Source organism: Pseudarthrobacter sp. PvP090 (assembly GCF_040547365.1).
Classification (GTDB): domain Bacteria; phylum Actinomycetota; class Actinomycetes; order Actinomycetales; family Micrococcaceae; genus Arthrobacter.
Map to the genome: position 1 here is coordinate 1 of NZ_JBEPPO010000005.1, position 56,561 is coordinate 56,561.

51 protein-coding genes, 1 tRNA gene, 1 pseudogene and 2 riboswitches (1 of these 55 running past the window's edge) are annotated in these 56,561 nt (G+C 67.7%); of the genes and pseudogenes, 33 read left to right on the forward strand and 20 right to left on the reverse strand.

Translation table 11 applies throughout. The features are described from left to right. Positions 1-551: dihydrofolate reductase family protein (locus ABIC21_RS06800; protein ID WP_354349898.1), on the reverse strand; the 551-nt coding region annotated here is incomplete at its 3' end. Positions 552-750: 199 nt separating this feature from the next. Here ABIC21_RS06800 and ABIC21_RS06805 point away from each other — a divergent pair. Then, a complete protein-coding gene (locus tag ABIC21_RS06805) occupies positions 751-1,251 on the forward strand; it encodes an SRPBCC domain-containing protein (protein WP_354349662.1) in 501 nt (166 codons plus the stop codon). Between the two features lie 31 nt (positions 1,252-1,282). Here ABIC21_RS06805 and ABIC21_RS06810 read toward each other — a convergent pair whose 3' ends face one another. Together ABIC21_RS06810 and ABIC21_RS06815 are read right to left on the reverse strand one after the other, a co-directional pair. Beyond that, on the reverse strand, positions 1,283-2,314 hold the full coding sequence (locus tag ABIC21_RS06810) for a LacI family DNA-binding transcriptional regulator (RefSeq protein ID WP_354349663.1): 1,032 nt from the start codon (positions 2,312-2,314) through the stop codon (positions 1,283-1,285). A 3-nt stretch (positions 2,315-2,317) separates the two neighbouring features. Next, positions 2,318-4,099, reverse strand: coding sequence for a glycoside hydrolase family 13 protein (locus ABIC21_RS06815; protein ID WP_354349664.1), 1,782 nt, complete (start codon positions 4,097-4,099; stop codon positions 2,318-2,320). 338 nt (positions 4,100-4,437) lie between these two features. On the opposite strand from ABIC21_RS06815, the gene ABIC21_RS06820 reads away from it, so the two are divergent. The 5 genes from ABIC21_RS06820 (at position 4,438) to ABIC21_RS06840 (ending at position 12,022) form a co-directional block, all read left to right on the forward strand. Beyond that, positions 4,438-5,736, forward strand: a complete 1,299-nt coding sequence (locus ABIC21_RS06820) for a sugar ABC transporter substrate-binding protein (protein WP_354349899.1) — start codon at positions 4,438-4,440, stop codon at positions 5,734-5,736. Positions 5,737-5,869: 133 nt separating this feature from the next. Further along, positions 5,870-7,528 (forward strand): ABC transporter permease subunit, encoded by a 1,659-nt coding sequence (locus tag ABIC21_RS06825; protein WP_354349665.1) that lies wholly within the window; start codon positions 5,870-5,872, stop codon positions 7,526-7,528. Continuing rightward, positions 7,525-8,493 carry a sugar ABC transporter permease gene (locus ABIC21_RS06830; RefSeq protein ID WP_354349666.1) on the forward strand — a complete coding sequence of 323 codons (969 nt, stop codon included), beginning with the start codon at positions 7,525-7,527 and terminating at the stop codon, positions 8,491-8,493. Before ABIC21_RS06825 ends, ABIC21_RS06830 begins: the two co-directional genes overlap by 4 nt. 2 nt (positions 8,494-8,495) lie before the next feature. After that, positions 8,496-10,574: a glycoside hydrolase family 13 protein gene (locus ABIC21_RS06835; RefSeq protein ID WP_354349667.1), complete on the forward strand. Its 2,079-nt coding sequence runs from the start codon at positions 8,496-8,498 to the stop codon at positions 10,572-10,574. A gap of 80 nt (positions 10,575-10,654) precedes the next feature. Continuing rightward, positions 10,655-12,022, forward strand: coding sequence for an FAD-binding oxidoreductase (locus tag ABIC21_RS06840; RefSeq protein ID WP_354349668.1), 1,368 nt, complete (start codon positions 10,655-10,657; stop codon positions 12,020-12,022). 92 nt (positions 12,023-12,114) lie between these two features. Here the strand turns inward: ABIC21_RS06840 and ABIC21_RS06845 are convergent, their stop codons facing one another. From ABIC21_RS06845 to ABIC21_RS06860, 4 genes are all read right to left on the reverse strand, one after another. Beyond that, the gene (locus tag ABIC21_RS06845) at positions 12,115-13,551 is read right to left on the reverse strand and encodes a DUF4032 domain-containing protein (RefSeq protein WP_354349669.1); all 1,437 of its coding nucleotides are present in this window, start codon (positions 13,549-13,551) and stop codon (positions 12,115-12,117) included. Between the two features lie 116 nt (positions 13,552-13,667). Further along, positions 13,668-14,750 carry an ABC transporter ATP-binding protein gene (locus ABIC21_RS06850; RefSeq protein WP_354349670.1) on the reverse strand — a complete coding sequence of 361 codons (1,083 nt, stop codon included), beginning with the start codon at positions 14,748-14,750 and terminating at the stop codon, positions 13,668-13,670. 243 nt (positions 14,751-14,993) lie between these two features. After that, entirely contained in the window at positions 14,994-15,821 is an 828-nt protein-coding gene (gene otsB / locus ABIC21_RS06855) for a trehalose-phosphatase (protein WP_354349671.1), read from the reverse strand. Next, a complete protein-coding gene (locus ABIC21_RS06860) occupies positions 15,811-17,220 on the reverse strand; it encodes an alpha,alpha-trehalose-phosphate synthase (UDP-forming) (RefSeq protein WP_354349900.1) in 1,410 nt (469 codons plus the stop codon). The genes otsB and ABIC21_RS06860 overlap by 11 nt, the downstream gene beginning before the upstream one ends. Positions 17,221-17,524: 304 nt before the next feature. On the opposite strand from ABIC21_RS06860, the gene ABIC21_RS06865 reads away from it, so the two are divergent. From ABIC21_RS06865 to ABIC21_RS06880, 4 genes are all read left to right on the forward strand, one after another. Continuing rightward, the gene (locus tag ABIC21_RS06865; RefSeq protein ID WP_354349672.1) at positions 17,525-18,415 is read left to right on the forward strand and encodes a DsbA family protein; all 891 of its coding nucleotides are present in this window, start codon (positions 17,525-17,527) and stop codon (positions 18,413-18,415) included. Between the two features lie 150 nt (positions 18,416-18,565). Next, positions 18,566-18,642, forward strand: a tRNA-Thr gene (locus ABIC21_RS06870). 116 nt (positions 18,643-18,758) lie between these two features. After that, positions 18,759-18,911 (forward strand): PxKF domain-containing protein, encoded by a 153-nt coding sequence (locus ABIC21_RS06875; RefSeq protein ID WP_354349673.1) that lies wholly within the window; start codon positions 18,759-18,761, stop codon positions 18,909-18,911. A 14-nt stretch (positions 18,912-18,925) separates the two neighbouring features. Further along, on the forward strand, positions 18,926-19,303 hold the full coding sequence (locus tag ABIC21_RS06880) for a hypothetical protein (protein ID WP_354349674.1): 378 nt from the start codon (positions 18,926-18,928) through the stop codon (positions 19,301-19,303). Positions 19,304-19,432: 129 nt separating this feature from the next. Here the strand turns inward: ABIC21_RS06880 and ABIC21_RS06885 are convergent, their stop codons facing one another. Continuing rightward, positions 19,433-20,761, reverse strand: coding sequence for a hypothetical protein (locus ABIC21_RS06885; protein ID WP_502935970.1), 1,329 nt, complete (start codon positions 20,759-20,761; stop codon positions 19,433-19,435). A gap of 291 nt (positions 20,762-21,052) precedes the next feature. Between ABIC21_RS06885 and ABIC21_RS06890 the strand changes: the two genes are divergently transcribed. From ABIC21_RS06890 to ABIC21_RS06905, 4 genes are all read left to right on the forward strand, one after another. Continuing rightward, positions 21,053-21,541, forward strand: a complete 489-nt coding sequence (locus ABIC21_RS06890) for a GyrI-like domain-containing protein (RefSeq protein WP_354349676.1) — start codon at positions 21,053-21,055, stop codon at positions 21,539-21,541. Positions 21,542-21,741: 200 nt separating this feature from the next. Then, positions 21,742-22,044, forward strand: coding sequence for a DUF4193 domain-containing protein (locus ABIC21_RS06895; RefSeq protein WP_056741192.1), 303 nt, complete (start codon positions 21,742-21,744; stop codon positions 22,042-22,044). A gap of 248 nt (positions 22,045-22,292) precedes the next feature. After that, complete coding sequence (locus ABIC21_RS06900) at positions 22,293-22,838, forward strand: AMIN-like domain-containing (lipo)protein (RefSeq protein ID WP_354349677.1); 546 nt, start codon at positions 22,293-22,295, stop codon at positions 22,836-22,838. Positions 22,839-23,020: 182 nt separating this feature from the next. Continuing rightward, positions 23,021-23,500: a Dps family protein gene (locus tag ABIC21_RS06905; protein WP_354349678.1), complete on the forward strand. Its 480-nt coding sequence runs from the start codon at positions 23,021-23,023 to the stop codon at positions 23,498-23,500. Between the two features lie 105 nt (positions 23,501-23,605). Here ABIC21_RS06905 and ABIC21_RS06910 read toward each other — a convergent pair whose 3' ends face one another. Continuing rightward, positions 23,606-25,144, reverse strand: a complete 1,539-nt coding sequence (locus tag ABIC21_RS06910) for an MFS transporter (protein WP_502935971.1) — start codon at positions 25,142-25,144, stop codon at positions 23,606-23,608. Between the two features lie 211 nt (positions 25,145-25,355). On the opposite strand from ABIC21_RS06910, the gene ABIC21_RS06915 reads away from it, so the two are divergent. The 5 genes from ABIC21_RS06915 to glyA all read left to right on the forward strand — a co-directional run bounded on the left by ABIC21_RS06915 (position 25,356) and on the right by glyA (position 32,224). Further along, positions 25,356-25,895: a TetR/AcrR family transcriptional regulator gene (locus ABIC21_RS06915; protein ID WP_354349680.1), complete on the forward strand. Its 540-nt coding sequence runs from the start codon at positions 25,356-25,358 to the stop codon at positions 25,893-25,895. Positions 25,896-26,141: 246 nt separating this feature from the next. After that, positions 26,142-26,240: riboswitch (glycine riboswitch) on the forward strand. A 1-nt stretch (position 26,241) separates the two neighbouring features. Next, positions 26,242-26,358, forward strand: a riboswitch (glycine riboswitch). Between the two features lie 39 nt (positions 26,359-26,397). Continuing rightward, positions 26,398-29,292, forward strand: coding sequence for an aminomethyl-transferring glycine dehydrogenase (gene gcvP / locus ABIC21_RS06920; protein WP_502935961.1), 2,895 nt, complete (start codon positions 26,398-26,400; stop codon positions 29,290-29,292). 12 nt (positions 29,293-29,304) lie between these two features. After that, positions 29,305-30,453: a glycine cleavage system aminomethyltransferase GcvT gene (gene gcvT / locus ABIC21_RS06925; RefSeq protein ID WP_354349682.1), complete on the forward strand. Its 1,149-nt coding sequence runs from the start codon at positions 29,305-29,307 to the stop codon at positions 30,451-30,453. A gap of 47 nt (positions 30,454-30,500) precedes the next feature. After that, positions 30,501-30,884: a glycine cleavage system protein GcvH gene (gene gcvH / locus ABIC21_RS06930; RefSeq protein ID WP_354349683.1), complete on the forward strand. Its 384-nt coding sequence runs from the start codon at positions 30,501-30,503 to the stop codon at positions 30,882-30,884. Further along, complete coding sequence (glyA, locus tag ABIC21_RS06935) at positions 30,881-32,224, forward strand: serine hydroxymethyltransferase (RefSeq protein ID WP_502935962.1); 1,344 nt, start codon at positions 30,881-30,883, stop codon at positions 32,222-32,224. Before gcvH ends, glyA begins: the two co-directional genes overlap by 4 nt. Positions 32,225-32,232: 8 nt before the next feature. Here the strand turns inward: glyA and ABIC21_RS06940 are convergent, their stop codons facing one another. Beyond that, complete coding sequence (locus ABIC21_RS06940; protein ID WP_354349684.1) at positions 32,233-32,355, reverse strand: hypothetical protein; 123 nt, start codon at positions 32,353-32,355, stop codon at positions 32,233-32,235. A gap of 36 nt (positions 32,356-32,391) precedes the next feature. Between ABIC21_RS06940 and ABIC21_RS06945 the strand changes: the two genes are divergently transcribed. Then, positions 32,392-33,804: an L-serine ammonia-lyase gene (locus tag ABIC21_RS06945; protein ID WP_354349685.1), complete on the forward strand. Its 1,413-nt coding sequence runs from the start codon at positions 32,392-32,394 to the stop codon at positions 33,802-33,804. Position 33,805: 1 nt separating this feature from the next. Here ABIC21_RS06945 and ABIC21_RS06950 read toward each other — a convergent pair whose 3' ends face one another. Then, positions 33,806-34,360, reverse strand: a complete 555-nt coding sequence (locus ABIC21_RS06950) for a TspO/MBR family protein (protein WP_354349686.1) — start codon at positions 34,358-34,360, stop codon at positions 33,806-33,808. 115 nt (positions 34,361-34,475) lie between these two features. On the opposite strand from ABIC21_RS06950, the gene ABIC21_RS06955 reads away from it, so the two are divergent. Both ABIC21_RS06955 and ABIC21_RS06960 read left to right on the forward strand, forming a co-directional pair. After that, positions 34,476-35,549, forward strand: coding sequence for a lipid II:glycine glycyltransferase FemX (locus ABIC21_RS06955; protein WP_354349687.1), 1,074 nt, complete (start codon positions 34,476-34,478; stop codon positions 35,547-35,549). Between the two features lie 31 nt (positions 35,550-35,580). Next, positions 35,581-37,077: a threonine/serine exporter family protein gene (locus tag ABIC21_RS06960; protein WP_354349688.1), complete on the forward strand. Its 1,497-nt coding sequence runs from the start codon at positions 35,581-35,583 to the stop codon at positions 37,075-37,077. On the opposite strand, the gene ABIC21_RS06965 is transcribed toward ABIC21_RS06960, so the two are convergent. Both ABIC21_RS06965 and ABIC21_RS06970 read right to left on the reverse strand, forming a co-directional pair. Then, complete coding sequence (locus tag ABIC21_RS06965; RefSeq protein ID WP_354349689.1) at positions 37,074-37,913, reverse strand: siderophore-interacting protein; 840 nt, start codon at positions 37,911-37,913, stop codon at positions 37,074-37,076. The genes ABIC21_RS06960 and ABIC21_RS06965 overlap by 4 nt on opposite strands. A 51-nt stretch (positions 37,914-37,964) precedes the next feature. After that, positions 37,965-38,759, reverse strand: coding sequence for a uracil-DNA glycosylase (locus ABIC21_RS06970; protein ID WP_354349690.1), 795 nt, complete (start codon positions 38,757-38,759; stop codon positions 37,965-37,967). Positions 38,760-38,858: 99 nt separating this feature from the next. Here ABIC21_RS06970 and ABIC21_RS06975 point away from each other — a divergent pair, with 99 nt between their 5' ends. The 6 genes from ABIC21_RS06975 to ABIC21_RS07000 all read left to right on the forward strand — a co-directional run bounded on the left by ABIC21_RS06975 (position 38,859) and on the right by ABIC21_RS07000 (position 44,740). After that, positions 38,859-39,176, forward strand: coding sequence for a DUF3263 domain-containing protein (locus ABIC21_RS06975; RefSeq protein WP_502935963.1), 318 nt, complete (start codon positions 38,859-38,861; stop codon positions 39,174-39,176). A gap of 81 nt (positions 39,177-39,257) precedes the next feature. Beyond that, positions 39,258-39,908 (forward strand): LytR C-terminal domain-containing protein, encoded by a 651-nt coding sequence (locus ABIC21_RS06980; RefSeq protein ID WP_354349691.1) that lies wholly within the window; start codon positions 39,258-39,260, stop codon positions 39,906-39,908. A gap of 213 nt (positions 39,909-40,121) precedes the next feature. Further along, a complete protein-coding gene (locus tag ABIC21_RS06985) occupies positions 40,122-40,328 on the forward strand; it encodes a cold-shock protein (RefSeq protein ID WP_354349692.1) in 207 nt (68 codons plus the stop codon). Further along, positions 40,325-41,686, forward strand: coding sequence for an ABC transporter substrate-binding protein (locus ABIC21_RS06990; protein ID WP_502935964.1), 1,362 nt, complete (start codon positions 40,325-40,327; stop codon positions 41,684-41,686). The genes ABIC21_RS06985 and ABIC21_RS06990 overlap by 4 nt, the downstream gene beginning before the upstream one ends. Before the next feature lie 317 nt (positions 41,687-42,003). Then, positions 42,004-43,641, forward strand: coding sequence for a chaperonin GroEL (gene groL / locus ABIC21_RS06995; protein ID WP_160667642.1), 1,638 nt, complete (start codon positions 42,004-42,006; stop codon positions 43,639-43,641). A 121-nt stretch (positions 43,642-43,762) separates the two neighbouring features. After that, entirely contained in the window at positions 43,763-44,740 is a 978-nt protein-coding gene (locus ABIC21_RS07000) for an RNase H family protein (RefSeq protein ID WP_354349693.1), read from the forward strand. A gap of 151 nt (positions 44,741-44,891) precedes the next feature. Here ABIC21_RS07000 and ABIC21_RS07005 read toward each other — a convergent pair whose 3' ends face one another. From ABIC21_RS07005 to ABIC21_RS07015, 3 genes are all read right to left on the reverse strand, one after another. Next, on the reverse strand, positions 44,892-45,179 hold the full coding sequence (locus ABIC21_RS07005) for a WXG100 family type VII secretion target (protein WP_282382014.1): 288 nt from the start codon (positions 45,177-45,179) through the stop codon (positions 44,892-44,894). 122 nt (positions 45,180-45,301) lie between these two features. Continuing rightward, entirely contained in the window at positions 45,302-46,813 is a 1,512-nt protein-coding gene (locus ABIC21_RS07010) for a sensor histidine kinase (protein ID WP_354349903.1), read from the reverse strand. A gap of 5 nt (positions 46,814-46,818) precedes the next feature. Further along, positions 46,819-47,529, reverse strand: a complete 711-nt coding sequence (locus ABIC21_RS07015; protein WP_069952599.1) for a response regulator transcription factor — start codon at positions 47,527-47,529, stop codon at positions 46,819-46,821. A 221-nt stretch (positions 47,530-47,750) separates the two neighbouring features. Between ABIC21_RS07015 and ABIC21_RS07020 the strand changes: the two are divergent. Then, a pseudogene (locus ABIC21_RS07020) lies at positions 47,751-48,011 on the forward strand (hypothetical protein). Positions 48,012-48,013: 2 nt separating this feature from the next. Further along, positions 48,014-48,889: an FHA domain-containing protein gene (locus ABIC21_RS07025; protein ID WP_354349694.1), complete on the forward strand. Its 876-nt coding sequence runs from the start codon at positions 48,014-48,016 to the stop codon at positions 48,887-48,889. 33 nt (positions 48,890-48,922) lie between these two features. Here the strand turns inward: ABIC21_RS07025 and ABIC21_RS07030 are convergent, their stop codons facing one another. Genes ABIC21_RS07030 through ABIC21_RS07040 form a run of 3 tightly spaced genes read right to left on the reverse strand, consistent with a single transcriptional unit; the run spans position 48,923 to position 53,314 of the window. Continuing rightward, entirely contained in the window at positions 48,923-50,578 is a 1,656-nt protein-coding gene (locus tag ABIC21_RS07030) for a DNA repair helicase XPB (protein WP_354349695.1), read from the reverse strand. Continuing rightward, positions 50,575-53,070, reverse strand: a complete 2,496-nt coding sequence (locus tag ABIC21_RS07035; RefSeq protein WP_354349696.1) for a helicase-associated domain-containing protein — start codon at positions 53,068-53,070, stop codon at positions 50,575-50,577. Before ABIC21_RS07035 ends, ABIC21_RS07030 begins: the two co-directional genes overlap by 4 nt. Before the next feature lie 10 nt (positions 53,071-53,080). After that, positions 53,081-53,314, reverse strand: coding sequence for a hypothetical protein (locus ABIC21_RS07040; protein ID WP_354349697.1), 234 nt, complete (start codon positions 53,312-53,314; stop codon positions 53,081-53,083). A gap of 178 nt (positions 53,315-53,492) precedes the next feature. Between ABIC21_RS07040 and ABIC21_RS07045 the strand changes: the two genes are divergently transcribed. The 3 genes from ABIC21_RS07045 to ABIC21_RS07055 are packed head-to-tail and all read left to right on the forward strand — an operon-like array spanning position 53,493 to position 55,945. After that, positions 53,493-53,876, forward strand: coding sequence for a cold-shock protein (locus ABIC21_RS07045; RefSeq protein ID WP_024366560.1), 384 nt, complete (start codon positions 53,493-53,495; stop codon positions 53,874-53,876). A gap of 9 nt (positions 53,877-53,885) precedes the next feature. Beyond that, on the forward strand, positions 53,886-54,596 hold the full coding sequence (locus ABIC21_RS07050; RefSeq protein ID WP_354349698.1) for a DUF3027 domain-containing protein: 711 nt from the start codon (positions 53,886-53,888) through the stop codon (positions 54,594-54,596). Between the two features lie 44 nt (positions 54,597-54,640). After that, positions 54,641-55,945, forward strand: coding sequence for an MFS transporter (locus ABIC21_RS07055; protein WP_354349699.1), 1,305 nt, complete (start codon positions 54,641-54,643; stop codon positions 55,943-55,945). Between the two features lie 63 nt (positions 55,946-56,008). Here ABIC21_RS07055 and serC read toward each other — a convergent pair whose 3' ends face one another. Next, positions 56,009-56,561, reverse strand: the final stretch of a protein-coding gene (gene serC / locus ABIC21_RS07060; RefSeq protein WP_354349700.1) for a phosphoserine transaminase. 575 nt of this gene lie beyond the right edge of the window; the window shows 553 of its 1,128 coding nt (coding positions 576-1,128); its start codon lies off the right edge, out of view — the gene reads right to left on this strand; it ends in the stop codon at positions 56,009-56,011.

A 56,561-nucleotide genomic window follows, 5' to 3' on the forward strand; every position in this document is an offset into this window, starting at 1 on the left:
ACCCGGTTGCCCTGAATCACCACGTCGGGATCCTCCAACAGGTGCTGTGCGTGGACCGACCCGAAGTAGCGCTTGCCGGACCCGAACACTACGGGTGCGACGTCCATGCGCACCTCGTCGACCAGGCCCGCGGCAAGCATCTGGCCACCGACGTCACCAGCGGCGACCTCGACGATGCGGTCACCCGCAAGCTCTTGCGCCTTGGCCATGGCTGCCTCGACGCCGTCGACGAAGTGAAACGGCGCCTCGGGGTCCCAGCCCTCGGGCTCCAACCGGTGCGTCACGACGACCACGTGGTCGATCCCGCTCGGAGGCTTCCCGTCCCAGCCGTCCGTCAGGTCGAAGACGTGGCGGCCGACGATTGTAGCCCCGATCTGGTCCCAGTACGGCCGGGTGTAGTCGTAGGACGTCTGCGACACCTTCAACTCGCCGCTCTCGTCCAACGGGACGTCACCGCTGGACAACCAGTCGAACAGCGGTCCGGGCTGGTCGTTCTCGTCCGCGATGAAGCCGTCCACCGACACCGAGCTGTACATGACCACCTTGCCCACGGGGCTCTCCTCTGCTTTGGGTGCCCCCACATTAGCGTGTCGTGAGCTGTCGCTCTAGTAAGAAATCAATCGGCCGGCAGCGGCCAGCCGTCCAGCGCGTGGCCGGGCCGTTCGCGCACGAACCGCCGCCGGACCCCGGCTGCCCGCACGGCCGGCGGGGACATGGGGGAATGGCAGCCCGCGGGTAGAGTAGTTGCCCATGGATAACCTCTTCAGCCACGCAGCCTCTGAGGCCGCCGAGACACCTGAGCCGGACGCCGCAGACGGGCTGGACCCTGTCGTGTACACCGTCATTGTGCCGGGGGCAGTGGCGCGCGCCTTTGTTGGATTCACGGAACACACGCACCTCTGGTGGCCGCTGCAGGACCACAGCGTCTTCGGTGCCGGGTCCTATGTGGAATTCGAGGAGAACCTCATCCTGGAGAGCGCGGACGACGGCAGGACCGCCATCTGGGGGTCCATCGATGACTGGCAGCCCCCGCTGTCCTTCCATGCCAGCTGGCACCCCGGTTCCTCCGCCGTCTGGTCCACGGAACTGCGCGTCGCGTTCCGGGCCGTGGAGGGCGGTACAGAACTCCGCCTCGTGCACACCGGCTGGGAAGGCGCCGAGGACCCCGCCGCAACTCGGGCGGAGTACGCCGCGGGCTGGCCGGGTGTCCTGGACCGCTTCGTGCGTTTTATGGGTGGTGCCGGCGCCTAAGGTTGCCGGCTCCTGAATACCATCCCGTCGCTTAGTGGAGCGGCGCTGTGTCCACGGGTGGGACGGCCGTGCTGGAGCGGATCACGAAGCGCGTCGGGAACTCGGTGTCGGCCGCCCCGGTGTCCCCGGCGCCGTCGAGCCCGGCCAGCAGGCGGCGGACTGCCAGCGCGCCCTGGCCGCGGGCGTCCTGGTCAATCGTCGTGAGTCCAAAGACGCCGCCGAGTTCGTGGCCGTCGATGCCGATCACGGACAGGTCGTCAGGCACCCGGAGTCCGAAGTCGCGGGCGGCAAGGATGGTGCCGATAGCCATTTCATCGGACGCCGCGAAGACTGCTGTGGGCCGCTCCACGGAGCCGCCGAGCAATTGCCGGGCGCTGGCGTAGGCGCCCTGGATGGTGAAGTCGGCGGAGACCTGCCATTCCGGGCGGATCGCCAGCCCGGCGTCGTTCATGGCCTTCTTGAAACCGGCCTGGCGGGTGCCCGGCAGGCGGAAGTCCTGCTCGTAGGCGGCGTCGCCGGTCATGTGGGCGATCTTGCTGTGGCCGAGCTGGATCAGGTGGCGGGCCGCGGACCGGGCAATGCCCGAATCGTCGATGCGGATGGTGGAGGCGCCGGGCAGCGGACCGCCGATCCCGACGATGGGCCGGTGGATCGCGAGCAGCTGCTGGATCTCGGCTTCGCTGAGCTCCAGCGACACGGCAATCACCGCATCCACACGCTTGCGCAGCAGGAAGTCGTTGAGCACGCTGTGCCGGCGTTCCTGCCCCTCGCTGACGTTGTAGAGCGTGAGGTCATAGCCCGCGTCCAGCAGGGTCGCCGAGACGCCCTCCACGACCGAGGAAAAGAACCAGCGGTGCACGGACGGAACCACAACGCCCACGTTATGGTTCCGTCCGGAGGCCAGGCTGGACGCGTGGTACGAGAGGACGAAGCCGAGTTCGGCCGCGGCACTTTGGGCGCGTTCCCGGCTGCGGGCCGAGACATTGCCCTTGCCGCTCAAGGCCCGCGAAACGGTGGCTATGGAGAGGCCAGCGCGCTCAGCGACGTCCTTGATGCCGGGCATTCGTTAGCTCTCCGCGTCCTCGATGTAGATTTCCAGCCAAACAGTTTCCCCTGAGCCTAACCGATGCCCCGGGCCGGCCGGATCAGATGACTCAGGACCGTCCCCGGCGGAGTCCTGGGAGCTGCGCAGCAGCATCCGTCCGGCGGGGAGTTCGACGGCGTCGTGTCCCGCATTGAGCAGCACCAGGGTGGTGCCGTTCAGGTATGCGAGGCAGGTGTCCGTGCACCAGTCCTCGGCCCAGGCGAGTGAACCCCGGCCCAGTCCCAATTCGCGCCGGGCGGCCAGCATGCGCCGGTAGAGGTTAAGGTGCGACGACGGCGACGCGGCCTGGGCGTCACGCGCCAGTTCCGTGAAGCTCGCCGGCTGCGGGAGCCAGGGGGCCGCCCCGTCGCCAAACCCGGCGTGGAGTTCGGCGGCGCGCCACGGCAGCGGCACGCGGCAGCCGTCGCGGCCCAGGCGTTCGCCGCCGGTGCGGCCGAACGTGGGGTCCTGCCGCTGGTTGTCCGGGATATCGATCCCGTCGGGCAGTCCGAGCTCTTCGCCCTGGTAGAGGTAGGCGCCGCCGGGCAGTCCCAGCATGAACATGGACGCGGCCGCGGCCCGCGAGCGGCCGAGGGCCTCGTCCGGCTGGGGATCGAAGGTGCCGATCCCGTCGCCGTCGCGCGGCGCATGGCCGTCGTAGCCGAACCGGGTGGCGTGCCGGACCACGTCGTGGTTGGAGAGCACCCAGGTGCTGGGGGCACCGACGGAGTCGAGCGCGGTCAGGGACTCGGTGATGACCCCGCGCATGCGGTGGACGTCCAGGCCGGCGTGCAGGTACGGGAAGTTGAAGGCCTGGTGCATTTCATCCGGCCGGACCCAGTCGGCCAGGCGGGGGAGCGGATCCACGTTCGCCTCGGCGCACAGGATGCGGTCCGGGCCGTATTCTGCGAGGATCCGCCGCCATTTGCGGTAGATGTCGTGCAGTGCGGGCTGGCCGAACATCGGGGCGTCATGGCCGGGGTAGCCGTCGCAGCTGTTGCCGTCGGCGCGGCCGCCCCATTCCGGCAGCCCCGGCGCCTTGACTAGGGCGTGGGCAACGTCCACCCGGAAGCCCGAGACGCCGCGGTCCAGCCAGAAGCGCAGGACCTGCTCGAATTCCTCGTGCACGGCGTCGTTGTCCCAGTTGAAGTCCGGCTGGGAGGTGTCAAAGAGGTGCAGGTACCACTGGCCGGGGGTGCCGTCCGGTTCGGCGATCCGTGTCCAGGCCGGGCCGCCGAAGTGGGACTCCCAGTTGTTCGGCGGCTCCTCGCCGTACTGGCCGCGGCCGTCGCGGAAGATGAACATGTCCCGTTCCGGGCTGCCGGCGGGCGCGGCGAGCGCGGCCTGAAACGCGGTGTGCTGGTCCGAGCAGTGGTTGGGGACCAGGTCCACGATCATGCGCAGGCCCAGCCGCGTGGCCTCGGCGATCATGGCGTCGAAGTCCGCCAGCGTGCCGAACAGGGGGTCCACGTCGCAGTAGTCGCTGACGTCGTAGCCGGCGTCGCGCTGCGGGGAGCGGTAGAACGGGGAGAGCCAGACGGCGTCGATGTCCAGATCCGCCAGCTTCGGCAGTTCGGCGGTGATGCCGGCGAGGTCGCCGATGCCGTCCCCGTTCAAGTCCCTGAACGAGCGCGGGTACACCTGGTAGATGACGGCGGAGCGCCACCATCCGGGGAGATGATCTGCAGGGTGCACCGGCGTCAGGGGGCCGGTCAGGGCCCCGGCCAGTTCGGCGGGGGCGGCGAGTGCTGAGTCAACGGACATGCCGGTAATCGTAAGGCCGAACCGGCAAAATTGAAAACGCTTCCAGCCAAAATTCTGATTCATCCTTTGCGCCAGCGTATGGATAATATCCCTTGCTAAGCCCCGTCAGCTCGCTGAAGTGGGGCTACACCCCGTCGCCTCAGGATTTCCAGCTCCGATTGGACCGCAGCTATTACCCGCCAGTAGTGTGACTTTTCAAAGTCATCATGACCGTGTACTTTGGAAGCGCTTGCAGCTGTGAGCCACATCACCGACGATGCCACCGGGCCCCGGAGACTTGACCAGAGCCTCCCGACAGGGCCGTCAGCGTGGATGCAGGATTCATGAAAGGGACACCAATGAAGGTGCAGAACACCCTCAAAACCGGGACCAGCCGCCGTGTTTTCACGGCCGGGGCGCTCTCCGTAGCTGCCGCGCTGGCACTGAGTGCCTGCGGCGGCGCGGCCGCCACGGCACCGGCCACCGCCACGGCCAAGCCGGACCTCAAGGCGGCCGGCGCCGGCACCATCACCATGTGGGTCGATGCCGAGCGCTCACCCGCGCTGAAGGACATCACCGCCAAGTTCCAGGCGGACACGGGCATCGAAGTGAAGCTCGTGGTCAAGGACTTCGCGGCAGTCCGCGACGACTTCATCACGCAGGTCCCGACGGGCAAGGGCCCGGACCTGATCGTTGGCCCGCACGACTGGGTAGGCAAGTTCGTCCAGAACGGCGTTATCGCCCCGGTTGAGCTCGGCGACAAGAAAGCCGGCTTCCAGGACTCGTCCGTCAAGGCCATGACGTTCAACGGTTCCGTCTACGGCGTCCCGTACGCGATCGAGAACATCGCACTGCTGCGCAACACCGATATGGTCCCTGCGGCCGCCAAGACCTTCGACGAGGTCATCGCCAACGGCAAGAAGGCCGTCGCCGAGGGCAAGGCGCAGTTCCCGTTCCTGGTCGGCATGGACCCGAAGCAGGGCGACCCCTACCACCTGTACCCGCTGCAGGCCTCCATGGGCTCCCAGGTCTTCGGCCTGGCTGCCGACGGCGGTTACGATCCCAAGCAGCTCCTGATCGGCGACGCCGCCGGTGTGGAGTTCGCCAAGAAGCTGCTCGCCTGGGGCGACGCCGGCGAGAAGATCATCAACTCCAACATCACCGGTGACATCGCCAAGGAGAAGTTCCTGGCCGGGGAGTCCCCGTACTTCCTGACGGGCCCGTGGAACGTGCCGGACGTGCAGAAGAAGGGCCTCAAGTTCGCTGTGGACGCACTGCCCACCGCCGGCGACAAGCCGGCCCAGCCGTTCATCGGCGTCAACGGCTTCTTCATCAGCGCCAAGAGCGCCAACGCCCTGGCCACCAACGAGTTCGTGACCAACTACCTCACCTCCGAGGACGCCCAGGACTCGATGTACAAGGCCGGAGGCCGTCCGCCGGCCCTGAAGGCATCCTTCGAGAAGGCCGCCAGCGATCCCGTCGTGGCAGCCTTCGGCAAGATCGGCGCCACCGGCGTCCCGATGCCGGCCATCCCGGAAATGAGCGCTGTCTGGGCTGACTGGGGAGCCACCGAGCTCGCCCTGATCCAGGGCCAGGGCGACCCGGCCGCTGACTGGGCCAAGATGGCCGCCAGCATCAAGGCCAAAATCGGGGGTTAGTCCCCGCGCCGGTTCGTGACGTCCTGATACCCCAAAAACGTTCCGGACCGGCAAGCACCGGGCCGGGCGGCAGCAATGCCGCCCGGCCCGTTCCTGCACCGCCACCAGCTGCTCCCAAGGACTGTAGACAGCCATGACAGATACCGAACTCCGCCAGGCCGGCACCCCGGCCGCCGCAAAAGGCACGGCAACAGCCGCGGACGGCGCCCCCGGGCGGCCCGTCCGCCCGGGCACAGGGCGCCGCCGTTTCGGCCCCGACACCACCAAAGGCACCGTCGCCAAGATCGTGCTGCTGGGCCTCGTGGACGCTCTGGCTGTCTACGTCCTGATGATGCTTTTCCTCAGCGAGTCGTGGGGCGCGCTGGCCGTTTCCTCCGCCGTTGTCCTCGCGATCAACTGGATCTACCTGCGCAAGGGCGGACTCCCAGCGAAGTATCTGGCCCCCGGAGTGCTGTTCCTGCTGGTCTTCCAGGTCTTCGTCGTCCTGTTCAGCGGCTACATCGCCTTCACCAACTACGGGGACGGGCACAACAGCACCAAGGATGACGCGATCGCCGCCATTCAGCTCACCGCACAGAAACGCGTCCCCGATTCGCCGGCGTACAAGACGGCAGTCCTCGCGAAGGACAATTCCTTCTACCTGCTCTTCACGGACCCGGACGGCAAGGTTTCGCTCGGCAGCACGGAGGCGCCCCTTGAGGCCGTTTCCGGCGCGGGCACGGACTCCACCGGCAAGGCCAACGCCCTGGACGGCTACCGCACCCTGAACTTCCAGGAGATCGTGGCGAACCAGCAGCAGATCCTGGGCATCACCGTTCCCGTCTCCGCCGACCCGGCCGACGGCACCCTGCGGACCGCCGACGGCAGCAACGCCTACCAGTTCAAGCCGGCCCTGACCTACGACGCCGCGGCCGACACCTTCACCGACACCGATACGGGTGCTGTTTACCGGGACAACGGCAAGGGCGCCTTCGCGGCCAGCAACGGCGAGACGCTCACCACCGGATGGAAGATCGACGTCGGCATGGAGAACTTCGCCCGTGCCTTCACCGATCCCAGCCTGAGAGGCCCGCTGCTGGGCGTCATCCTCTGGACCTTCACCTTCGCCGTGGCCTCCGTGGCGCTGACCTTCGCGATGGGCCTGTTCCTGGCCATGACCTTCAACCGCGAGGACCTGCGCGGCAAGAAGGTGTACCGGATCCTGATGATCCTGCCCTACGCCTTCCCGGCGTTCCTGTCCGGGCTGGTCTGGTCCGGCATCCTCAACCCGCAGTTCGGCTGGCTCAACCAGACCCTGCTGGGCGGGGCCACGATCGGCTGGCTCACGGACCCGTTCCTGGCCAAGATCAGTGTGCTTGTCGTCAACCTGTGGCTCGGCTTCCCATACATGTTCCTCGTCTGCACCGGTGCCCTGCAGTCGCTGCCGACCGAGCTGGACGAGGCCGCCCGGATGGACGGCGCCGGACCGTGGCGGGTGTTCCGCGCCATCAAGCTGCCCCTGCTGCTGGTCTCCATCGCGCCGCTGCTGATCTCCTCCTTCGCCTTCAACTTCAACAACTTCAACGTGATCTTCATGCTCACCGGCGGCGGCCCGCGCTTCGCGGACACGGACCGGGACATCGGAGCGACGGACATCCTGATCACGCTCGTCTACAAGGTGGCGTTCGGCCAGGGGACGGGCCGTGACTATGGCCTCGCCAGCGCCCTGGCCATCATCATCTTCATCATCGTGGCCACTGTTTCGGCCATCAGCTTCAAGCAGACCAAGGCACTCGAGGACGTGAACTCATGAACGGGTCAGCAAGTACCGTCAGCACAACCGCAGCTCCGGCCGGCGTCGATGACGCGGCACCCCGAAGCACCACCGACGTCGAGCAGCTCCGCCTGCTGCAGCGCCGGCGCCCGTTCGGGGTCTGGTTCAAGGACAAGGGCTGGCGGCACCTGGTCGGCATCGCCGTGACCACCTTCGCGATTTTTCCGCTGCTGTACGTGCTCTCCGCGGCGTTCAACTCCACCGGAACGCTGGTGGGCTCCAATGCCCTGTTCAGCCGCATCGACTTCGGCAATTTCACCGAGCTGTTCAACAACCCCGGGCGGCCCTACGCCCGCTGGTTCGTGAACACCATGGTGGTGGGCGTCGTGACGTCTGCGGCCACCGTGTTCCTCGGCGCCATGGCGGCGTACGCGTTCTCCCGGATGCGCTTCAAGGGCCGCCGGATCGGCCTGCTCAGCCTGCTGCTGCTGCAGATGTTCCCGCAACTGCTCGCCGTCGTCGCGATCTTCCTGCTGCTCAGCGGCATCTCCGAGGTCATCCCGGCGCTGGGCCTCGGCAGCCAGCTGGGCCTCATCATGGTCTACCTCGGCGGGGCCCTGGGCGTGAACACCTACCTGATGTACGGGTTCTTCAACACCGTCCCGAAGTCCCTCGACGAGGCAGCCAAGATCGACGGCGCCAGCCACACACAGATCTTCTTTGGCATCATCATGCGCCTGGTCACCCCGATCCTGGCCGTCGTCGGCCTGCTGTCCTTCATCGGCATCTCCGGCGAATTCGTGATCGCCAGCGTGGTGCTCACGGACCCGGACAGCCAGACCCTCGCCGTCGGCCTCTATTCCTTCGTGGCGCAGCAGCGGTCCGAGAACTGGGGCGTCTTTGCCGCCGGTGCCGTGGTCGCGGCCGTGCCGGTGATGGCACTGTTCCTCTTCCTGCAGCGCTACATCGTCAGCGGCCTCACCCAGGGCTCGGTGAAGGGCTAACCGTGGCGGGGCTGGGCAGGCCCGGGCCGGGCACGCCGGGGCTGCTGCCGCACCACGACGGCTCCGGCCTGCACGCCCCGCAGCAGGTGTCGCTCGGGGACACGGCCTGGCTGCGGCTCCGGGTTCCGGCCGGCTGGGGACGCGCCGCCAGGGTCTGGCTGCGCTCGATCCAGGACGGCGAGCCGCGCTATGAGCCCTGCACCAATGGTGGCGAGGCGGATGGCTGGGTCTGGTGGGAAGCGCCGATGACGGTCACCAACCCCGTGGCCCGGTACCGCTTCCTGCTGGAGGTCCCTGCTCCGCAGGCAGCGCCCGACGGCGGTGGCACCGCGGGCGGTTCGGGCGCACCGTCCGCCGCGGCCGGTGGAGAGCTGCGCTACTGGAGCCTGAACGCGCAGGGCCTCTTCAGCCGGGACGTCTCCGACTACGCGGATTTCCGCCTGACCACGTTCCCGGCGGCGCCGCAGTGGCTCCGCACGGGCACGATGTACCAGATCTTCCCGGACCGCTTCGCCCGCTCCGCGGCCTCCGCGCGCGGCGCGGCCGCGGACGGGGTCTTCCCGGACCAGCCCGCCACCGCCAGCCCCGTCCCGGACTGGGCGGTGCCGTGCAGCTGGGACACCACCCCGGTGGAGGGCTCCGGCCCGCGGACCCCGTACCAGTTCTACGGCGGGGACCTCGCCGGCATCACCGAAAAGCTCGACCACATCCAGCAGCTCGGCGCGGACGTTCTCTACCTCACGCCGTTCTTCCCGGCCCGCTCCAACCACCGCTACGACGCCGCGACCTTTGCGTTCGTGGATCCGCTGCTTGGCGGAGACCAGGCTCTGGTGGAACTGGTGCAGGCCGCCCACGCCCGCGGACTGAAGGTGATGGGCGACCTCACCGCCAACCATTCCGGCGACGCCCACGAATGGTTCCGGCGCGCCCTCGCCGAACCGGGCGCTCCCGAAGCCGGCTACTACTACTTCAATGGCGAGCACACGGAGTACGAAGCCTGGTACGGCGTCGCCTCGCTGCCCAAACTCAACTGGGCCTCGGCGGGGCTTAAGGAACGGTTCGTCCTGGCCGACGACTCGCCCGTGGCCCGCTGGCTCAGGCCTCCCTTCAACCTCGACGGCTGGCGGATCGACGTCGGCAACATGACCGGACGGCTCGGCGCCACGGATCTGAACCAGGACGTGGCCCGGCTGATCGCCGGCCGGGTCCGGGAAATCAACCCGGAGGCTGCGCTGCTGGCCGAAGCCACCAACGATGCCGCCCCGGACTTCAGCGGGGAACACTGGCACGGCGCCATGACCTACTCCAACTTCACCCGCCCCCTCTGGTCCTGGCTCGCCGGCGACGCCCCGCACGTCAATTTCTTCGGCACCCCCTTGCCCGGCCCCAACCGGACCGGCGCCGAGGACTTCCTGGCCACCCACCTGGACCTGGCAGCCGCGTTCAGCTGGAACGTCCGGCAGCAGAACATGAACGCGCTGAACAGCCACGACACCGCGCGGGCCGCCACCGTGATGATCGACGGCGGCCAGCGGCTGGGCGCGGTGCTGATGTTCACGATGCCCGGCGTCCCGGTGGTGTTCGCCGGCGACGAATTCGGGCTCAAGGGTTACAACGGGGAAGCGTCGCGCACGCCGATGCCCTGGGACGATCCGGACCGGATCCTTGCCGACCTCCGGAACGACTACGCCGCGCTCGCCGCGCTGCGCCGGGACCAGCCCGCGCTGACCGGCGGGGGAATCCGCTGGCTGCACGCGGAAGGCGACGCCCTCGCCTTTGTCCGGGAAACGGCAGGAAGCGCCGTGCTCGTCGTCGTCACCCGGGCCGCCGCGGACGTTCATCTGGCGCCGGGGACACTGACCGGCGCCCAGTGCCGGGCCCTCGCGGCGGATCCCGCGTTCAGCGCAGGTCTCCTCGGCGCAGGTCTCCTGGACATGGGTTCCGTCAGCACCGGTCCCGGGGATGCCGGGCAGATCCTGGCTGACGGGTCGGCCTCGGGGATCCTGATCCGCACCTGCGGCCCCGCGGCCGGGGCATGGGTGCTGCCCGGCACCACGCTGCCCGCAGCCACGCCACAATGAACGCCACCATCACCACGCCAGTCCGGGCTCCCGTGTCCGCGCCTTAGACTGAAGGCCGGATTCGACGAACTGGAGACCGCATGAGCATCATCGACGAGCTCACCTCTGCCCTGGGCCCGGCCAAAGTCGCCCTGGATGCCCCCACCCTGGCTGCTTACGCCGTGGACCAGGCTCCGGTGCTGGACTACCAGCTGCCGCAGGCCGTGGTCCGGGCCGAATCCATCGACGACGTCCAGGCCACCGTCCGCGCCTGCGCCGCCGCCGGGGTTCCGCTGGTGGCCCGGGGTGCCGGGACGGGTGTCTCGGGTGGTGCCCATGCGAGCAAGGGATGCGTCGTGCTGAGCCTGGAACGGATGAACCGCATCCTGGACCTCAACGCCGATGACGAAACGGCCGTCGTCGAACCCGGGGTCATCAACGCGGACCTCAACGCGGCCGCCGCAGTCCACGGACTCATGTACGCCCCCGACCCGGCCAGCTTCAAGCAGTCCACGATCGGCGGCAACGTGGCCACGAACGCCGGCGGCCTGCGCTGCGCCAAATACGGGGTGACCCGCGACTCGGTGCTGGCGCTCGACGTCGTCCTGGCCGACGGCTCGCTCATCCACACCGGCCACCAGACCTTCAAGGGCGTCGCAGGCTACGACCTCACCGGGCTCTTCGTCGGCTCCGAAGGGACATTGGGGATCGTCGTCGGAATCACCGTCCGGCTCAAATACCTCCCCCAGGACGTGCACACGATCGCCGCCTTCTACCCGGACTTCCGCAGCGCCGCGGCCGGCGTCCTCGCCGTGGGCCGGGCACGCGTGCAGCCGGCCATCATGGAACTGCTCGACAGCGGCACGCTGGCCCAGCTCGATGAGCTGCACGGCTCGGACCTCGCCGCCCGGGGACAGTCCCTGCTGCTGATCCAGACCGACGGCTTCGGCGCCGCGGCGGAGGCGGCGGTGATCCGGCCAGTCCTCGTGGCCGGCGGCGCGGTGGTGACCATGGAAGCCAGCGCGGAAGCCGAGCGGCTCGTGGACCTGCGGCGCAACAGCCGCGGAGTGGAGGTCGACGACGAATTCCGGGTAGGTGAGGACGTCGCCGTGCCGCGCTCCCGGCTCGTGGACTACGTCGCTGAGCTGGAGGCCATGGCTGCGGCGTACGGGGTCAGGCTCAAGGTGGTGGCGCACGCCGGCGACGGCAATCTGCACCCGACGTTCTGGGTGGACCGGGTGGACAGCGCTGCCGGTGCCGATGCCATGGGACGGCTGGGCGAAGCCCTGGACAAATCCATCACCGTGGCGCTGGCAATGGGCGGAACCATCACGGGGGAGCACGGGATCGGCCAGTTCAAGCTGCGCTGGCTCGGGCTGGAACAGAAGGAACCCGTGCGCGAACTGCAGCACCGGATCAAGGAACTGTTCGACCCGGCCGGCATCCTGAACCCAGGCAAGGCGATCTAGCCCGCCTGTGCTGTTACCGCCACCCTGACTGGCAGCAGGGGCCGTTCTGAGGGTCCAGAACGGCCCCTGCTGCAAGTCAGTTGGGCGGACGCCTAATCGTCGGAGTCGGGGTATTCGTCGATGGACTCGTCGGCGCCGTAGCGGGATTCCTCCGTTTCGACCTCCAGGATCTTGAGCAGCTCCGTGTCCGGGTTCAACATGATGGCCGCCTCGTCCCGGCGGTGGCGCAGCTCCGAGTCGATGTAGGACTGCACGGCTTCGGCCAGCGGGATGTGCCGGTTCTCCTTCTCGGACATGTACCAGCGGTGCTCCAGGATCTCGTGCACAGCCTCCGCAGGCTCCAGCTTCCCGGACAGGTCGCGGGGGATGGAACGGACAATCGGTTCGAAAATCTGGCTGACCCACAGGTGGGCGCTGTATTCCTCGTCCATCCCGGGGTTGTTGTCCGCGCGGAAGGAGTCCATGTCGTTCAGGAGCCGGCGGGCCTGGTTTTCCTGGGCGTCCAGGCCGGTCAGGCGCAGCAGCCGGCGCTGGTGGTGGCCGGCGTCGACCACCTTGGGCTGCAGCTGGATCGTGGAACCGTTCTGCGTTGTCTTGATCGCGTATTCCTCGACGTCGAACCCCAGCTCGTTGAGCTTCCGGATGCGGGCCGCCACCCGCCAGCGCTCACCGATCTCGAAGGATTCCTTCTCCGTCAGCTCGGTCCAGAGGCGCCGGTAGCTGTCCATGATGAGTTCGCTCGTGGCCACGGGGTCGACTTTTTCCTCGATCAGGCCGCCGTCGAGCAGGTCCATGAGTTCACCGGCGATATTGACGCGGGCGATTTCCAGGTCGTATTCGCGCTGGCCCGTGGACAGGTCCGGGTACAGCTCGCCGGTCTCCGCGTCCACGAGGTAGGCGGCGAAGGCTCCGGCGTCGCGGCGGAACAGCGTGTTGGACAGGGAGACGTCGCCCCAGTAAAACCCGATCAGGTGCAGGCGCACCAGGAGCAGGGCCTGGGCGTCGATCAGGCGCGTGAGGGTGTCCTTGCGCAGCATCTGCGAAAAGAGGGCGCGGTACGGCATGGAGAACTTCAGGTGCCGGGTGACCAGCACGGGGTTCAGCGGCCGGCCGTCCGGCGTCGTGCGGCCGGTGATCACGGCGACCGGTTCCACGCAGGGCACGTCCAGCCGGGCGAGCTTGCGGAGCATGTGGTACTCGTGGCGGGCCACGTGTTCCGAGGTTTCCTTGATGGCGATGACGGAGCCGCCAAGGTGGGCGAAGCGCACGATGTGGCGGGAGATGCCGCGGGGGAGCGCGGCGAGGTATTCCGCCGGCCAGTCCTCCAGGGCGATGTGCCACGGCAGGTCCAGCAGCTCCGGGTCGGTGGCGGCGGCGGTGATGCTCAGCGAGCTCGAGGCCACGGACGCCTTGCTGTCATTGGCGCTGGCGGCTTCGAACCGGGGCAGCTTGCCGATCTGACCGTAGTCGGTGGGTTCGTCGTGCCACTGGGCGCCGTTGTCCTCGGTGCTGGAGTTTTGCTCGGTCATGAACCAATTCTTCCGTACTAAGGGCGGCGGCCCTAACGAAAAGGGCGCTGCCAGGAAAGTTAAAGCCCGACGGCGGCCCTCCAGTAGGGAGGACCGCCGTCGGTTGCGTCAGCGGGTTAGTCGCCCAGGCGCAGACCGGTCTTGGTGTCGAACAGGTGCACGTGGCCTGACTGCGGGCGGACCCAGATGGATTCACCCTTCATCGGGGGACGGCGGCCGTCGACGCGGGCCACTATGTCGTGGCTCTGGCCGTCCAGCGTGGTGTGGCCGTAGACGTAGGCGTCGGCGCCGAGTTCCTCGACGACGTCGACCTCAACCTGGAGGCCTTCACCCTGGGCGACCTGCTCGAGATCCTCCGGGCGGGAACCGAGCGTGACGGTCTTGCCGCTGGCCTCTTCGAGGACGTTGTGCGGCACCGGGTAGATCGTGCCGCCGAACTGCACGCCGCCGTCGACGACGGGAAGCTCGAGCAGGTTCATCGCGGGGGAGCCGATGAAGCCGGCCACGAAGACGTTCTTCGGCTTGTCGTACAGGTTGCGCGGGGTGTCGACCTGCATCAGCAGGCCGTCCTTCAGTACGGCGACGCGGTCGCCCATGGTCATGGCCTCGACCTGGTCGTGGGTCACGTAGACCGTGGTGACGCCCAGGCGGCGGGTCAGGGATGCGATCTGCGTGCGGGTCTGCACGCGGAGCTTCGCATCAAGGTTGGACAGCGGCTCGTCCATAAGGAAGACCTGCGGGTTACGGACGATCGCGCGGCCCATGGCAACACGCTGGCGCTGGCCGCCGGAGAGTGCCTTCGGCTTGCGGTCCAGGTACGGCTCGAGGTCCAGGAGCTTGGCAGCTTCACGGACGCGCTCGGCGCGCTCTTCCTTGCTGACACCGGCGATCTTCAGCGCAAAGCCCATGTTGTCCGCGACCGTCATGTGCGGGTACAGGGCGTAGTTCTGGAAGACCATGGCGATGTCGCGGTCCTTCGGGGGAACGTCGGTAACATCGCGGTCGCCAATGAGGATCCGGCCGGCGTTGACGTCCTCAAGACCTGCGAGCATACGCAGGGAGGTCGACTTGCCACAGCCGGAGGGTCCAACGAGGACCAGGAATTCGCCATCGGCGATTTCAATGTTGAGCTTGTCAACAGCGGGCTTATCCGTGCCCGGGTACAGACGTGTTGCGTTATCAAAAGTAACTGTAGCCACAGTTATCAATCCCTTCACCGGCAGGTACGTGCCGGACGATCCGTAGTGAATGGTCTTATTTTTCAGTTGTTAATTCAGTTGTCAGCACCTGGTCGTGCGTATACTCCCCGGCCGAAGCCGAGGAGTATCCAATGACGCCGCACGGTACTTGTGCGCCACATCACAACCAGAGTATGTCATATTTTTGTTAAAAGGGTCAAAATGTTGCAGATGTCACACGTGATACGGCTTACCCGGTGCCCGCTATGAGGTAGTCTCCGGCAGCCCGAGGGCGCGTCGGCGTTCCCGCAGCAGGGCCTCCAGCAGCTCGGAAACATGCGCCGGCGCTTCGATCCGGAACTGGGCCTGGGTGAAGTCCAGTCCGACCTTCACCCCGAGATCCCCGGGGAGCAGGCGTGCCAGGGCATCCTCGTCAGTGGTGTCATCGCCGGCGAAGACCGTGGCGGTGGCGCCGGTCGCCTGGCGCAGGAAGGCGACGCCTTCCCCCTTGGAGGCGTGGACCACGGAGGTCTCCAGCACGCGGTTGCCGCTTTTCAGGTACACCCCGGGCCGGTCCTGCAGTACGGCACGGGCAGCGGCGACAGCGTCCTCGGCGACGTCGTCCTCGGCAAGGCGGGTGTGCAGGACTACGCCGGCCGGCTTGTCCTCCAGCAGGGTTCCCGGGGCCACCTCCACAATGCCCTCCAGCTCGCGCCGGACCTCGGCGAGCAGCTCCCGGCGGGCGTCATCGAGTTCCAGTTTCGAGGACCCGGGTCCCATCCAGACTTCGGCGCCGTGGCTGCCGATCAGCAGCGTCTTCTCCGGGGGGAAGGCGACCGCCCGCAGGCTGTCCAGGGCGCGCCCCGAGATGAGCGCCGTCGTCGTCCGCGGCAGTTCGGTGAGCGCGGCGAAGGCCGCTGCCGAACGGGGGAGGGCGCGGGCATCCCCGGCATGGTCCACGAGGGGAGCCATCGTGCCGTCGAAATCCATCGCAACCAGCAGATGCTCCGTGGCGGCGATGCGGCGCAGGGCCTCGAGCAGGTCCGGTGAGAGCGAGAGCGGGGTCTGTTCCGGGGAGAGCTCAGGAGTCATCGCGGATTACCTTTTCTTCGAGCGCGCTCAGGAAGTCGGAGGACCAGAGATCGACGTCGTGGTCCAGAATCTGCTTGCGCATCGAGCGCATGCGGCGGGCTGCCTCGGCGGGCTGCATGTTGACGGCCTTCATGACGGTCTCCTTGAGGCCGTCGATGTCGTGCGGGTTGATCAGCAGGGCCTGCTTGAGCTGGTCCGCGGCGCCGGCGAACTCGCTCAGCACCAGCGCGCCGTCGTTGTTGGTCCGGGCCGTGACGTATTCCTTGGCCACGAGGTTCATGCCGTCCCGCAGGGCCGTGACGAGCATGACGTCCGCCGCGAGGTAGAGCGCCACCATCTCCTCGATCGGGTAGTTGTGGTGCAGGTAGCGGACCGCGGTGTTCTGCAGGGTGTCGTAGGTGCCGTTGATGTGGCCGACCGTGCCCTCGACTTCCTCGCGCAGCAGGCGGTACTGCTCCACCCGTTCGCGGCTGGGGCTGGCGACCTGGATCAGGGCGGCGTCCTCCACCGTCACCTTGCCGTCCGCCAGGAGTTCCTCGTAGGCCTTCAGCCTGTGCCGGATGCCCTTGGTGTAGTCGAGGCGGTCGACGCCGAGCAGGATGGTCTTGGGGTTGCCGAGATCCTGGCGGATCTGCCGGGCGCGCTCGATGATCTCGGGCTTCCGGGCGAGTTCGCTGATCTGCTGGACGTCAATCGAGATGGGGAATGCCTGGGCACGGGCGATATGGGTGGTCTCGCCGTCGCTGCCCTTGACGTGGACCTGCTGCTGCTTGACGCTGGCGCCGAGGAAACGTCGGGCCGAGCGCATGAAGTTGCCTGCATCGCTGCTGCGCTGGAAGCCGACCAGGTCCGCGCCGAGCAGGCCGTCGATGATGGCGCGGCGCCACGGCAGCTGGGCGAAAATCTCCGGCGGCGGGAAGGGGATGTGATTGAAGAACCCGATCTTCAGGTCCGGACGCGCCTCGCGCAGCATCTTCGGGACGAGCTGGAGCTGGTAGTCCTGCACCCAGACGGTGGCGCCCTGGTTGGCGTGGTGGATCACGGCGTCCGCGAACCGGCGGTTGACCTTGCGGTAGGAGTCCCACCAGGTCCGGTGGAACTCCGGCGGGGCGATCACGTCGTGGTAGAGCGGCCAGAGCGTGGCGTTGGAGAAGCCCTCATAAAAGAATTCGATGTCGTGCGTGCTCAGCTGGACGGGAACGAGGTCGATGCCGCCGTGGCTGAAAGGCTGGACATGCTCATCCGGGGCGCCGTGCCAGCCGACCCAGGCGCCGTCGGTCTTCGTCATCATGGGGGCCAGTGCGGTGACCAGGCCGCCGGGGGAGCGGCGCCAGCCGTCCTCGCAGCCGGGCTCGTCCGGGGAGCAGCGGTCCACCGGCAGGCGGTTGGACACCACCATGAAGTCATATTGCGCGCCCGGATCGGCGTCGCTTGTGCCGTGCGCGGCTGCGCCCTGCGCGTCAGTGCCGTGGGCGACAGCGCCCGTGGATTTTGGATCCGATTCGGCGTGTTTGCTTGCCTGCATTGGTGCTCCCTGGGGTTCGCTCGTGGCTCCTATCCACCCTAGCCCGGCGGAATCTTCTGGGCTATTCGTCCGTTGGGAGGCGGGGAGGAAGGTTGAAAGCGCAAGTTCCCAGATTTCTCCCCTAAAATGATGAATTGCCACCCAGTGGATATCACCGGCCGATCGACCCGAGGAACTAATGAGCCCCGCAAACGAACCCCGTCAGTCCAAAACAGAGCGAACTGCCGCGGCCCGCGAGAAAGCCCGTGAAATCCGCGAGGCGCAGGTCAAAAAGGACAAGCGCAACAAGCTGCTCATCGGCTGGGGCATCGTTGCCGCAGTCGTCGCGATCATTGTGGTGGTGGCGCTGGTAGTCACCTCGAACATCCAGAAGAACGCCCCCACCGCGGACGAGGGCCCCACCCCGGCCAACGGCAACGTTTACGGCGGCGTCACGCTCCTGGCCAACTCCGAGGTCGCGAAGACCGAGCCTGCGACCGTCCGGGTCGCCGACATTCCCGCACCGGCGGAGACCCCGCCGGCAGTTGTGACCGCACCTGGTGCCGAGGCTGAGGCCGGCAAGCCGGTCAAGGTGGTCCTCTACATCGACTTCATCTGCCCCGTGTGCAAGAACTTCGAGACCCAGTACAACGAGACACTCACGAACCTTCGCAACGAAGGCAAGATCACCGTGGAGTACCGTCCGCTGGGCTTCCTGGACACCCGTTCCACCACGAACTACTCCTCCCGCGCAGCCAACGCCGCCGCCTGCGTTGTGAACGAATCGCCGGAGAAGTACGCGGACTTCGTCAATGCTCTCTTTGAGAAGCAGCCCGCTGAAGGCGGCGCCGGCATCTCGGATGCGGACCTGAAGAAGATGGCCACCGACGTCGGGGCCAAGAGCATCGAGACGTGCGTGGACGAGAAGACCTTCCGCCCGTGGGTCAAATACACCACCCAGCAGGCTGCCTCCATCGGTGTCACCGGAACGCCGACCGTCTTCGTTGAGGGCCAGCAGTGGGGCAAGGGTGAGAGCGCCCAGACCCCGTTCGAGCAGTTCCTGCAGGCCGCCATCGACGCCAAGCAGTAAACGGCAGGAGAAAAGAGCAAACGACAGGCCCGGTCCGGATTCGTCCCGGGCCGGGCCTGTTTTTATCACCGGGCATCCGTGGGCTAACCTTATCTAGCGCCATCGCGCCAGGCCCTTATTGCGGCCCGGCAGCCGCCGGTGCACAGGAATGCCTCCTTAGCTCAGTTGGCCAGAGCACCGCTCTTGTAAAGCGGGGGTCGTCGGTTCGAATCCGACAGGGGGCCCCACAAACCCCTCCCTTCCGGTGGTCTTGCCCGGAACGGAGGGGTTTTTTGTGGCTGACATCGGACCACGACACGCTGACATCACCCTTTGAAAAGACACCGAGCACGCCCGCCGGGTCATGCCCGGAAGCGCGTTGGCGTACGATCCGGTTACGGACACTTACAACCACGTGTGGAAGACAAGTAAGGCCTGGGCCGGGACGTGCCGGACCTGCACACTGACGCTGGTTGACGGCACCGCCCATACGGCCTCGTTCCAGTTCACAAAATGACGGCAGGAGCGCTCATGAAAGGATCGTCTGTGGCGGCCCGGGCGGCGTGGGGTCTCGCCGCGACCGCGGGCGTCGTCCTCATCTGTCTGGGCCTGGGCCAGACGTTCTATATCGGGACCGTCACTAACGCTTTCGAACGGGACCGGCTCGGCAGCACGTCCATCCTGGCGGGCTCCGTACTGGGCCTGGCCGCAGCCGGCTGGTCGCTGTACCGGAGGGACCAGCTGTGGGTGAGCTTGCTGGTGGCGGCCCCGGCCGTGGTGGTCGGCGGCCTCAATCTGGTTGCCGGCGGAAGCCTGCTGCCCCACATCGGGGCGCTGGCTGCCGTGCCGCTGGGCCTGGCCGGGATTATCGGCGGCGTCACGGTCGGTTCGGGCCGCATCCGTTCCTGACCGCCACGGCAGCCCCTCGGCGGCCTGAGAAACCATCCCGGGACAACTAAGGGCGGCGCCACCCGGTGCTGCCCTTCTGCCCCCGAAGCTGGCAGCGAGGAACGGGCCCGAGGCGCCCGGAGACCGGCGTTAGATGCAGGACTTGTTGTAGTCGAACCCGCCCGAGATGTATTGGGTCATGGTGACTTTGCCGCCGCCTGTCAGCGGTGCTGCCGAACACATGCTGCTGGCATGGGTTAACGAACTGGCGCCGGCGAGCCAGCTTCGCTGGGCGTAGAGATTGCTAGTCGAGGGCACCGTGCCGACGATCAGTCCCCATTGGTAGCCGGTCGAGTAGAGGCCTGTCTTGGCCCCGATGCTGGCGAAGTACGCTGCCATGCCTTCCAGGTCGGCCCTGTTGGCGGCCTTGTTCGTGGACCAGGAGTTTTCGGTCTCGACGTCGAGCCACCACGTGTAGGAGGCCGGGTTCGTGATCCCGCGAATGTTGGCGTCGTCATAGGCCTTGGCATAGCCGTACATGTAGGAGCAGGCTGTGCCAACTGATCCCTTGGTGCAGGTACCGTACGGGTTGGCCACGGTCTTCCCGCCATAGGAGTTGCTGGTGGGCCACCAGGACCCGGCGGTTCCAGGGTTGCCGGTATTGACGTACAGCGCCACAAGGGGCTGCCCGGTTCCGCCGGTGGAGGTCTTGGCCCAGGACAGCTGGGTGGCCAGGCACGGATTGGTGTTGTTCGCCAAGCCGTGGTTGACACCAACGATCGCGAAGCTCTGGCCCTTGGGCAGGGGGTTTCCGCACTGCGGCCACGACACGTCGACGCCGGGTCCTGCGGCCCTGACTGCGGCGGTGGAGGCGGAGGACTTCGCCTTGCTGGAGTAGCCGGTCTTGGTTCCGGTGACGGTGACGGTGAGGGTCTTGCCTGCGTGCGCCGCCGCCGGTTTGAAGGTGGCGGCGGACGCGCCGAGGAGCACGACGCCGTTGGCTTTCCACTGGTACTTCAGTGTCACGGGCGCCGGACCCCATGTGCCCGGGACGGCGGTCAGGGTGTAGCCGACCTTTGCGGTGCCCGTGATCGTCGGCACCGGTGCCGGCCCCAGCGTTCCGGCGGCGACGGCGGCAGTGGGGGCCGAGGTCTTCGCTGTGCTGGTGTAGCCGGTCTTCGTTCCGGTGACCGTGACGGTGAGGGTCTTGCCCGTTTGGGCCGACGTTGGTTTGTAGGTGGCGGCCGTGGCGTTGATGAGAACGAGGCCGTTGGCCTTCCACTGATACTTCAGGGCGACGGGCGCCGGACCCCAGGTTCCGGGCACGGCAGTCAGGGTGTAACCGATCTTGGCCGTGCCGGTGACGGTCGGCACCGGAGCCGGCTGCAATTGCGCTGCGGACGCTTCGCGTGCCGGCGTCGTGGCCGGCGCCGCCGCGGATGCGGGGGCAAGCGGTGCCAGCATCAGCAGCAGGACCATGGCGGGCAACAAGCGGTTCGATAGAGAAGACCGAATGCGATCGAATAACGGCATAACATTTCCCCCAGATGGCCGCGCCCGGAAGGGCTGCGCTAGCGTGCACAGAAGATGCAGACAGCGAGAATCTAACACGTGGAGTTGTTCCAAAACGCATCGGATCGGCGGCCAGCCCCGGCGGTCGGCTCGAATTCCGGGTCAGGTCCCCGCCGTCTTCCGGCGCGGCGTCGTGGCCGGCGGCTGCCGGGACGTTAGGCCCTAGACCTCGCTGGCCGTCCGGCGGAATGTGGGCCTATGACTGAAACGAATCCGGACAAGACGCCGGACATCAAGTCCACGCAGCTTCAGGAACAGCCGACGGCAGTGTTGCGTGAAACCGTTCCCATGAAGGGGCTGCGCGAGTTCTTCGGCCGCGCGTATAGCTCGGTGATGAGTGCGGCGGAACAACAGCATGTCCAGCTGGCCGGACCGCCGTTCGCGATGTATCGCGGGATGCCGACCGACGTCGTCGACGTCGAGGCCGGCTTTCCGGTGGCGGCGCCGTTCCCCGGCGGAGGCGACGGCGGTGTGACGGCGGGATCCCTCCCCGCCGGCCGGGCCTTCGAAGCGATGCACGTCGGCCCCTACGAGACGCTCCCCGAAACTTACGGGGCAATCATGGCGAAAATGCAGGCGGAAGGCCTGACGCCGGGCGATGCGATGTGGGAGTACTACCTCAGCGACCCCGCGGCGGAGCCGGACCCGGCAACCTGGAAGACGCTCATCATCTGGCCCGTCGCCTGAGCGCAGCGCCCGCGGCCGACCGACATTAAACGGGACGCTATCCGCGCCCGTCGATGGGCCCTGTCCGACCCATTAGCGGGGCCGTGTGACGCAAAGTGTCTGATTCGGCACACTATTCTTCAACTGCGTGCATAATGTCCTAAACTGCTTCACTGAGGTGCCTGAAATGGCGCTGCGCAGCAACGAAAGTGAACCCCCAAATGGCTACCGATTACGACGCACCACGCAAGACAGAAGAAGAATCTCCCGCTGAGTCGCTGGAGGCACTTCAGGCGTCCCGCGGCGGCGGCGCCCAGACTGCTGTCATTGACGTCGACGAGAACGACACGGCTGAAGGCATCGACCTTCCCGGCGCTGATCTTTCCGGCGAAGAGCTGACCGTCATTGTTGTACCCGAGCAGTCCGATGAATTCACCTGCTCCTCCTGCTTCCTGGTCCGTCACCGGTCCCAGGTGGCCAAGGAAAAGAACGGCCTGAAGTACTGCCGCGACTGCGAAGGCTAGGGGACCTTCCACCGCGCGCCACCACTTCACAACTTTCCAGCAAGGCACCGCGAAGCGCCGGATTCCGCAAGGGACCGGCGCTTCGCCGTTGTCCGGAGTCAACCGGCAGCCGGACGACGGCGGCGCAACCGTCCCGTGACCAGCCGCGGCGCAGCCTAACGGTTCGACGCAAATCCGGCCGACCCCTCGATTCGGCCCCGAAAGGCTCCTATTCTGGTGCTATCTCATCTCTCGAGGGGGCGGCCCAAATGAAGAAGTTCCGGGTGTGGCTGATAGCGATCCTAATGGCTGTTGGATCGGGGCTCGTGGCGCCCGGCCCCGCAACGGCGGCTCCCTACTGCGGACTCGTGTGGGGCTCGCTGATGAAGGGTGCCGAGGGGATGAGCGCGGCCAACGTCACGAATGTCCGCACAGGGCAGCACTACTGCTTCGACCGGCTCGTCATCGACCTCAACGGGCCCGTCAGCGGCTACACCGTCCGCTACGTTCCGCAGGTCACGCAGGACGGATCGGGACTGCCGGTCCCGCTGCGGGGCCAGGCGTTCCTCCAGGTCACGGTGAACGCCCCGGCCTATGACGGCCAAGGCAACGCCACCTACAAACCGGCGGACCCGAAAGAACTGAGCAATGTCAGCGGCTACCAGACCTTCCGGCAGGTGGCATGGGCCAACAGCTTCGAGGGCTATTCAAGCCTTGGCCTCGGCGTCCGGGCCCGGCTGCCGTTCCGCGTGTTCACCCTGGCCGGGCCGGACGCGGGCTCACGGTTCGTGATCGACGTCGCGCATTTCTGGTGACGCCCTGGCCGGTTGGCGGCGTCGTCCAGGGGGCGCCAACCGTCGTTAGTAAGCCGACTTAGTAAGCTGACCGAGAAATTCTTCCGGTACCGTCGCGGTCCTGTTGCACCCTGCGGTAGCGTCGAAGATATCGGACCTAGCGGTACCGGACGCCACGGTATCGCACCTACTCAGGAGGACGCATGAAAGCTTCACCGACCCTCACGACGAACCTGCAGGCGGTGCTCGTTGACCTGATCGAACTTCACGTTCAGGGCAAGCAGGCGCACTGGAACATCGTCGGAACGAACTTCCGGGACCTCCACCTGCAGCTGGACGAGATTATCGATTCTGCCCGCGAGTTCGCGGATGACCTCGCGGAGCGCATGCGCGCACTCCACGCTCTGCCGGACGGCCGCAGCTCCACGGTGTCCAAGTCCACCTCGCTTGCTGAGTTCCCCAACGGCCTGATCAATACCAAGGACGCCATTGAGCGGATCGTCGCTGCCCTCGAGGCCGCGGTCGGCACCATGCGCAAAGTCCATGACGAAGTGGACGAAGAGGACCCCACCACGGCGGACCTGCTGCACGAGTTCATTGCCAAGTTCGAGCAGTATGCCTGGCTGGTCAATGCGGAGACGATGCGGGCCAACGCCAGCGTCACCACGGCGGACAGCAAGTAGCGTTCCCCGGCAGTTCGCAGTGCCCGGCCCCGGTTCCCACCGGCGCCGGGCACTCGGCGTTTAAGCAGTGCCGCCTGCCGGGCCGGGAGCGTTCCGGTTCCCCGGCTATTTGGCAGTCGGCACCTTCCGGAGCACGACTGCGGCGAGCACCGATGCCCCCGCCATAAGCACCAGGGCAATGGTGGCCGTGATGTGGACGCCTGAGTCGAACGCGGCCCGGGCTGCGGTCATCACGGCCTCCGCCAGCGGTCCCGGGAGGGCCTGCGCCAGTTCCACCGCCCCGGCGAGCGTCTCGCCCGCCTGGGCTGATGCCTCGGCCGGCGCCGCGTCCGCGGCGCCGGCGGGAAGCCGGAGATTGCCCTGGTAGGAGGCTGTCAGGATCGAGCCGAGGATGGCGGTGCCCAGCAGGGAACCGATTTCGTAGCCGGTTTCGGAAATTGCGGCCGCCGCCCCGGACTTCTCCGCCGGGGCGGCTCCGAGGATCAGGTCGTTGGAGATGGTCTCCGCGGCGCCGACGCCCAGGCACAGCACCAGCAGGGCCGCCAGCAGCAGAGCAGGGCCGTTGCCGTGATCGCCGAAGGCCACGAGGAAGTAGCCGCCGGCGCTCAGGAGCAGCCCGCCCGCGACCACAAATCCAGGGCGGACCTTTTTCACCAGCGGCACCACCAGCAGCCCGGCCAGGACGGTCGCAATGAGCGCGGGGACCATCGCGACGCCGGATTCCGAGGGCGACTGCCCCTCGAGCAGCTGCAGGTGCTGGGCCAGGAACAGGATGAAGCCGTTGAAGGAGAACAGTGCCAGCACATTGGCGATGATGGCGGTGCTGAAGACCCGGTTGCCGAAGAGGCTGAGATCCAGCAGGGGGGCGGTCCTGTTTCGTTCGCCTGCGCCGTCCAGTGCCGCGGCGCGTGCCACGCCGTCCTGCCGCAGGCTGCCCGCCAGGAGCTGCCGCTGCCTCCGGATGAAGACGTAGCCCATCAGCAGGCCAAAGGCGATGGCGCCCAGCGGTTCCAGTCCCAAGCCGTGCGTGGCCAGGATCTTGATGCCATAAACCACCGGCACCATGACCAGCAGGGACAGGACGATGCTGGGCACGTCCACCCGGCCCGGGTTCGGGTCCCGGGATTCCGGGATCAGGGCCGGGCCGAGGACCAGCAGCGGCAGGATGATCGGCACGGCCACCAGCAGCACCGCGCCCCACCAGAAGTGCTCCACCAGCCAACCGCCGAAGATCGGACCCAGGGCGGCACCGCCGGAGAAACCGGCGGCCCAGATGGCCACGGCCAGCCGGCGCCGGTTGGGCTCGGGAAAGATGTTCCGGATCAGGGACAGGGTGGAGGGCATCAGCATGGCGCCGAAGAATCCCAGCCCCGCGCGCCCGGCAATCAGCCACTCGGCGCTGGGGGCGAAGGCCGTGACCGCCGAGACGGCAGCGAACCCGGTGCTGCCGATGAAGAGCAGTCGGCGGCGGCCGATCCTGTCGCCGAGGCTGCCCATCGCCACCAGGAGGCCGGCGAGGACCAGGGGATAGGCGTCGACAATCCAGAGCAGCTCCACGCCGGAAGCATCGAGGCTGCGCGCGATCGCCGGCAGTGCAAAGGTCAGGGCCGTGTTGTCGACGGCCACGAGCAGCACGGGAAACATCAGCAGGGCCAGCGCCAGCCAGTCGCGCCAGGGCGCGCGCGGCGCCTGGGACTGTATCGTTCCGGTGGCGGAGTTGCCGGCGGCGGGGCCGCCAACGGTGCCGGTGCGGGTGAATGATGCGTTGCTCATGCTGATAACTGTACCGTCTGGACGGTACAGTTAAGAAACCGACCGTTAAGTCACGGCCCCGCCGCGGGGCATGATTGGAACCATGGCCAGAAAACCCGTCGCCCGCGAAGCTGTCCTTGACGCGTTCGAATCCCTGCTTATCGAAGAGGGCGAACGCGCCGCGACGCTGGACGCCGTGGCCCGGCTGGCCGGCGTCTCCAAGGGCGGGCTGCTCTACCACTTCCCCAACAAGGAGGCGATGATTTCCGTCCTCCTTGAACGGCTGGACCGGCTGCTCGACGAGGACCTCGCCGCCATGGCTGCCGCGCCGGAAGGCGCCGCGGCGTTCTTCATCAAATCCTCCGTCTGGGCGGACACACCGCTGGACCGGGTCTTCGTGGCCGCCACCCGGCTGGCTGAGGTGGCCCACCAGGAAACCCTGCGCCGGATGGCCGCGGTGCAGGCGAGCTGGCTGGAACTGCTGGCGGCCGACGTCGGCCCCGCCATGGCCAAGCCGGTCCTCTACATGGGGGACGGGCTGTACTTCAACGCCATGCTGGCGCGCGGCCCGGGCGGCGCGCTCCCGGAGGTCGGCCCCGACGTCGAAAGCCTGCTCACCGCCCTCAAGCGGCTCCGCGGCTGAGTCGGCATCGCATAAAACCCTCCCGCACCTCTGGCGGCTGAACACCAGACGCTCCCGCACATCAGGTGCGGGAGCGTCTGGGAAATATCCGCCAGAGGTGCAGGAGCGTTTCCCGTTGTTCCGCCAGAAGTGCGAGAGCGTCTGTCGGGCGCGACGGCGGTCGCGGCGCGTCACTGGTTTGCGGACGCGGGCCCGGCGTAGGACAATAGGGGCTGTGACTGTTGTCACGCAAACTTAATATGCCTTTGATCTGCGGCGGGAGAGTTCTGCAAGTAGGTACAAGCAGGCGCCGTAGGAGCAAACCCTCCCCAGGAATCTCTCAGGCCCACGTACCGCCGCGGCAAGGCAACTCTGGAAAGTAGCAGGCTGTCATTTGACATGCTGTGCTCACCGACGGTGCAAGCGGAGCCCTGCGAGAGCACGGCTGCGCGGAAACTCTCAGGTCCAATACAGAGTGGGGAGGAACCCGAATCAATGTGGCGTACCCTGCGCCGCCTTAGTTATGGAGTTCCTTGTGACTGTTACCTCAGCCTCCACGTCCTTCGTTGACCGGCACATCGGCGCCCGCCGCCAGGCCGACGTCGACGCCATGCTGAAGGCTGTCGGCTACGACTCGGTCGATGCGCTCGTCGACACGGCCGTCCCGAAGGACATCCGGCAGGACTCAGCGCTGGCCCTCGGCCAGGCGCTCAGCGAAGTCGAGGTCCTCGCCGAGCTGCGCAAGCTCGCCGCGAAGAACAAAACCGCCGTCCAGATGATCGGGCAGGGCTACTACGACACCCTCACCCCGGCCGTCATCCGCCGCAACATCCTCGAAGCCCCGGCCTGGTACACGGCCTACACCCCGTACCAGCCGGAGATTTCCCAGGGACGGCTCGAGGCGCTGCTGAACTTCCAGACCATGGTCCAGGACCTTGTCGGCCTGCCCATTGCCAACGCCTCGCTGCTGGACGAAGCTACCGCCGTCGCAGAGGCCGTGCTCATGATGCGCCGGGCCAACAAGAACAAGACCGCCCACGACGGCAAGACCGTCCTCGACGCCGACTGCCTGCCGCAGACCATCGCGATCGTCAAGGGCCGCGCCGAGGCCCTCGGCTTCGAGGTCGAGGTCGCGGACCTCACCAAGGGACTTCCCGACGGCGTCATCAACGGCGTTGTCCTGCAGCAGCCTGGCGCCTCCGGCCGCGTCTTTGACCACACCGCAGTGATCGCCGACGCCAAGGAACGCGGTGCCCTCGTCACCGTCGCCGCGGACCTCCTGTCGCTGACGCTCATCACCCCGCCCGGCGAGCAGGGCGCCGACATCGCCGTCGGCTCCGCCCAGCGTTTCGGCGTCCCGCTGTTCTTCGGCGGCCCGCACGCCGCCTACATGGCGGTCCAGAAGGGCCTCGAGCGGTCCATGCCCGGCCGTCTGGTCGGCGTCTCCAAGGACAACGCCGGCGTCCCGGCCTACCGCCTCGCACTGCAGACCCGCGAGCAGCACATTCGCCGGGAGAAGGCCACCTCCAACATCTGCACCGCGCAGGCCCTGCTGGCGATCGTGTCCTCCTTCTACGCCGTCTACCACGGCCCGGACGGCCTGAAGGCAATCGCCGAGACCATCCACGGCCACGCCAGGACCATCGCCGCCTCGCTGAAGGCCGCGGGCCTGGACGTGCTGCACACCAGTTTCTTCGACACCGTGACCGTCTCGGTCCCCGGCAAGGCCACGCAGATCATCGCCGCCGCCGACGCCAAGGGCATCAACCTGCGCGGCATCGACGCGGACACCGTCGGCATCTCCGCCGATGAGGCCACGACGGCGGCCATCGTCGCCGACGTCGTCGCCGCCTTCGGCGCCACCGTTGCGGATTCCGCTGATGCCTTCGCGCTGGACTCCGCCGTCGAGCGCACCTCCGACTACCTGCAGCACCCGGTGTTCAACACGCACCGCTCCGAGACCCAGCTGCTGCGCTACATCCGCCGCCTCTCGGACCGCGACCTCGCCCTGGACCGCACCATGATCCCGCTGGGTTCGTGCACCATGAAGCTGAACGCCACGGCCGAAATGGAAGCCATCTCCTGGCCGGAGTTTGCCTCCATCCACCCCTTCGCCCCTGAATCCCAGACCGCCGGCTGGCGCGAACTGATCGAGGACCTCGAAGCCCAGCTGACCGAGATCACCGGCTACGACCAGGTCTCCATCCAGCCCAACGCCGGGTCGCAGGGCGAGCTCGCCGGCCTGCTGGCCATCCGCGGCTACCACCTCTCCCGCGGCGACGCCCAGCGCACCATCTGCCTGATCCCGGCGTCCGCGCACGGCACCAACGCCGCCTCGGCGGTGCTTGCCGGGATGAAGGTTGTTGTCGTGGCCACGGCCGCCGACGGCACGATCGACCACGCCGACCTGCAGGCCAAGATCGAGCTGCACAAGGACGCGCTCTCCGCGATCATGATCACCTACCCGTCCACCCACGGGGTGTACGACGCCGACGTCCGCGAGGTTTGCGACGCCATCCACGCCGCCGGCGGCCAGGTCTACATCGACGGCGCCAACCTCAACGCCCTCGTCGGGCTGGCCCAGCCGGGCCAGTTCGGCGGCGATGTCTCGCACCTGAACCTGCACAAGACCTTCTGCATCCCGCACGGCGGCGGCGGCCCCGGCGTCGGCCCGGTCGCGGCCAAGGCCCACCTGGCACCGTTCATGCCGGGAAATGCCGCTGATCCCGCCAACGGCGAAAGCGGGACCCCGATCTCCGCCTCACGCTACGGCTCCGCCGGCGTGCTGCCGATCTCCTGGGCCTACGTGAAGCTCATGGGCGGCGACGGCCTCACCGAGGCCACCAAGTCCGCGCTGCTCGCAGCCAACTACATCGCGGCCCGCCTGAACGACTACTTCCCGGTGCTCTACACCGGCGAAGGCGGACTCGTGGCCCACGAGTGCATCCTGGACCTGCGCGAACTCACGGCCAAGACCGGAGTCACCGCCGAGGACGTCGCCAAGCGGCTGATCGACTACGGCTTCCACGCCCCCACCCTGGCGTTCCCGGTGGCCGGGACCCTGATGGTCGAGCCCACCGAGTCCGAGGACATCGGCGAGATCGACCGCTTCATCACGGCCATGATCGCCATCCGCGCCGAGATTGAGCAGGTGGCGCACGGCGACTTCACCGTCGAGCACAGCCCGCTGCGCAACTCCCCGCACACCGCCGCCGCCGTCATCAGCAGTGACTGGGCCCGCGCGTACCCGCGTGAGCAGGCCGTCTTCCCGGTCCACACGCTCCGCCAGGACAAGTACTTCCCGCCGGTCGGCCGGATCGACGGCGCCGCAGGGGACCGCAACCTGATCTGCTCGTGCCCTCCCCTCGAAGCCTTCGAAGAGGACACAGCAGCCCACTCCGACGACTCCGCCAAATAAGGACAGCCAACGATGACTGAGAACCACACTGCCCTCTACGATGAGCACAAAAAGCTCGGCGCCTCCTTCACGGACTTCGGCGGCTGGCAGATGCCGCTCAAGTACAGCTCCGAGCTGGCCGAGCACCACGCCGTCCGAAAGTCCGCGGGCCTCTACGACCTCTCCCACATGGGCGAAGTCTGGGTCACCGGCCCCGACGCTGCGGCCTTCCTGGACTACGCCCTGGTCGGCAAAATCTCCGCAATGGCGGTCGGCAAAGCCAAGTACTCGCTGATCTGCAACGAGGACGGCGGCATCATCGACGACCTCATCACCTACCGCCGGGGCGAGCAGAAGTTCCTGGTGGTCCCGAACGCGGGCAACGCCAAGGTCGTGGCCGCGGCCCTGGCCGAGCGCGCTGCTTCCGGCAACGAGGGGAGCTTCGACGTCACCGTCGAGGACGCCTCCGCCGTGACCTCGCTGATCGCCGTGCAGGGCCCCAAAGCCCAGGAGATCCTGCTGCGCCTGGTTCCGGCCGCACAGCACGAACTCGTCACCGGCCTGAAGTACTACGCCGCCGTCGACGTCCCCTTCATGTTCGGCGGCACCAGCCAGGAGCTCCTCCTGGCCCGCACCGGCTACACCGGCGAGGACGGATTCGAGATCTTCGTCGCGAACGACGACGCCGCCGCCCTTTGGCAGGCGCTCGTGGCCATCGCCGAGGACGGCGAACTGACCCCGGCCGGACTCGCGTCCCGCGACTCGCTCCGGCTCGAGGCCGGGATGCCGCTCTACGGCAACGAGCTCTCCCTCGAGGGCGACCCCTTCGCCGCCGGCTTGGGGCCCGTCGTCGCCCTCTCCAAGGAAGGCGACTTCGTCGGCAAGGCCGCCCTCGCCGCCAAGAAGGAAGCAGGCGCCGGCGCCACCGCGGGCCGCAAGCTGGTCGGGCTCAAGGGCCTCGGCCGCCGGGCCGGCCGCGGCCACTACCCGGTCCTGAAGAACGGCAACACCGTCGGTGAAGTCACCTCAGGCCAGCCCAGCCCGACCCTGGGCTACCCGGTCGCGATGGCCTACGTCGACGTCGAGTTCACCGAACCCGGCACGGCCCTGGACATCGACCTCCGCGGCAAGGCTGAGCCCTTCGAGGTTGTCGCGCTGCCGTTCTACAAGCGCCAAAAGTAGTCCCCCGGATTTAGCACCACGACCACTTCAAGACTTAGGAAAAACACATGGCAAGAGTTGCCCCTGAACTGCAGTACTCCGACGAGCACGAGTGGGTTGCGCGGGAGGCCGGGAATGTTGTGTCCATCGGCATCTCGGCGGTCGCCACGGACGCCCTCGGCGACATCGTCTACGTGGACCTGCCCGAGGTCGGCACCACGGTCACCGCGGGGGAGACCTGCGGCGAGGTGGAGTCCACCAAGTCCGTCTCGGACCTGTACGCCCCCGTCACCGGCGAAGTCACCGAAACCAACCCGGCCGTCGTCGAGGACCCCGCGCTGATCAACAGCGACCCCTACGGTGCCGGCTGGCTCTTCAAGGTCGCCGCCGAGTCCGATGGCCCGCTGCTGTCCGCCCAGGAGTACGCGTCCAAGAACGGGGGCGAGCTGTGAACGCGGCCGCAGGCACCGACACAGCCGCAGGCACAGCGACTGTGTTCGAGCAGGTCGTCTCCCCGAGCCTGGACGCCGAGCTGTCCGCCCTGGATCCGGAGATCGCCGCAAAGATCGACGACGAGCTGACCCGCCAGCGGGACGGCCTGGAGATGATTGCCTCGGAGAACCACACCGCCAAGGCCGTGATGCAGGCGCAGGGGTCGGTGCTGACGAACAAGTACGCCGAGGGCTACCCGGGCAAGCGCTACTACGGCGGCTGCGAGCACGTTGACGTGATTGAGCAGCTCGCGATTGACCGGGTCAAGGCCCTGTTCGGCGCCGAGTACGCCAACGTCCAGCCGCACTCCGGCGCGCAGGCCAACGCCTCCGTCATGCACGCCCTGATCCGCCCGGGCGACACCATCATGGGCCTGAACCTGGCGCACGGCGGACACCTCACCCACGGCATGAAGATTAACTTCTCCGGCCGCCTGTACAACGTGATCCCGTACCAGGTCCGTGAGGACGACCACCGGATCGACATGGCCGAGGTGGAGCGACTGGCCCAGGAGCACAAGCCGCAGCTGATCGTCGCGGGCTGGTCGGCCTACGCCCGGCAGCTGGACTTCGCCGAGTTCCGCCGGATCGCCGATTCCGTGGGCGCCTATCTGATGGTGGACATGGCCCACTTCGCCGGTCTCGTCGCCGCCGGGCTGCACCCGTCCCCGGTGCCGCACGCCCACGTCACGACGTCCACCACGCACAAGACCCTCGCCGGTCCGCGCGGCGGCATCATCCTGTCCAACGATGCCGACATCGCCAAGAAGATCAACTCGGCGGTGTTCCCCGGCCAGCAGGGCGGCCCGCTGGAGCACGTGATCGCGGGCAAGGCTGTGGCGTTCAAGATCGCCGCGTCCCCCGAGTTCAAGGAGCGCCAGGAGCGTGTCCTGGCCGGGGCCCGGATCCTCGCCGAGCGGCTGGTCCAGCCGGATGTCACTGCCAGGGGCATCAACGTGATCTCCGGCGGCACCGACGTGCACCTGGTCCTCGTGGACCTGCGCAACTGCGAGCTGAACGGCCAGCAGGCCGAGGACCGCCTCGCGGAAATCGACATCACCGTCAACCGCAACGCTGTGCCGTTCGACCCCCGCCCGCCGATGGTCACCTCCGGGCTGCGCATCGGTACTCCCGCGCTGGCCACCCGCGGGTTCGGCGAGGCGGCTTTCGCTGAAGTTGCGGACATCATCGCGGAGGCCCTGACCGCCGACGCCGGCACGGACCTGTCCGGTCTGCGCTCCCGGGTGGAGGCCCTCGCCGCCGCCCACCCGCTCTACCCCTCGGTTGCCAACCTCGCCTAAGGGACGTATTACAGGTAGTAGAAGCAGTACAGATCACGACGCCGGGCCGCCGCCACAAGCTGCCGCCCGGCGTCGTGCATCCGGCGGAACCGCCGCCACCCGGCGGCCGCACCGCCTTCCGGCAGGACCATCTGCCGGGCCACAGTTAGAGCTAGTTAGGAACGACAATGGCCGTTGGAGTCTTCGACCTTTTTTCCATCGGAATAGGGCCCTCCAGTTCACACACGGTGGGCCCCATGCGGGCTGCCGCCGTGTTCGCCGAAGAACTCAAGGCCTCCGGTGACCTGGACAAGGTGGCATCGCTGCGAGTTGACCTGTACGGTTCCCTCGCCGCCACCGGCCACGGCCACGGCACCATGACCGCCATCCTGCTCGGTCTGGAAGGCTTCCACCCCGAACTGATCCTCCCCGAGGAAGTGGAGGAGCGGCTCGCCGCGATTGCCGAGACCGGGAAACTGCAGCTGGCCGGCACGGTACAGCTTCCCTACGGCGTCCAGGACATGATCCTGCGCCCCCTGACCATCCTGCCCCGGCACACCAACGGCATGACGTTCACCGTCTCCGACGCCGGCGGGGAAGTCGTGCACAGCGCCACCTTCTTCTCCGTCGGCGGCGGCTTCATCGTCCGCGAGGGCGAGGAGGACTCGGCGCTCAAGGAACTCGACGAATCCAAGAAGGAACTGCCCCTGCCGTTCCGCACCGCCGCGGAACTGCTGGGCCGCTGCCAGTCCAAGGGCCTCTCGATCGGCGAGATCATGTTCGTCAACGAGCGCGCCTCCCGCACCGAGGCCGAGATCCGCGAAGGCCTCCTGCACATCTACTCCGTAATGGAAGGCTGCGTCGAGGTCAGCCTCAAGCGCGAAGGACTGCTGCCCGGCGGGCTCAAGGTCCGCCGCCGTGCGCCCGACTGGCACGAACGCCTCATGAAGGAAACACGCGGCCAGGACCCCGACTACCGGGACCCGAAATACTGGCAGGAATGGGTCAACCTGATCGCCCTGGCCGTGAACGAGGAAAACGCCTCGGGCGGCCGTGTGGTCACGGCCCCGACGAACGGCGCCGCCGGCATCATCCCCGCCGTGCTGTACTACGCCCTGCACTTCGCGCCGGGCATGGACAAGGCCACCCAGGCCGACCGCGACGACGTTGTGGTCAAGTTCCTGCTGACCGCGGCCGCCATCGGGGTGCTGTACAAGGAACAGGCCTCGATCTCCGGCGCCGAGGTCGGCTGCCAGGGCGAGGTGGGCTCGGCGTCGTCGATGGCAGCGGCAGGCCTGGCCGAAGTCATGGGCGGCACGCCGCAGCAGGTGGAGAACGCCGCGGAAATCGCGATGGAGCACAACCTCGGCCTGACCTGCGACCCGATCGGCGGCCTCGTGCAGATCCCCTGCATCGAACGCAACGCCATCGCGGCGGCCAAGGCCATCAACGCCGCCAAGATGGCGTTGTGGGGCGACGGCTCGCACCGGGTGTCCCTCGACGAGGTCATCGTCACCATGCGGGAGACCGGGCGGGACATGAGCTCCAAGTACAAGGAGACCGCGATGGGCGGGCTCGCCGTGAATGTCGTGGAGTGCTGAGTCAGTTGTTGAGCGCCATCCAGAGATTCAGCGACGAGGCGAACACAATCCAGGCCAGGTAGGGCAGCAGCAGGAGCCCGGCCGCGCGGCTGATCGGTCCGAAATACAGCACGGTGACGGACACGGCCACCGCCAGGGCCACAATGATGACAAAGGCGATCCACAGGGCCGGGGTGCCGAGCGACGGGTACAGGCCGAAGAAGACCGGCGTCCACAGCAGGTTCAGCACCAGCTGGACGGCGTAGGCGGTGAGGGCCGGTCTCGTCCCCTCCGCCCGGCTCCGCCAGACCAGCCAGGCGGCTACGGCCATCGCGGTGTACAGGGCCGTCCAGACCGGCCCGAACACCCAGTTCGGCGGTGACCACGGCGCCTTGTCCGCGGTGGCGTACCAGCCGTCGACGTTGTTGGCGGTGGCGAGTCCGCCGAGTCCCGCGACCAGGGCGGAGGCCGCGAGGAAGACCAGCAGTCCCAGCAACTGGGGTCCCAGCGCACGCTTGGCGGGCGCGTTTTCCCGGCTTCCGGATCCTGCGGCTAATGATTGCTGATCAGGCGGCATGCTTACAGCGTAGCGGGTCCGTTCCGGGCGGGAACAGGGGGCCGGGCGGATAGACTTGAACCTGCATGTCCGCATGCCGCCGACGCTCGTACCGCAATGATTGGATGCCGCACCCTTGCGTGAATTCACCGCCCGCTTCGCCTCTGCCGACGAGATCGCCAACTGGGACTCCCACGTCACCGCGAACCCCAACGGCGGCAATCTCCTGCAATCGGAAGCCTTCGCCGAGGTCAAGCAGCACTTTGGCTGGAAGCCCCTGCACCTGGTGTACGAGACGGCCGATTACACCAGCTACAACCTCATCCTGGAGAAGTCCTTCCCGCTCCTGGGCAAGCTCTGGTACCTGATCAAGGGCCCGGATGTGGCAACGGTTGCGGACATTCCCGGCATCGCCGCGGCCAACGCGGAGTTCGTCAAGCGTGCCCGGCTGGGCGTCTTCGCCATCAAGATCGAGCCGGACATCGTGCTGTCCGCGGAGGCCACGCGGGTGATCGAAGGAGCCGGGCTGGTTAAGACCCACAACCTGCAGCCCAACGACTCCACGGCCCTGCTCGACATCTCCCCGGAACAGAACCAGCTCCTGCGCAACCTGCACTCCCGCGGCCGCAACGCCGTCCGGCGCGCCATCCGCGAGGACGTGGTGGTCCACAACGTGGAACCCACTGAGGAAAACTTCCGAGCCATGTACGCGCTGATGACCAACACCGTGGAAGCCAAGTCCCAGGTCCGGGTCCGCGAATACGAGTACTACCGCCAGTTCTGGACCAACTTCATCAACCGTGGCCAGGGCAGGCTGCTCTTCGTCTTCGAGGACGGTGTGCCCTCCGTCGGTGCCTTCGTCATCAACTACGGACGCAAGGGCACGTACAAGGACGGCGGCTCGCTGCAGAAACGCGGCCAGTACGGCGACTCCCACCTGGTGCAGTGGACGGCCATCAACCAGCTCAAGGACCTCGGCTGCACCGAATACGACTTCTGCGGCACGCCCCCCAGCGACCAGCTCAAGGACACGTCCAACCCGTTCCACGGACTGGGCCTGTTCAAGACCAGCTTCAGCAAAACTGTGACCGACTTTGTCGGCTGCTACGACCAGGTGCTGAGCCCGCTGAAGTACAAGGCCTGGATGGCCGCGGGGGAACGCGTCGCCCGCCAGCTCTACACCCGCCGCACGGGCCAGCAGTTCTACTAAACCGGCTGCCACGGAAATTAAGGACGCCGGAATGACCCAGGAACCCCACGGCCGCCGCAGGCCGCACACCGACGGGCTGCCCAGGACCGAGCCGATGTCGGCCACGCAGGTGCGCCAGAACGCCGCGGCCAAGCGGATGCTGCGCCGGCTGGTCCAGGGCGAGAACCCGCCGACCGCGCCGATGAGCATCGTGGACCGTCTCGCCGGAAGCCCTTATGCCAACCCGATGATCCAGGTGGGCGGGGTGGACACCTCTGCCCGCAAGACCATCGACTTCGCGCTGCACCTTGCCGAGTCCATGTTCCGGTACGGCGCCGGCGCCCTCGAAGTGGAAACCAGCATCATCGCCATCACGGCAGCGCTGGGGCTCAAACACATCGAAGTGGACATCACCAACCAGTCCGTGGCGATCAATTACGCCCCCAAGGACCAGACGCCCATCTCGCTGTTGCGTGTGGTCCGGTCCTGGACCAACAACTACGCGGGTCTCTCCCAGGTCCACCAGCTGGTCACTGAAATCGTGGCCGGCGGGGTTGGCCGTGAGGAGGCCGTCCGCCGACTGGAGGAGATCACCCGCAGCGCCAAGCCGTTCCCGCGCTGGATGGTCACCGTGGCCTTCGGGATCTTCTCCGCCGTCTTCGTGGGTGTGCTCGGCGGGGGCCCCGGAGCCTCCGCGGTGGCGTTCGTGTCCAACCTGCTGGTCAGTCTGCTGGCCCGGCAGCTGGGCCGCTGGCGCACGCCCGACTTCTTCATCACCGCTTCCTGCTCCTTCGTCGTCACCTTCATCGCCCTGCTGCTATGGCGGTTCGGGAGCCTGATAGGAATCCAGATCGCCCCGGCCATCGTGGTGGTCGGCGGGATCCTGCTGCTGCTGCCGACCGGACGCCTGGTGTCCTCGGTCCAGGATGCGATCAACGGCTTCCCGGTCACGGCGGCCGGCCGGTTCCTGTCCACCATGCTGACGTTCGGCGCGCTCGTGGCCGGCATCGCCGTGGGATTTGTGGTGGGGGACATGACCGGGATGGAAGCCATCGACGTCACCGAAACATTCCCGCCGGCGTATGACTTGTGGGTGGTGGTCATCCTGATCGCCATCGCGGTGCTGATGATCGGCATCACCGAACAGACCGGCTGGGCCCTGCTGCTGCCGACCGCGGCCGTGGGCGTGGTCGGCTACCTGGTGCTGATTGGGGGCGAAGCCCTGGGCATCGGGCCGCGCTTTTCGCCCGCCCTGGCCGCCGTCGTCATCGGCCTGCTGGCCCGGGTTGTGGCGCTCCGGATGGGCGCCCCGCAGCTGGTGGTGGCCGTCCCGGCGGCGCTGATCCTGCTGCCCGGGCTGACCATATTCCGGTCCATGTATGTATTGACCATTGAGGAATCCGAGATCCTGCTCGGTGCCGGGGGCATGCTCAACGCCGGTGCCATCGTGATGGGTGTCGCGGCCGGTATCGTGCTCGGTGACACGCTCGCCCGGCCCCTGACCCGCAGCCTGGCCAGCAACGAACGCCGGCGGGCGCGGCGCCGCTAAATCTGGCCGATCGGCATCTTCTTCTCGGCCTGGAAGTCGTCCTCCACCCGGCCCATGGCCCAGTAGCCGGACAGCGAGACCTGGGAGCGCTCCAGCCCGCGCTGCGCGTAGAGCACCTCCCGCAGGCTCTTCATGTAGCCGCGCTCTCCGTGCGCAAAGACCTGCACCCGGCCCTCCGGCCACGTGGCCTCGCGCACCGCGCTGACCAGCAGTCTGCTGGCCCCGGCAGGCACGCCGCCGCGCAGGAGCCAGCGCAGCTCCACACCGGCCGGCGCGGCGATGGCCTGGATGTCGGCGTCACTGTCCACCTCGAGGAAGGCGAGGCCGCGGGCATCCTCCGGCAGCGATTCGATCGAGGCGCTGATGGCCGGCAGGGCGGACTCGTCGCCCGCGAACAGGTACCAGTCCGCGGCCGGATCCGGGTTGTAGCCGCCACCCGGCCCGGTGAAGGTCAGGGCGTCGCCGGGCCGGGCGGCAGCGGCCCACGGGCCTGCGAGGCCTTCGTCGCCGTGGATCACGAAGTCGATGGCGAGTTCGCCGGCCGCCTCGTCGACCCAGCGGACCGTGTAGGTCCGGGTGTGCGGCCATTGGCCGCGCGGCATGGTTTCCCGGATTTCCCAGAGGTCCAGGGGCTCCGGGTAAGTGACCCCGGGCTGGGGGAACACGATCTTGATGTAACGGTCCACGAAGGCGTTGTTCACGTAACCGGCGAAGCCCGGGCCGCCGGCGATGATCCGGACCATGTGCGGCGAGAGCTGCTCGCGGCGCAGGACCGTGAGGTTGGTCTGCGGGCGGGATTTCCGGGTGGCCGAGGTGGCGGCGGGGACTGGGGTCATAGGACTAAGCCTAGCTAAAGAGTCTGGGCGGAACCCCGACTGTGAAGCCGGCTACGGGAGCGGCGGGAGTTCCCAATCCACCGTGCCGTCACCCTGTTCCTGGAGCAGGGAATTGGCGTGGCTGAACGGCCGGGAGCCGAAGAACCCGCGCGAGGCCGAGAGCGGACTGGGGTGGGCGCTGGTGATCAACGGGGTGGGTCCCAGCAGCGGCCGGACGGCCTCGGCGTCCTTCCCCCACAGGATGGCAACGAGGGGCTTACGGGACCCATCGGCGGCGAACCGGTTGGCAACGGCGCGGATCGCCGCCGTCGTGACGGCTTCCCAGCCCTTGTTCCGGTGCGAGCCGGCCGCCCCTGCCCGGACGCTCAGAACCCTGTTCAGCAGCAGCACACCCTGGTCCGCCCAGCGGCTGAGGTCGCCGTGGATCCGGGGCGGCAGCCCCAGATCGGCCTCGAGTTCCTTGTAGATATTGGCGAGGCTGCGCGGGATGGGCCGGGTGGCGCCGTCCACGGCGAAGGACAGCCCGACGGCATGGCCGGGCGTCGGATACGGGTCCTGGCCCACGATCAGTACCCGGACCCCCGCCAGCGGCTGCCGGAAGGCCCGCAGCACGTTCGACGGCGACGGCAGGACCTCGTGGCCCTCGGCAGCTTCCCGGCCCAGGAACGCCAGTACGTCGCGCAGGTTCCCCTCGACCGGGGCCAGCGCCTCGGCCCAGTCGGCAGCCACGAGCTCCAGCAATGGCAGGCGGGCCAGCTCGGCGAAGCCGACGGCGTGGGTCACTGCGGGCTCCAGCTCGAAAAGGGCATCGGAGTCAAGGGAGTCGGAGGCGGGCACAGGGTCCATTCTCGCAGGGTGTCGAATGACAAGGCTGTTATTCGCCCGTAACATGGGTGGAGACTTTTCACCGGATCCAGCCGTACCGGAACAAGCAGGGAGTGTGGCGTGGCCGAACAAGCGCAGGAGCACCTTTCGACGGCGGACGCCGTTGCCGCCGGGACCAGCCCCGAGTCGCCGCTGAGCAGCCGCGACCAGCAGATGCTGGCGCTGGAACGGCAGTGGTGGAAATACGCCGGCGCCAAGGAACAAGCCATCCGGGAGCTCTTCGATCTCTCCGCCACGCACTACTACCAGATCCTCAATGCCCTCATCGACACCGAGGATGCACTGGCCCACGATCCCATGCTGGTGAAGAGATTGCGTAGACTACGTACGTCACGCCAACGTGCGCGCACTGCTCGCCGTTTGGGCTCAGACGCGTAAAGCACAGCCGGAAGCGCGGATTCCCGCGCGGACGCCGGCGTGGGCAAATCGTCAGAAATCAGCAAGGACGTCGTTTTTACCATGACCAAATACGCTCGGGATGAATTTGATCGGGTCCCGGAGACCCCCACACGCCAGGGTGTCCACCGGGCAGTCGCCGAATCCCGCAGTCGCGGCCGCTTGGGGTCCATCCTGGCCGTCGGCGTCGCAGCCCTGGCCGTCGGACTCGTGACCTTCCTGATCCTGCCGAAACTTGGCTTCTCGTCCGCCGGAGAAACGACGGCTGTATCGGCCGAGCAGGGCAGCGGCAGCGCCGCTGCTTCGCCCGCCACCACGGACTCCACGCCCGTGCCCGGCTCCGAGCCATCCAGCCCGGCGGCGTCCGCCCCCGCGGAGGCAAATCCGGCGGCCAGCGCGCTGCCCTCCGCATCCGCTACACCCTCCGCAGCTGCCGCAGTCGACAAGACCCAGCCGGTAGCGGTCTTCAACGGCACCACCACCGCGGGACTGGCGAACCGTGTCGGCGGGACGGTCTCGACCGCCGGTTGGAAGATCGGCACAATGGGAAACTGGGGCGGTGCGCCCCAGCAGCGCTCCGTCATTTTCTACAGCGGCGCCGCTCAGAAGGGCAACGCCGATGCCCTGGGCGAACTCCTCGGCATCCCGACTGTCGTGGACTCGGCTGAATTCCAGCTCCCACTCGTCGTGGTACTGGCACCCGGTTTCCAGTAGTCCGTTCCGGTTACGCCTGAATAACTATTCGCCGCCTCACCCGCCGCCGCCCTGCGCTCCGGCCCGAGGCTGTGGGTACAGTATTTGCGGACTGCGTTTGCATCCCGTCTTTGCGTTCTGCGTTTTGCATTCTGCGTTTTGCATTCTGCGGGTCGCAATCCGCGGCCCACATTGTGGTGGGCCGCCCGCCAGCCGACTGAAAGTGTGGACACCATGGCATTGGGAACCGTCAAATGGTTCAACGCCGAGAAGGGCTACGGATTCATCACCGTGGACAGCTCGGGGGCCGACGTCTTCGTGCACTGGTCTGCCATTGTGGGGGAGGGCTACCGTGCCCTGGATGAGGGGCAGCGCGTGGAACTCGAAGTCGGCGAGGGCGAAAAAGGCCCGCAGGCCGAAAGCGTCCGGCCCGTCCAGTGACCCCCGCCGCCGCGCCGCCCGCGCCGCAGGGCCCTGACGACCGGACCGCTGCTCAGAGGGCCCCCGGCAGCGTCCTGCCGCGCCGGGCTGTGGCCCTGCGGGCCGGCCGTGCCGTGGCCGTGGCCGCGGCTGCCGCCCTGACCATGACCGCGTGCCTTGGGCCCACGGGCGGTGCCCGCGTGGGGCAGGCGGACGCGAGCGGCGACGGTAGCCTGCGGATCGGGCTGATCCTCGACAACACCGGCCCGCAGAGCTTCCTCAACGCGCCCCAGCTGGCAGCCGCAAGGCTTGCCGTCAGGGAAATCAACGCCGCGGGCGGCCACAAGGGCAAACCGGTGGAGCTGCTCCCGGAGACCATCAGCGCGGACACCGCCGCGCAGGCCAAGGCGCTCGTGGCCGCCGAAGCCGACGTCGTCATCGGGCCGACGGACTCAAGCCGGGCGCCTGCGGCCATCGATGTCCTGTCCAAGGCCAAGATCACCATCATTTCCCCCGCCAACGCCGCCAGCGGGCTCAGCAGCCATGAGAGCGGCGGCTACTACTTCCGGACCTCGGCAGCCGACATTGCCCAGGCCCCCGTGCTGGTCAAGCTCGCAAAGGACGGCGGTGCCGCCACCCTCGCCGTCGTCTTCGAGGAAGGCAGCTATGGCAAAGACCTTTCCAACGCTGTCGCCGCCGCCGCCCGGCAGTCCGGCCTGGGGTCCGTCACCGTTGCCGGGTTCGCCCCGGGCCGTGCCCAGCAGGCGGCCGCTGCCGTCAAGGCAGCAGCTCCCGACGCCGTCGTACTGGTCTCGCGGTCAGGGGCGCAGGGCGTCATCGCCGAACTGAACAACGCCGGCGTTGCTGGAAGGAAGCTCATCCTCAGCGACGGGGCGGTCAACCAGTACGGTTCAGGCCTGGGATCCAGCGCCCTCGAGGGCGCCCGGGGTATCCTTCCGGGGACCTTCGCCTCCGCGCACTTCCAGGGCGAACTGGTCTCCGTGGATCCGGGGCTGAAGGACATGACTTTTGCCGCTGAGACGTACGACGCGGTCAACCTCGCCGCCACTGCGGCCGCCGCCGCGGAGGACGACGCCGGAGCCTCCATCGCAGCCGCCCTGATCGCCGTCTCGGGAGGCCAGGTCCCGACATCCGGCGGCGCAGGGCCTTCCGGCGACGCCGCAGTCTGCAAGAGCTACCAGGAGTGCCTCGACGCCCTCCGGGCCGGCAAACGGCCCGATTATGACGGGGAATCCGGGCGGATCAGCTTCGACGTCCACGGTGACGTCACCACCGCCAACTACGTCATCTACACCTACGGCGCGGACAACACCGCAACCATGAGCGGCAGCGAGACAGCCAGCAGCAGCGGGAGTTAATCGCCCGTAGCGTATTGCACGTACCGGGGCGCCGCCAGCTGGTCGATGCGGGGCCGGCCGACGCGCCCACTGCTTGCACTCTCCCCGGGGGAGTGCTAATTATTGAGTTAGCACTCCCGCGTATTGACTGCTAAAACGACGCCCGGTTCGCCCGGTCGCCAAGTTGCAGCAGCCGCCTCCGGGAGCGAAAGAAATACCTGGCTGGGGTGAGATCCCTGGCCCGCGGCATACAGAGGCCGCGGGGCAAGGATCGTCCGTCGCGGGCACCGCAGCAAAGGTTCATTCTTAACGACTGTCCCGAAAGGACTACTGCCGTTATGGCCAAGATCATTGCATTTGATGAAGAGGCACGCCGCGGCCTTGAGCGGGGCCTGAATATCCTCGCCGACGCCGTCAAGGTCACCCTCGGCCCGCGTGGACGCAACGTCGTCCTCGAAAAGAAGTGGGGCGCCCCCACGATCACCAACGATGGTGTTTCCATCGCCAAGGAGATCGAGCTGGACGATCCTTACGAGAAGATCGGCGCCGAGCTGGTCAAGGAAGTCGCCAAGAAGACGGACGACGTCGCCGGCGACGGAACCACCACCGCCACCGTGCTGGCCCAGGCCCTGGTCAAGGAAGGCCTGCGCAACGTCGCGGCCGGTGCTGATCCCCTGTCCCTCAAGCGCGGCATCGAGAAGGCTGTCGAAGCTGTCACCCGCGAGCTCCTGGCCTCCGCCAAGGAAATCGAAACCAAGGAAGAGATTGCCGCCACGGCGTCCATCTCTGCCGGTGACAACGAGATTGGCGCCCTGATTGCCGAGGCCCTGGATAAGGTCGGCAAGGAAGGCGTCATCACCGTCGAGGAGTCGAACACGTTCGGCCTCGAGCTGGAGCTCACCGAAGGCATGCGCTTCGACAAGGGCTACATCTCCGCTTACTTCGTCACCGACGCTGAGCGCCAGGAAACGGTCCTCGAGGATCCGTACATCCTGATCGTCAACTCGAAGATCTCCAACGTCAAGGAACTGGTTGCTGTCCTCGAGAAGGTCATGCAGTCCTCCAAGCCGCTGCTGATCATTGCTGAAGACATCGAGGGCGAGGCCCTGGCCACCCTGATCGTCAACAAGATCCGTGGCACCTTCAAGTCCGTCGCCGTCAAGGCTCCGGGCTTCGGTGACCGCCGCAAGGCGCAGCTCGCCGACATCGCCATCCTCACCGGTGGCCAGGTCATCTCCGAGGAAGTCGGCCTCAAGCTTGAGACTGCCGGACTCGAACTCCTGGGCCGCGCCCGCAAGGTCGTTGTGACCAAGGACGAGACCACCATCGTCGAGGGTGCAGGTGACGCTGACCAGATCGCCGGCCGCGTTTCCCAGATCCGCGCCGAGATCGAGAACTCCGATTCGGACTACGACCGCGAGAAGCTGCAGGAACGCCTGGCCAAGCTGGCCGGCGGTGTTGCAGTCATCAAGGCCGGTGCCGCAACCGAGGTCGAGCTCAAGGAACGCAAGCACCGCATTGAGGACGCTGTCCGCAACGCCAAGGCTGCTGTCGAAGAGGGCATTGTCGCCGGCGGTGGCGTTGCCCTGATCCAGGCCGGCGCCAAGGCATTCGCCAACCTGCAGCTCGAAGGCGACGAGGCAACCGGCGCGAACATCGTCCGCGTTGCCATCGACGCCCCGCTGAAGCAGATCGCCTTCAACGCTGGCCTCGAGCCCGGCGTTGTGGTCGACAAGGTCCGCGGCCTGCCCGCAGGCCACGGCCTGAACGCAGCGACCGGCGAGTACGTCGACCTGCTGGCTGCCGGCATCAACGACCCGGTCAAGGTCACCCGCTCTGCCCTGCAGAACGCGGCTTCCATTGCCGGCCTGTTCCTCACCACCGAGGCCGTTGTGGCCGACAAGCCGGAGAAGAACTCCCCGGCCATGGGCGGCGGCGACGACATGGGCGGCATGGGAGGCATGGGCGGTTTCTAACCACCCGGCTTCCGGCGCTGGCTGGTACAGCGCTGAACGTCCAGTTCAACGACGGCGGTCCCTCCTTCGGGTGGGGCCGCCGTCGGCGTTGAAGGCCCGCCCGGTCTGGCAGGATAGTGCAGTGACGATTACAGCAGCAGCCGACGGTTCGGCTTTAGGAAATCCCGGCCCGGCCGGATGGGCCTGGTACGTGAACGACGACTGCTGGCGGGCCGGGGGATGGCCGCACGGCACCAACAACATGGGCGAGCTCATGGCCGTCCTGGACCTGTTCCGCTCCACCGCGCACCTGCCGGGCGAGCACCTGCACATCCTCTGCGACAGCCAGTACGTCATCAACTCCGTCACCAAATGGATGCCGGGCTGGAAACGCAAGGGCTGGCGCAAGTCCGACGGCAAGCCCGTCATGAACGTCGAACTGCTCAAGGAGATCGACCAGGCGCTGGTCGGCCGCAAATACACCTTCGAATGGGTGCGCGGCCACGCCGGCCACGACCTCAACGAGGCAGCGGATGACCGCGCAAGGGCCGCTGCGACGGCCTACCAGCAGGGCGTAGCCGTCCGCCAAGGCCCCGGCTTCGGCGCCGCGGCCGAGGCCCCGCTTCCCCCGGCCCGGACCGCCCCGGCACCCCAGGTCGCGCCGGCCGCCCCGGCACTGGCTGGCCAGCAGCAGCTGTTCGGGGAACCGTCGCTCTTCGATGAACCCGACCTCTTCAGCGAGCTCGACGAGGACACCACACCCGCACCGGGCACCGACGCGAGCCCGGAAGCCATCGTCGAGGCACTCGAGCGCGAACTCCTCCGCCCGAAAACCCGCGCGGACCTGGGACGCACCGGTGTGCTGCTGCACCCGGATTTCACCGAGATCGGCAGCTCGGGCCGGATCTGGACGCGGGACGCCATGATGATGTCCCTCGAAGATCATCCCGGAGGCCCCACCGAGCTGGAGCTGCTGGGCGCGGACCGGCTGGGGGAGCAGACCGTCCTCCTGACCTACCGCAGCCACGCCCGGTCAGGGACGGCCCTGCGCAGCTCCCTGTGGGTCCACGACGGCGCCCAATGGCGGCTCCGCTTCCACCAGGGCACGCCCGAAGCCTGAGCCCGTCTCCGGCCTCGCGGCGGCCGCTCAGCTGAAACGCCGGGCTCAGCTGAAACGCTGGGCTCAGCTAGACGCCGGGCTCAGCTGAAACGCTGGGCTCAGCTAGACGCCGGGCTCAGCTGAAACGCTGGGCTCAGCTGAAACGCCGGGCTCAGCTGAAACGCTGGGTATTGTGCAGTTCGGCCTGGGCGTAGCTCGCCGCTGCGGAGTTCAGCGCCAGGTTGATCGACGCCAGGGATGCCTCCACTTTTCCCTGGGTCAGGGTCCATTCGGCCACGAGAGCCTGGAAGTTGGTGGCTGCCGAGCCGCGCCACGTGGCCTGCAATTCATCGAGGCCGTGTTTCATGGCCTGGACGTCGGCGCTGATCCGGTCGACCGTGGCTTTGACGTTAGCCGACTTGAGCTGGAGGAGTTCCGTGTCGACGGAGATGATGCTCATGGGATGCCCTCTCTGCGGTGCCTGATCCGGAATCTCCGGACGCTTCGAGCCTAGGCAGGCCGCAGGAGACTGGGGACCGCGCTGTAAGGCTATGTGGAAAAGCTGCAGGGACCGCGGTCGGGCTACTTCCCGGCGGCGTCAGCGGAACTGTCGCCGTCACCGGTGCCGGCTCCACGGCCGGCGCTCGAACCGTCGTCCTCCGGGGCCTCGTCCAGGAACGGCAGGCTGACCACCAGGGTGGCTCCGCCGCCGTCGGTCTTCGCGACCCGGACGGTGCCGGCGTGCGCGCCGACGATGGCGGCGACGATCGCCAGGCCCAGCCCGCTGCCTCCGGTTTCCCGGGTGCGGGAGGTGTCCGCGCGGTAGAACCGCTCGAAGATCCGTGCGGCTTCCTCGTCCGGGACGCCGGGGCCGTGGTCGCGGACCTCGATGACGGACTGCCGGGCGCCGTCGTCCCCGTCCCGGACGCCGACGGCGAGTTCAATGGGCGTGCCCTCCGGGGTGTAGCGCAGGGCGTTGCCCACGAGGTTCCCGACGACCTGCCGCAGCTTGGCCTCGTCGCCCAGCACCGGCGCCGGTCCGGGGGGCCCGCCGTCGAGCCCGGTCAGGGTGATGGTGCGGCCGCGGTCGCTCGCCTGCGTGTCCACCACGGCGTCGTTGGCGACCAGCAGCAGATCGGCGGGCTTCTGCTGCAGCGGCCGCTGCTCATCGATCCTGGCCAGCAGCAGCAGGTCCTCCACCATGGTCCCCATCCGTTTGGCTTCGCTTTCGATCCGCCCCATTGCCGTCGCCACGTCCTCGGGGGTGGACAAGGCGCCGTGCCGGTACAGCTCGGAGAAACCCCGGATCGTCACCAGCGGGGTGCGCAGTTCGTGGGAGGCGTCCGCGGCGAAGCGCCGCATCCGGGCTTCGGAGGCCATCCGGGCGGCAAAGGCCGTCTCGATGTGGGCGAGCATGGCATTGAGGGAGCTGCCCAGCCGGCCCACCTCGGTGTTGGGGTTTTCGATCTCGACGCGCCGGGAGAGGTCCCCGGCGGCAATGGCCGCGGCGGTCTTCTCGACCCGGGCCAGCGGCCGGAAGGACCGGGAAATGCTCCAGGTGGCGATGAAAAACGCCAGGACCAGGGTCAGCAGCCCGACGCCGACGACCACCAGGACGGCGTGTTCCATCACGGAATCCACCGGCCACAGCGGGAGCCCGATGACCACCACGGAGCTGCGCTGGTTGCTGTCGACGACGTTGAGCGCGACCACCCGCCAGTTGCGTCCGTCCGTGCCGCGGACCTGGAACGCGTTCTGCTGGCGCTCCGCGGCATCGGCGGCGCTGATGGTGGTGATGTCCGGGTGGAGTTCCTTGTTGCCGCCGAACGGCAACGGGGGCTGTCCCGGCGTGAAGAGCATCAGCGAGTAGTCGGTGGGGATGCTCTGGTTCTGGTCCTGCAGTTGGCTGAAGGACTGCTGCTGGCGCACCGAGGTGACCGCGGCCCGGAGCTTGTCATCGACCTGCCCCTGCAGATAGCTGTGCAGCAGGGTCAGGGTCCCTGCGCCGGTGGCGGTGAGGGCCACCAGCATCAGTGCGGTCATGATGGCGACCAGCTGCGACCGCAGCGACGCCGACTTCCAACGGTGCAGCAACAAGGTCAGCGCTTCTCGGCCGTCCGCAGGACGTAGCCGACGCCCCGTTTGGTCTGGATCAGGGCCGGGGCGTCCGGATCAATATCCACCTTGCGGCGCAGATAGGAGATGTAAGACTCGACGATCGAGGCATCCCCGTTGAAGTCGTATTCCCAGACGTGGTCCAGGATCTGGGCCTTGGACAGCACCCGGTTGGGGTTCAGCATGAGGTAGCGCAGGAGCTTGAATTCGGTGGGGGACAGCTCGATCACGGTGCCGCCGCGGCGGACCTCGTGGGCGTCGTCGTCGAGCTCCAGATCATCGACCCGGATGACCGCATCGTCGTCCTGCAGCGGCTGGGTGCGGCGCAGCACGGCCCGGATGCGGGCCACGACTTCATCGAGGCTGAAGGGCTTGGTGACGTAGTCGTCGCCGCCCACGGTCAGGCCCATGACCTTGTCCTCGGTGTCATCCTTGGCGGTCAGGAAGAGAACGGGGAAGTGTTTGCCTGCGGCGCGCAGCCGGCGGGTGACGGTGAAACCGTCCATATCCGGCAGCATGACGTCCAGGACGGCGAGGTCGGGGGAATGCAGATCGGCCGCAGCCAGGGCCTCGCGCCCGTTGGACGCCGAGACGACCTCGAAGCCCGCAAAGCGCAGGGACGTGGACAGCAGCTCGCGGATGTTCGGTTCATCATCGACGACGAGCAGCTTGGCTTCGGGTCCGTTCTTTTTCATGGTTCCCATGATGCTCCCAGAATCTGGGAGTTTTCTGAATGGCGGATGTGTGTTCGGTGGGCCCGGCCTGGCACCGGGGCGGCCGGAACCGGCCGGCGGGCGAGCACAGGTGGTCCGTCGAAGGCATTCCCCTGCGCCGGTGACGACATTAGAGTGGCCCTATCGAAAACCACTCCGCCGCGGCGGTATGAGCGCGGGTACCCCAATGAAGAGGACACCAAGTGACGACTGAAAGCAACGCAGTGGACAGTTCAGGCGCCGTTGACCGGAGCATCCGCGACTGGGCGGACCTTGCCGAAGAGATGTAGTCCTACCTGACCGGCAAAGGCGCCGCCATCAACTACAACTTCATCGACATGACCATCGAAGTTCCCCGCGACATCGGCCCGGACGCGCCGCGCGCCACCTGGAAGCTGAACGGGAGCCTCCGCGTGACCACCAGCGACAAGGACGCCGTGGGTTCCGACGAGAACAGGGCCTGACCATGGCCCCGCGGTTCCGGGCCGACATCAACCTGGACTTTTCCCTCCAGGAGGCATCGGGGGAGGAGGCCCGCGGGTCGGTGAAGGCTTCCGGGAGTGAAGTGGTTGTCGCGCTGGACCGCATCGACGCCCTGCTGTCGCACCGGATGCCGTCCCTGGGCGATCTCAGGCCCTTGGCCAAGACACTGTCGGACCAGGGGCTGTCGGTCGTCGTGGACGGACCCGATGGCAGGATCATCAGCCTTGGCGCCGTCGACGCTCCGGCCTCGCAGCGGGTGATTACCCGGTCGCCGCACATCAAGCTGGGCAAGCTGGGAGCGCTGGCACCCATGCTGAAACGGGGCCGGCGTTCTCCTGCCCGGACATTTTCCCTGCTGCCGCCGGGAACCCTGTTGCCGTTGCTGCCGACAGTGAAGCGCAGGATTCCCCGCCGCATCACGACCACCCACTACACCCGGGGCGGCGGCCGGCCCAGGTTGATTTTCGTGCAGGACTCGAAGTCCTGGAACGGCCAGGTCCCGCGTGAGTTCAGCCTCACTGAGGAACGGGTGCGCATCGGCAGTGATGCCTCCGCCCAGTTGCAGCTTCCGGGACTGGATGGACTGCATGCGGAAATTGTCCACAATGACCGGGATGAATACGTGCTGGTCCGGCACGGCAAAGTCAGCGGCAGCTTCGGTCCGGGATCATCGTCCGTACTGCGCACTGGCTCCCGCCTCCAGATGGGCGAGTGGTGCCTGGCGTTCTTCCGTGAAGAATTCGCCGACCACGGACGCCCCTTCGGCGGCCGAAGCGGCGGCGAATTCGCGTACCAGCGCCCGCAGCGCGACCCGCGCACCGGAGCCATGGAACAGGACGGGTCGACCTACATCCGCTAGCGCGGAGACCTGGCCGGAAGGCGGTGTGCCGGGTCAGTCCGCGGGTGAGCTGGTCCCGACGTCCCGGGCATCCATGATCCGGTAGGCGTAGCCCTGTTCGGCCAGGAAGCGCTGGCGCTTGGCCGCGAAGTCCTGGTCCAGCGTGTCCCTGGCCACGAGGGAGTAGAAGCGGGCGGCGCGGCCGTCCTTCTTGGGACGCAGCAGCCGGCCAAGGCGCTGGGCTTCCTCCTGCCGGGAACCGAAGGAACCGGACACCTGGATCGCGACCGAGGCCTCGGGCAGGTCGATCGAGAAGTTGGCGACCTTGGACACGACGAGGGTCTGCACCTCGCCCGCGCGGAAGGCGTCAAAGAGCCTTTGGCGTTCCTTGACCGGGGTGTCGCCCTTGATCACCGGAGCGTCCAGGCGCTCGCCGATCTCGTCCAGCTGGTCGATGTACTGGCCGATCACCAGCAGCTGCTCGCCGGCGTGTGCGGCCACGAGCTGTTCCACCACCAGGGTTTTGGACTCTGACGTGGCGCACAGCCGGTATTTGTCCGCGTCCTCGGCCATCGCATAGGCCACGCGTTCGTCGCGGGGCAGGTCGATCCGGACCTCCACGCAATCGGCCGGGGCAATGTAGCCCTGCGCCTCGATGTCCTTCCACGGCGCGTCGTACCTCTTCGGCCCGATCAGGCTGAACACTTCGCCCTCGCGGCCGTCTTCGCGGACCAGCGTGGCCGTGAGCCCGAGCCTGCGGCGGGCCTGCAGGTCCGCCGTCATCCGGAAGATCGGGGCGGGCAGGAGGTGGACCTCGTCGTAGATGATGAGCCCCCAGTCGTTGCCGTCCACCAGCTCCAGGTGGGGGTAGAGCCCGCCCCGCTTGGTGGTCAGGACCTGGTACGTGGCGATTGTCACGGGCCGGACCTCCTTGACTGAGCCGGAGTATTCGCCGATCTCCTCCTCGGTGAGGGAGGTCCGCTTGAGGAGCTCGTCCTTCCACTGCCGGGCGGACACCGTGTTGGTGACCAGGATCAGGGTCGTGGTGGAGCTGGTGGCCATCGCGGCGGCCCCCACCAGCGTTTTGCCGGCCCCGCAGGGGAGCACGACGACGCCGCTACCGCCGGCCCAGAAGTTCTCCATCGCCAGCTTCTGGTAAGGGCGGAGCTTCCAGCCGGACTCGTCGAGCAGGATGGGGTGCGGCGTGCCGTCAACGTACCCGGCCAGGTCCTCTGCCGGCCAGCCGATCTTGAGCAGCAGCTGCTTGAGCTGGCCGCGCTGGGAGGAGTGCACCACCACGGTCTCGCCGTCGATCCTCGGGCCCAGCAGCGGGGCGATCTTCTTGGCGCGGCTGACCTCCTCCAGCACCGGATAGTCCGAGGTGCGCATGACGAGGCCGTGCTGCGGATCCTTCTCGAGCCGCAGCCGGCCGTACCGCGACATGGTCTCTTCGACGTCGATCAGCAGGGAATGCGGCACCGGGAAACGGGAGTACTTCAGCAGCGTGTCCAGCACCTTCTCGGCGTCAAGGCCGGCAGCCCGGGCGTTCCAGAGGCCCAGCGGGGTCAGCCGGTAGCTGTGGATGTGCTCGGGGGCGCGTTCCAGCTCGGCGAAGGCGGCGATGGCGTGGCGTGCCTCGGTGGCGAGTTCGTGGTCCACTTCGAGCAGGATGGTTTTGTCACTCTGGACGATCAGCGGTCCATCGTTCACTGGAGCAATTCCTCTGCGGCTTCTACGTCGATAATCCGGTGGATGGACAGGACACGTTCGGTTTCCTTTTCCGGGTCGAAGACCCGGACCCGTCCGCCGTTCACAGCTACGGGAACAACCGTTTCCCGCACGGCATTCCCCATGCCGTCGACGACGTTCATCACCACACGCTGTTTGAGCCGGATCGCCCGCTGCAGGGTTTCCAGCCCCAGCTGCGTCGCCTCTTCGCTCCCGGGGGGCGCCGCCGGATGCCCGGACGCGCCGCCGCCGGCGTTGCGCTCGCTGCGCAGGACCGCCAGCTGGGCATCGACGTCGGCTTCCGGAGGGGCGGTGCGCGGTGCGCTGTAGACCGGCCGCACACTGCCGGGCGCCGCGGTGGTGCGGCGCAGCCGGACGCCGCCGGCCTCGGACTCTTCCACCGCCGGGGACAGCCCCAGGCTCCGGAGCAGCTGCGCCGTTTCCCGCGGAGCGGCGTGCGAGACCAGCACAGTGGGGGCGATCCGGACCAACCCGAGGCCGGCGGCGCCGGGCGTGTTCAGCAGCTCCAGGAGCGCCGTTTCGTCGTCGCTCTGGATGAAGCTCGCGGCGGATCCCACCCGCAGCCTGGCGTGGCGGGCGGCGGTGTCCTCGATCAGGTACTTCAGCGGCTGCGGGATCGCCGTCGCCGAGTGCAGGCCGAGGAAGTCCAGCATGGCTTGGGCGTCCTGGCCGGCGTCGAGGGCCCGCCGGACCGAGGACACCGAGAAGCGGTAGATCGTGGCGGGGCCCTGGCCTTCGGCATCGGCCATGGTGAGGAGCTTCTCGGTCAGCTCCGGCGCGAGATAGCCGGGCGCCACCGCCGTCAGGTCGGCCTGGAGCAGGACATGGTTCAACGCTGCCGGCAGGTGTTCGCCCAGGATTCCCATCGCCGCGTCGGGCTGTTCGGCGGCGATGGCCGCCCCGATCTGGCTGAGCGCGCCCGAGCCGATGAGGCCGAGCAGTTCGGCCTCGGCCAGCACCCCCCGGATCAGCGAGCTGAAGCGCCGTGCCATCCGGGGCTGGGTCCAGTCGGCGCGTTCCAGCACCGCCGCGGCGTCCAGGACCGGTGCCTGCCCGTCGTGCGCCGCGGCTTCCTCGGTCAGTTCAGCCAGGATTTCCAGGATCCGTTTCCGGACCACCGGGGCGTCCGGGCGCTGGGCTTCGGCCGAGAGCGCGTTGATGGTGCTGCCGGCCGCACCGCGGTGCAGGGCCGGGACCCCGGCCTGGCCGTTGACTGGCTGTCCCACCAGGGACGGCGCCCGCTCGCTGGCGAGCCAGGCATTGACCAGCCAGAGCCACTGCTCCTGGCGCGGAAGCGTCAGCCACTCCAGCTGCGCCGGCTGGACCCAGGCGGAACTGTCCACGTCCAGGCGGATGAGGCCGGAAAGGGCGCACAACTCGGCCAGGACGCCGGCGTCGTGCATCTCGATCCGCAGCCCGTCCGCCAGGCGCTTGAGCTCCCGGACGCCCACCCCGCCGCTGCGCAGCGTGACAAGAGGCTGTTCACGGACGCAATAAAGCAGCTCACCCACCAGCCGCAGGGTCTCGGCAATCGCTCCGAGGGCCGCATTGCGGCGCAGCGCTGCAGAGGTGGCGCCCAGCCGCGGCACCGGGGGAGTCAGCGCGAACTTCTCGATGACAAAGCCGCCGCGCAGCGAGACCCCGACGCTGTGCGGGAGCTCCACATGGGCCGCGTCCAGCGGCACCAGCAGCCCGCGGGCCAGGAGCCAGTCCACCGGCCCGACGTCGGCGGCCTCGTGCAGCACGGAGGCGCGCCGTTGCGCCTGGGGAACGGCGCCCATGGCCCAGTTCCCGAAGCGTGCGAGCAGTGCCGGCGTGCGTTCGGGGGCGGTGGCGAGGATCTGCCGCAGGGACTCCGGTGTGGCCGTCCAGTGCTGCAGCGACAGTGCGGCCTCCATCGGAGTGGCCGCGGGGGAGATCGAAGCGCCGCTGCGGTGCAGTTCCCCGACGAGCTGGACCACACGCTGCGCGAACGCCGGCTGGAGCCGCACCAGTTCGGTGTAGCTGCGCCCGAGCCCTGCCGGGTAGATCCCGATGACGTCCTTGAGGCTGCCGACGGGCAAGTAGTAGCGCTGCTTCGAGCCAGCGGGCGGCGCAGCTCCATGCGGGGGTTCCGCCCGGTGGACGAGGGCCAGTTCCTGGAGCGAATGCAGCATCTTTTCGATGGAGGCCAGGGTCGCGCCGTTGATCAGCTTCTTCAGCATCGGGGCGGAGGCGCTGTGCCCGGTGTCCGTGTTCGTGCACAGGTGCAGGGTCTCCAGGACCTGCATTTCCGGGCGGTTCAGCCGCTCCAACGCGCGCTGCACGCTGACACGGCCGCTCGCGCGGGCCGCCAGGGCGGCGAAGTCCGGCACGCCCGGGGAAATCAGGTCCGGCCGCGCGGAGAACAAGGCACGCAGCGAGTCATCGCTGCGTGCCTGCAGTTCCTTGCTCAGCGCGCGGATTAGAGACATCAGTGCAAGGCTACCTTTCGTCCGGCCCTCGGGTACGGCGCCGGGCTGCGACACCGTCGATCACGAGCAAGAGCATGAGCAGGAAGGCCGCGGGAAGCCCGTAGAGGGCGGTGGAGGTGATCCAGGCCGGCGACACGGCATTGTTGAAGGCCATCGCCATCACGACGCCGACGGCCGTGAGCGACAGCACGGCGGCTGCAGCCGCGACGATCAGCAGTGGCCGCCGGAAACGCAGTGGAGTCATGGAGCTAACGCTAACAGTCCGGCCTGTCCCGCGCCCCAAACGACCAAAGTAGGCCGGGCAGGATAACCTTGAAGGAACAGACCAACACGGTCCTGGCAGTCATACCCTGAACCCGCATATCCATGCGGATGCGGTGACCGCCGGCCGTGTCACCAGCAGAACGAAGAAGGTTGATTACGTGCCTACCGGCAAGGTCAAATGGTATGACAAGGAAAAGGGCTTCGGATTCCTCGCGGGAGAGGACGGCCAGGAAGTCTTCCTGCCGAAGTCCGCGCTGCCCGAGGGCGTCACCGAGCTGAAGGCGGGCACCCGCGTTGAGTTCGGCGTGGCCGACGGCCGCAAGGGCGCCCAGGCCCTGGGCCTGCGCGTGCTGGACAAGACACCGTCCATCGCCAAGGCCAAGCGGCCCAGCGCGAAGGATCTCGCCCCTCTGGTCCAGGACCTCGTCTCCGTGCTGGACAACCTGTCCGGAACCCTGTCCGCGGGCAAGTACCCGGAAGGCAACAAGGGCAAGGCGATCGCCGTCGCCCTGCGTAAGGTTGCCGACGAGCTGGACGCGTAGGTCCCTGTGATGACTCCGGAAACTGATCAGACCCCCTCCACTGCCGGGAACACGACTGCCGCCGGGGACAGGAACGCCGGGGGCAAGAAAGCCGGAACCAAAGACGGCAGCAAGCCGCGCACCGGCGTTCCCGTCTGGCGCACCGGCAAGCCCGATGCCTTCCTGGCCGCCGCCGTCGACGTCGCCCGTGCCGCCATCGAGGGCATCGCCCCCGCTGAACAGATCGGCCGGCACCTCGCGGCCAAGAGTGAGGGCGACCGCCTGGTCACGCACCTGTTCGAATCCAAGCTTGCCGGCTACGGCGGCTGGCAGTGGTACGCCGTGCTCACCCGGAACTCCCGGTCCAAGGTAGTGACGGTCGATGAGCTGGGCCTGCTGCCCTCCGACGACTCGATCCTTGCGCCCGAATGGATCCCGTGGGCCGAACGTGTCCGCCCCGGCGACGAACAGGGCGAGGAAGAGCTTGCGTCGGCCGCAGTGACGGCACCGCCGGAGGACACCGCCGACTCCCTGGACACCCTCGACGCCGCTGAGCCGGAAGACGACCCCGACGACGGCTCCGAAGATTCGGACGATGCGCCCGAAGACGACTCCGACGATGCAGACGGCAACGCGGACGGCGCCGGCGACGAGTACGACGCCGACGATGTTGACGACGATGACGTGCCGGGTGCCGGAGACGCGCCGGAAGACGAGTCGCCCGCAGCGCAGGCTGACTAACGGTTGGAACCACGCGGGACGCTGCACAGTGAGGGCTGGACATGATGTCTACCTTCAAGTCCCTGCACATCCTGAACTACCGGATCTGGTTCATCGGCGCGGTGATTTCCAACATCGGGACCTGGATGCAGCGCACTGCCCAGGACTGGCTGGTCTTTGACCACCTGACCGATCACGATGCCAGTGCCATGGGCGTCACGATGGCCCTGCAGCTCGGGCCCCAGCTCTTCCTCGCCCCTGTGGCCGGACTGCTGGCTGACCGATTCAACCGGAAACGGCTGCTCATCCTGACCCAGTCCGCGATGGCGGTGCTGAGTGCGGGGCTTGGCATCCTTGTGGTGTCCGGGGCCGCGCAGCTCTGGCATGTCTACGGTTTCGCGCTGCTGCTCGGCGTTGTCTCGGCCCTCGATGCCCCGGTGCGGCAGACCTTCGTCTCCGAACTGGTCCGCGACGATTACCTGCCCAACGCGGTGGCCCTCAACAGCGCCTCCTTCAACGTGGCCCGCATGATCGGGCCCGCGGTGGCCGGCATCCTCACGGTCGCCGTCGGCCCCGGCTGGGTGTTCCTGATCAACACCCTGACCTTCATGGCGCTGCTGCTGAGCCTGTGGAAGATTCCCACCGCCTCGCTGCGCCAGCTGCCCCGTGCCGCGGCCGGCAAGGGCCGGATCCGCGAGGGGCTGCGCTATGTGCGGTTCCGTCCGGACATCGTGGTGGTGCTCGTCGCGGTCTTCATCGTGGGGACGCTGGGACTGAACTTTGTGCTGTTCATCGCGGCCATGGTCGGCACGGAATTCGGCCTTGATGCCAGCGCGTTCGGGCTGATGAATTCCATCATGGCCATCGGCTCCGTTGCCGGCGCCCTGCTGTCCGCCGGCCGCAAGAAACCCAGGCTGCGGATCATTTTCGGGGCGGCCGGAGCTTTCGGCGTGGCCTCCGGCGTCGCGGCGCTGGCCCCCAGCTACTTCTGGTTCGGCGTGGCGCTGGTTCCGGTGGGGCTCTTCGCCATCACCATGATGACGAGCGCCAACGGCTACGTGCAGACCACCACGGACCCCGTGATGCGCGGCCGGGTCATGGCGCTCTATATGGCGATCTTCATGGGCGGCACGCCGATCGGGGCCCCGCTCGTGGGGTGGGTTGCCAACGTCGCCGGTCCCCGCTGGTCCCTGAGCGTCGCGGCGGCCTCCGGCCTGATCGCGGCCCTGATCGGGCTGGTGTGGATTATCCGGGCCAGGCAGCTGCGGATCCGCTTCGACCGGCGGGCCCGCGGGCTGCGCTACTTCCGTGTGGTGTCCGCCGGCCCCGGCGCACACGGCCCCGACGCAGACGGCGCCGCCCGGGACTGAACCCGGACAGTGCCGTCGAACGCCGTCCGCCGCTGGCGCCTGAGGGCCGGGCCCGCGCGCAAGTTACTTCTTCAGCTCGCCCACCACGAAGTCGATGCACTCCAGCAGCGCGGACACATCGTCCGGCTCGATGGCCACGAAGGTCGCGATGCGGAGCTGGTTGCGGCCCAGCTTGCGGTACGGCTCGGTGTCGACGATGCCGTTGGCGCGGAGCACCTTCGCGATCGCGGCGGCGTCGATGGAGTCATCGAAGTCGATCGTGGCGATGACGTTGGAGCGGTCCCCAGCCTTCGCCACGAACGGGGTGGCGTACTCCGAGGCCTCGGCCCAGCGGTAGATGCGGCCGGCCGAATCCGCGGTTCGCGCTGAGGCGAAGTCCAGTCCGCCGTTCGCGTTGAGCCACTGCACCTGGGCATCGAGGGTGACGAGCGTGGCCAGGGCCGGAGTGTTGTAGGTCTGGTTCAGCCGCGAGTTGTCAATCGCCGTCTGGAGGTCCAGGAAGTCGGGGATCCAGCGGCCGCCGGCCTTGATCCGCGCCGCACGTTCCAGCGCTGCCGGGGAGAACAGGCCAAGCCACAGGCCGCCGTCGGAGGCAAAGTTCTTCTGCGGGGCGAAG

Bases quoted from the DNA above. Each gene is read 5' to 3' on its own strand.
- ABIC21_RS06805 (WP_354349662.1), top strand. From the start codon at position 751: ATGGATAACCTCTTCAGCCACGCAGCCTCTGAGGCCGCCGAGACACCT.
- ABIC21_RS06810 (WP_354349663.1), bottom strand. From the start codon at position 2,314: ATGCCCGGCATCAAGGACGTCGCTGAGCGCGCTGGCCTCTCCATAGCC.
- ABIC21_RS06815 (WP_354349664.1), bottom strand. From the start codon at position 4,099: ATGTCCGTTGACTCAGCACTCGCCGCCCCCGCCGAACTGGCCGGGGCC.
- ABIC21_RS06820 (WP_354349899.1), top strand. From the start codon at position 4,438: ATGAAGGTGCAGAACACCCTCAAAACCGGGACCAGCCGCCGTGTTTTC.
- ABIC21_RS06825 (WP_354349665.1), top strand. From the start codon at position 5,870: ATGACAGATACCGAACTCCGCCAGGCCGGCACCCCGGCCGCCGCAAAA.
- ABIC21_RS06830 (WP_354349666.1), top strand. From the start codon at position 7,525: ATGAACGGGTCAGCAAGTACCGTCAGCACAACCGCAGCTCCGGCCGGC.
- ABIC21_RS06840 (WP_354349668.1), top strand. From the start codon at position 10,655: ATGAGCATCATCGACGAGCTCACCTCTGCCCTGGGCCCGGCCAAAGTC.
- ABIC21_RS06845 (WP_354349669.1), bottom strand. From the start codon at position 13,551: ATGACCGAGCAAAACTCCAGCACCGAGGACAACGGCGCCCAGTGGCAC.
- otsB (WP_354349671.1), bottom strand. From the start codon at position 15,821: ATGACTCCTGAGCTCTCCCCGGAACAGACCCCGCTCTCGCTCTCACCG.
- ABIC21_RS06860 (WP_354349900.1), bottom strand. From the start codon at position 17,220: ATGGTGGTGTCCAACCGCCTGCCGGTGGACCGCTGCTCCCCGGACGAG.
- ABIC21_RS06865 (WP_354349672.1), top strand. From the start codon at position 17,525: ATGAGCCCCGCAAACGAACCCCGTCAGTCCAAAACAGAGCGAACTGCC.
- ABIC21_RS06875 (WP_354349673.1), top strand. From the start codon at position 18,759: ATGCCCGGAAGCGCGTTGGCGTACGATCCGGTTACGGACACTTACAAC.
- ABIC21_RS06880 (WP_354349674.1), top strand. From the start codon at position 18,926: ATGAAAGGATCGTCTGTGGCGGCCCGGGCGGCGTGGGGTCTCGCCGCG.
- ABIC21_RS06885 (WP_502935970.1), bottom strand. From the start codon at position 20,761: ATGGTCCTGCTGCTGATGCTGGCACCGCTTGCCCCCGCATCCGCGGCG.
- ABIC21_RS06890 (WP_354349676.1), top strand. From the start codon at position 21,053: ATGACTGAAACGAATCCGGACAAGACGCCGGACATCAAGTCCACGCAG.
- ABIC21_RS06895 (WP_056741192.1), top strand. From the start codon at position 21,742: ATGGCTACCGATTACGACGCACCACGCAAGACAGAAGAAGAATCTCCC.
- ABIC21_RS06900 (WP_354349677.1), top strand. From the start codon at position 22,293: ATGAAGAAGTTCCGGGTGTGGCTGATAGCGATCCTAATGGCTGTTGGA.
- ABIC21_RS06905 (WP_354349678.1), top strand. From the start codon at position 23,021: ATGAAAGCTTCACCGACCCTCACGACGAACCTGCAGGCGGTGCTCGTT.
- ABIC21_RS06910 (WP_502935971.1), bottom strand. From the start codon at position 25,144: ATGTTTCCCGTGCTGCTCGTGGCCGTCGACAACACGGCCCTGACCTTT.
- ABIC21_RS06915 (WP_354349680.1), top strand. From the start codon at position 25,356: ATGGCCAGAAAACCCGTCGCCCGCGAAGCTGTCCTTGACGCGTTCGAA.
- gcvP (WP_502935961.1), top strand. From the start codon at position 26,398: ATGGAGTTCCTTGTGACTGTTACCTCAGCCTCCACGTCCTTCGTTGAC.
- gcvT (WP_354349682.1), top strand. From the start codon at position 29,305: ATGACTGAGAACCACACTGCCCTCTACGATGAGCACAAAAAGCTCGGC.
- gcvH (WP_354349683.1), top strand. From the start codon at position 30,501: ATGGCAAGAGTTGCCCCTGAACTGCAGTACTCCGACGAGCACGAGTGG.
- ABIC21_RS06940 (WP_354349684.1), bottom strand. From the start codon at position 32,355: ATGGTCCTGCCGGAAGGCGGTGCGGCCGCCGGGTGGCGGCGGTTCCGC.
- ABIC21_RS06945 (WP_354349685.1), top strand. From the start codon at position 32,392: ATGGCCGTTGGAGTCTTCGACCTTTTTTCCATCGGAATAGGGCCCTCC.
- ABIC21_RS06950 (WP_354349686.1), bottom strand. From the start codon at position 34,360: ATGCCGCCTGATCAGCAATCATTAGCCGCAGGATCCGGAAGCCGGGAA.
- ABIC21_RS06960 (WP_354349688.1), top strand. From the start codon at position 35,581: ATGACCCAGGAACCCCACGGCCGCCGCAGGCCGCACACCGACGGGCTG.
- ABIC21_RS06965 (WP_354349689.1), bottom strand. From the start codon at position 37,913: ATGACCCCAGTCCCCGCCGCCACCTCGGCCACCCGGAAATCCCGCCCG.
- ABIC21_RS06970 (WP_354349690.1), bottom strand. From the start codon at position 38,759: ATGGACCCTGTGCCCGCCTCCGACTCCCTTGACTCCGATGCCCTTTTC.
- ABIC21_RS06980 (WP_354349691.1), top strand. From the start codon at position 39,258: ATGACCAAATACGCTCGGGATGAATTTGATCGGGTCCCGGAGACCCCC.
- ABIC21_RS06985 (WP_354349692.1), top strand. From the start codon at position 40,122: ATGGCATTGGGAACCGTCAAATGGTTCAACGCCGAGAAGGGCTACGGA.
- groL (WP_160667642.1), top strand. From the start codon at position 42,004: ATGGCCAAGATCATTGCATTTGATGAAGAGGCACGCCGCGGCCTTGAG.
- ABIC21_RS07005 (WP_282382014.1), bottom strand. From the start codon at position 45,179: ATGAGCATCATCTCCGTCGACACGGAACTCCTCCAGCTCAAGTCGGCT.
- ABIC21_RS07015 (WP_069952599.1), bottom strand. From the start codon at position 47,529: ATGAAAAAGAACGGACCCGAAGCCAAGCTGCTCGTCGTCGATGATGAA.
- ABIC21_RS07025 (WP_354349694.1), top strand. From the start codon at position 48,014: ATGGCCCCGCGGTTCCGGGCCGACATCAACCTGGACTTTTCCCTCCAG.
- ABIC21_RS07035 (WP_354349696.1), bottom strand. From the start codon at position 53,070: ATGTCTCTAATCCGCGCGCTGAGCAAGGAACTGCAGGCACGCAGCGAT.
- ABIC21_RS07040 (WP_354349697.1), bottom strand. From the start codon at position 53,314: ATGACTCCACTGCGTTTCCGGCGGCCACTGCTGATCGTCGCGGCTGCA.
- ABIC21_RS07050 (WP_354349698.1), top strand. From the start codon at position 53,886: ATGACTCCGGAAACTGATCAGACCCCCTCCACTGCCGGGAACACGACT.
- ABIC21_RS07055 (WP_354349699.1), top strand. From the start codon at position 54,641: ATGTCTACCTTCAAGTCCCTGCACATCCTGAACTACCGGATCTGGTTC.